Source organism: Ruminococcus sp. RTP21204st1_B2_RTP21204_210225 (genome assembly GCF_040914135.1).
Classification (GTDB): Bacteria; Bacillota; Clostridia; order Oscillospirales; family Ruminococcaceae; genus Hominimerdicola; species Hominimerdicola aceti.
Genome location: NZ_JBCPGA010000013.1, coordinates 1 through 57671 on the forward strand (window position 1 = coordinate 1; position 57671 = coordinate 57671).

Annotated in this window: 50 protein-coding genes (1 of these 50 running past the window's edge); 24 read left to right on the top strand and 26 right to left on the bottom strand. The window is 43.3% G+C overall.

Annotated elements, in window-relative coordinates:
• Positions 1-238 precede the first annotated feature (238 nt).
• The gene (locus AB5123_RS06590) at positions 239-2302 is read left to right on the top strand and encodes an LTA synthase family protein (RefSeq protein WP_368364626.1); all 2064 of its coding nucleotides are present in this window, start codon (positions 239-241) and stop codon (positions 2300-2302) included.
• Between the two features lie 163 nt (positions 2303-2465).
• Here AB5123_RS06590 and AB5123_RS06595 read toward each other — a convergent pair whose 3' ends face one another.
• The 3 genes from AB5123_RS06595 to murC form a co-directional block, all read right to left on the bottom strand.
• Positions 2466-3173: a zinc ribbon domain-containing protein gene (locus tag AB5123_RS06595; protein WP_278644315.1), complete on the bottom strand. Its 708-nt coding sequence runs from the start codon at positions 3171-3173 to the stop codon at positions 2466-2468.
• A 136-nt stretch (positions 3174-3309) separates the two neighbouring features.
• A complete protein-coding gene (gene lexA / locus AB5123_RS06600; protein WP_022287046.1) occupies positions 3310-3897 on the bottom strand; it encodes a transcriptional repressor LexA in 588 nt (195 codons plus the stop codon).
• A gap of 45 nt (positions 3898-3942) precedes the next feature.
• Positions 3943-5352, bottom strand: coding sequence for a UDP-N-acetylmuramate--L-alanine ligase (gene murC / locus AB5123_RS06605; protein ID WP_337811907.1), 1410 nt, complete (start codon positions 5350-5352; stop codon positions 3943-3945).
• 159 nt (positions 5353-5511) lie between these two features.
• Here murC and spoVG point away from each other — a divergent pair, with 159 nt between their 5' ends.
• Positions 5512-5799 (top strand): septation regulator SpoVG, encoded by a 288-nt coding sequence (gene spoVG / locus AB5123_RS06610; protein ID WP_117857066.1) that lies wholly within the window; start codon positions 5512-5514, stop codon positions 5797-5799.
• A gap of 147 nt (positions 5800-5946) precedes the next feature.
• Here the strand turns inward: spoVG and AB5123_RS06615 are convergent, their stop codons facing one another.
• Positions 5947-7017, bottom strand: coding sequence for an electron transporter RnfD (locus AB5123_RS06615; protein ID WP_337811906.1), 1071 nt, complete (start codon positions 7015-7017; stop codon positions 5947-5949).
• A gap of 151 nt (positions 7018-7168) precedes the next feature.
• On the opposite strand from AB5123_RS06615, the gene yabP reads away from it, so the two are divergent.
• The 6 genes from yabP (at position 7169) to AB5123_RS06645 (ending at position 10192) form a co-directional block, all read left to right on the top strand.
• Entirely contained in the window at positions 7169-7441 is a 273-nt protein-coding gene (yabP, locus tag AB5123_RS06620; RefSeq protein ID WP_022287142.1) for a sporulation protein YabP, read from the top strand.
• A 221-nt stretch (positions 7442-7662) separates the two neighbouring features.
• Positions 7663-8112: a spore cortex biosynthesis protein YabQ gene (yabQ, locus tag AB5123_RS06625; protein ID WP_278945957.1), complete on the top strand. Its 450-nt coding sequence runs from the start codon at positions 7663-7665 to the stop codon at positions 8110-8112.
• Positions 8113-8226: 114 nt separating this feature from the next.
• Positions 8227-8586 (top strand): septum formation initiator family protein, encoded by a 360-nt coding sequence (locus tag AB5123_RS06630; RefSeq protein ID WP_368364627.1) that lies wholly within the window; start codon positions 8227-8229, stop codon positions 8584-8586.
• Between the two features lie 66 nt (positions 8587-8652).
• On the top strand, positions 8653-9207 hold the full coding sequence (locus AB5123_RS06635) for a S1 RNA-binding domain-containing protein (protein ID WP_022287145.1): 555 nt from the start codon (positions 8653-8655) through the stop codon (positions 9205-9207).
• 32 nt (positions 9208-9239) lie between these two features.
• Complete coding sequence (locus AB5123_RS06640; protein ID WP_022287146.1) at positions 9240-9503, top strand: DUF4321 domain-containing protein; 264 nt, start codon at positions 9240-9242, stop codon at positions 9501-9503.
• 17 nt (positions 9504-9520) lie between these two features.
• Positions 9521-10192, top strand: coding sequence for a hypothetical protein (locus AB5123_RS06645; protein ID WP_022287147.1), 672 nt, complete (start codon positions 9521-9523; stop codon positions 10190-10192).
• 165 nt (positions 10193-10357) lie between these two features.
• On the opposite strand, the gene AB5123_RS06650 is transcribed toward AB5123_RS06645, so the two are convergent.
• The 6 genes from AB5123_RS06650 to AB5123_RS06675 all read right to left on the bottom strand — a co-directional run bounded on the left by AB5123_RS06650 (position 10358) and on the right by AB5123_RS06675 (position 19386).
• Positions 10358-12124: a dynamin family protein gene (locus AB5123_RS06650; protein ID WP_022287148.1), complete on the bottom strand. Its 1767-nt coding sequence runs from the start codon at positions 12122-12124 to the stop codon at positions 10358-10360.
• Entirely contained in the window at positions 12117-13106 is a 990-nt protein-coding gene (locus tag AB5123_RS06655) for a M48 family metalloprotease (RefSeq protein WP_022287149.1), read from the bottom strand. Before AB5123_RS06655 ends, AB5123_RS06650 begins: the two co-directional genes overlap by 8 nt.
• 44 nt (positions 13107-13150) lie before the next feature.
• Positions 13151-15202, bottom strand: coding sequence for a dynamin family protein (locus AB5123_RS06660; RefSeq protein WP_038673497.1), 2052 nt, complete (start codon positions 15200-15202; stop codon positions 13151-13153).
• Positions 15203-15479: 277 nt separating this feature from the next.
• Positions 15480-16169: an L-ribulose-5-phosphate 4-epimerase gene (gene araD, locus AB5123_RS06665; RefSeq protein ID WP_278642727.1), complete on the bottom strand. Its 690-nt coding sequence runs from the start codon at positions 16167-16169 to the stop codon at positions 15480-15482.
• Positions 16170-16320: 151 nt separating this feature from the next.
• Entirely contained in the window at positions 16321-17895 is a 1575-nt protein-coding gene (locus AB5123_RS06670) for a xylulokinase (RefSeq protein WP_368364628.1), read from the bottom strand.
• A gap of 21 nt (positions 17896-17916) precedes the next feature.
• The gene (locus tag AB5123_RS06675) at positions 17917-19386 is read right to left on the bottom strand and encodes an alpha-N-arabinofuranosidase (RefSeq protein ID WP_368364629.1); all 1470 of its coding nucleotides are present in this window, start codon (positions 19384-19386) and stop codon (positions 17917-17919) included.
• Positions 19387-19508: 122 nt separating this feature from the next.
• Between AB5123_RS06675 and AB5123_RS06680 the strand changes: the two genes are divergently transcribed.
• Positions 19509-20294: an AraC family transcriptional regulator gene (locus AB5123_RS06680; protein ID WP_038672744.1), complete on the top strand. Its 786-nt coding sequence runs from the start codon at positions 19509-19511 to the stop codon at positions 20292-20294.
• A gap of 96 nt (positions 20295-20390) precedes the next feature.
• On the opposite strand, the gene AB5123_RS06685 is transcribed toward AB5123_RS06680, so the two are convergent.
• The 9 genes from AB5123_RS06685 to dusB form a co-directional block, all read right to left on the bottom strand.
• Positions 20391-21386, bottom strand: coding sequence for a diacylglycerol kinase family protein (locus tag AB5123_RS06685; protein ID WP_278644327.1), 996 nt, complete (start codon positions 21384-21386; stop codon positions 20391-20393).
• A gap of 334 nt (positions 21387-21720) precedes the next feature.
• A complete protein-coding gene (gene polA / locus AB5123_RS06690) occupies positions 21721-24276 on the bottom strand; it encodes a DNA polymerase I (RefSeq protein WP_337812343.1) in 2556 nt (851 codons plus the stop codon).
• Positions 24273-24833, bottom strand: a complete 561-nt coding sequence (locus AB5123_RS06695; RefSeq protein ID WP_278642737.1) for a transposase — start codon at positions 24831-24833, stop codon at positions 24273-24275. The genes polA and AB5123_RS06695 overlap by 4 nt, the downstream gene beginning before the upstream one ends.
• A gap of 4 nt (positions 24834-24837) precedes the next feature.
• Positions 24838-25854, bottom strand: a complete 1017-nt coding sequence (tsaD, locus tag AB5123_RS06700) for a tRNA (adenosine(37)-N6)-threonylcarbamoyltransferase complex transferase subunit TsaD (RefSeq protein WP_117877446.1) — start codon at positions 25852-25854, stop codon at positions 24838-24840.
• 267 nt (positions 25855-26121) lie between these two features.
• Positions 26122-26835 carry a tRNA1(Val) (adenine(37)-N6)-methyltransferase gene (locus AB5123_RS06705; protein ID WP_117927319.1) on the bottom strand — a complete coding sequence of 238 codons (714 nt, stop codon included), beginning with the start codon at positions 26833-26835 and terminating at the stop codon, positions 26122-26124.
• Positions 26825-27277, bottom strand: coding sequence for a ribosomal protein S18-alanine N-acetyltransferase (rimI, locus tag AB5123_RS06710; protein WP_117927344.1), 453 nt, complete (start codon positions 27275-27277; stop codon positions 26825-26827). The genes AB5123_RS06705 and rimI overlap by 11 nt, the downstream gene beginning before the upstream one ends.
• A gap of 10 nt (positions 27278-27287) precedes the next feature.
• Positions 27288-27911 (bottom strand): class I SAM-dependent methyltransferase, encoded by a 624-nt coding sequence (locus tag AB5123_RS06715; RefSeq protein WP_117927320.1) that lies wholly within the window; start codon positions 27909-27911, stop codon positions 27288-27290.
• 158 nt (positions 27912-28069) lie between these two features.
• The gene (gene rsmI / locus AB5123_RS06720) at positions 28070-28894 is read right to left on the bottom strand and encodes a 16S rRNA (cytidine(1402)-2'-O)-methyltransferase (RefSeq protein WP_117905286.1); all 825 of its coding nucleotides are present in this window, start codon (positions 28892-28894) and stop codon (positions 28070-28072) included.
• Positions 28895-28897: 3 nt separating this feature from the next.
• A complete protein-coding gene (gene dusB / locus AB5123_RS06725) occupies positions 28898-29878 on the bottom strand; it encodes a tRNA dihydrouridine synthase DusB (protein WP_368364630.1) in 981 nt (326 codons plus the stop codon).
• A 202-nt stretch (positions 29879-30080) separates the two neighbouring features.
• Between dusB and AB5123_RS06730 the strand changes: the two genes are divergently transcribed.
• The 8 genes from AB5123_RS06730 (at position 30081) to AB5123_RS06765 (ending at position 39172) form a co-directional block, all read left to right on the top strand.
• The gene (locus AB5123_RS06730; RefSeq protein WP_046439559.1) at positions 30081-31466 is read left to right on the top strand and encodes a glycine--tRNA ligase; all 1386 of its coding nucleotides are present in this window, start codon (positions 30081-30083) and stop codon (positions 31464-31466) included.
• Positions 31467-31609: 143 nt separating this feature from the next.
• Entirely contained in the window at positions 31610-32398 is a 789-nt protein-coding gene (locus AB5123_RS06735) for a TatD family hydrolase (protein WP_317245356.1), read from the top strand.
• 9 nt (positions 32399-32407) lie between these two features.
• On the top strand, positions 32408-33367 hold the full coding sequence (locus AB5123_RS06740) for a glycosyltransferase family 2 protein (protein WP_337812341.1): 960 nt from the start codon (positions 32408-32410) through the stop codon (positions 33365-33367).
• 6 nt (positions 33368-33373) lie between these two features.
• Entirely contained in the window at positions 33374-33931 is a 558-nt protein-coding gene (locus AB5123_RS06745; protein WP_286961299.1) for an SseB family protein, read from the top strand.
• A 265-nt stretch (positions 33932-34196) separates the two neighbouring features.
• Complete coding sequence (locus AB5123_RS06750) at positions 34197-34919, top strand: hypothetical protein (RefSeq protein WP_046439567.1); 723 nt, start codon at positions 34197-34199, stop codon at positions 34917-34919.
• 77 nt (positions 34920-34996) lie between these two features.
• Positions 34997-35923, top strand: coding sequence for a DMT family transporter (locus tag AB5123_RS06755; RefSeq protein WP_347503438.1), 927 nt, complete (start codon positions 34997-34999; stop codon positions 35921-35923).
• 246 nt (positions 35924-36169) lie between these two features.
• Positions 36170-38611, top strand: a complete 2442-nt coding sequence (locus AB5123_RS06760; RefSeq protein ID WP_337643801.1) for a YfhO family protein — start codon at positions 36170-36172, stop codon at positions 38609-38611.
• A gap of 21 nt (positions 38612-38632) precedes the next feature.
• Positions 38633-39172 (top strand): NUDIX domain-containing protein, encoded by a 540-nt coding sequence (locus tag AB5123_RS06765; RefSeq protein WP_038672772.1) that lies wholly within the window; start codon positions 38633-38635, stop codon positions 39170-39172.
• Between the two features lie 160 nt (positions 39173-39332).
• Here the strand turns inward: AB5123_RS06765 and nifJ are convergent, their stop codons facing one another.
• The 3 genes from nifJ to AB5123_RS06780 form a co-directional block, all read right to left on the bottom strand.
• Complete coding sequence (nifJ, locus tag AB5123_RS06770) at positions 39333-42902, bottom strand: pyruvate:ferredoxin (flavodoxin) oxidoreductase (RefSeq protein ID WP_368364632.1); 3570 nt, start codon at positions 42900-42902, stop codon at positions 39333-39335.
• A gap of 340 nt (positions 42903-43242) precedes the next feature.
• Entirely contained in the window at positions 43243-44157 is a 915-nt protein-coding gene (locus tag AB5123_RS06775) for a ParB/RepB/Spo0J family partition protein (RefSeq protein ID WP_337812339.1), read from the bottom strand.
• A 58-nt stretch (positions 44158-44215) separates the two neighbouring features.
• Positions 44216-45007 carry a ParA family protein gene (locus AB5123_RS06780; protein ID WP_046439576.1) on the bottom strand — a complete coding sequence of 264 codons (792 nt, stop codon included), beginning with the start codon at positions 45005-45007 and terminating at the stop codon, positions 44216-44218.
• Between the two features lie 286 nt (positions 45008-45293).
• On the opposite strand from AB5123_RS06780, the gene AB5123_RS06785 reads away from it, so the two are divergent.
• Positions 45294-46160 carry a ParB/RepB/Spo0J family partition protein gene (locus AB5123_RS06785; protein ID WP_117857017.1) on the top strand — a complete coding sequence of 289 codons (867 nt, stop codon included), beginning with the start codon at positions 45294-45296 and terminating at the stop codon, positions 46158-46160.
• 57 nt (positions 46161-46217) lie between these two features.
• Here AB5123_RS06785 and AB5123_RS06790 read toward each other — a convergent pair whose 3' ends face one another.
• The gene (locus tag AB5123_RS06790; RefSeq protein ID WP_337812338.1) at positions 46218-47567 is read right to left on the bottom strand and encodes a CAP domain-containing protein; all 1350 of its coding nucleotides are present in this window, start codon (positions 47565-47567) and stop codon (positions 46218-46220) included.
• Between the two features lie 81 nt (positions 47568-47648).
• Positions 47649-48578 (bottom strand): NAD(P)-dependent oxidoreductase, encoded by a 930-nt coding sequence (locus AB5123_RS06795; RefSeq protein ID WP_038672779.1) that lies wholly within the window; start codon positions 48576-48578, stop codon positions 47649-47651.
• Between the two features lie 225 nt (positions 48579-48803).
• On the opposite strand from AB5123_RS06795, the gene AB5123_RS06800 reads away from it, so the two are divergent.
• Genes AB5123_RS06800 through rsmG form a run of 6 tightly spaced genes read left to right on the top strand, consistent with a single transcriptional unit; the run spans position 48804 to position 55940 of the window.
• A complete protein-coding gene (locus AB5123_RS06800) occupies positions 48804-50180 on the top strand; it encodes an acyltransferase (RefSeq protein ID WP_368364633.1) in 1377 nt (458 codons plus the stop codon).
• Positions 50181-50196: 16 nt separating this feature from the next.
• Positions 50197-50970 carry a hypothetical protein gene (locus AB5123_RS06805; protein WP_117892106.1) on the top strand — a complete coding sequence of 258 codons (774 nt, stop codon included), beginning with the start codon at positions 50197-50199 and terminating at the stop codon, positions 50968-50970.
• Positions 50963-51916 (top strand): TIGR01212 family radical SAM protein, encoded by a 954-nt coding sequence (locus AB5123_RS06810; protein ID WP_288162742.1) that lies wholly within the window; start codon positions 50963-50965, stop codon positions 51914-51916. The genes AB5123_RS06805 and AB5123_RS06810 overlap by 8 nt, the downstream gene beginning before the upstream one ends.
• A gap of 12 nt (positions 51917-51928) precedes the next feature.
• Entirely contained in the window at positions 51929-53299 is a 1371-nt protein-coding gene (gene mnmE / locus AB5123_RS06815) for a tRNA uridine-5-carboxymethylaminomethyl(34) synthesis GTPase MnmE (protein ID WP_368364634.1), read from the top strand.
• Between the two features lie 36 nt (positions 53300-53335).
• Entirely contained in the window at positions 53336-55219 is a 1884-nt protein-coding gene (gene mnmG / locus AB5123_RS06820; protein ID WP_337812364.1) for a tRNA uridine-5-carboxymethylaminomethyl(34) synthesis enzyme MnmG, read from the top strand.
• Position 55220: 1 nt separating this feature from the next.
• A complete protein-coding gene (gene rsmG / locus AB5123_RS06825) occupies positions 55221-55940 on the top strand; it encodes a 16S rRNA (guanine(527)-N(7))-methyltransferase RsmG (protein WP_337812365.1) in 720 nt (239 codons plus the stop codon).
• A gap of 68 nt (positions 55941-56008) precedes the next feature.
• Here rsmG and jag read toward each other — a convergent pair whose 3' ends face one another.
• Positions 56009-56905: an RNA-binding cell elongation regulator Jag/EloR gene (gene jag, locus AB5123_RS06830; RefSeq protein WP_022287183.1), complete on the bottom strand. Its 897-nt coding sequence runs from the start codon at positions 56903-56905 to the stop codon at positions 56009-56011.
• A gap of 42 nt (positions 56906-56947) precedes the next feature.
• Positions 56948-57671 carry the 3' portion of a YidC/Oxa1 family membrane protein insertase gene (locus AB5123_RS06835; protein ID WP_117957384.1) on the bottom strand. 614 nt of this gene lie beyond the right edge of the window, so 724 of the gene's 1338 nt are visible here — the last part of the coding sequence; its start codon lies off the right edge, out of view; it ends in the stop codon at positions 56948-56950.

The following is a 57671-nucleotide window of genomic DNA, read 5'->3' on the forward strand; positions in this document are numbered from 1 at the left end:
CCTATGCGTCCCCTCAAATGGTTTTCGCCTATCGAATTTCTTAATAATAGTGTCCAATATGATTGACAAACCTACAAATTTACACACTCTTTGAAGCATGGGGTAAATTAATTGTGAACACCTGACATCATGCAGGAAAATATTTGTTGATTATAGCTGTTGTAATTTGCTAATAGCTATGCTATAATGAATAGGTATTGTAAAATGCGTGTAAATCAACAGAAAAGAGTATATTGTAATGGAAAAACAACAAAACATTAAAACACAGCAGGCAAAGGAGAAAAAAGGCTTGCTGAAAAAAATAGGAGCATGGTTTGCGTCGCCTGACGGAATGCAAACATTACGATTTATAAGTGCCATAGCGGCAGTTATAGCGGTAGGAGTCATCTGTGCTTTGTTGGGCATATACATGGACAAAGACAACTTCCTGCCGAAAGAACGAAATTATGCGCTTATAGGGGCTTGCGCCGTTGAGCTGGCACTGATATTTATTATTGCGAAATTTTTCTCAATGCAAAAGAAGCTGAAAAAGAGCGAAACAAAAGGCTGCATCGACCCTTTCACTGCGGCTTTTATGCTTGGACTAAATTCTTATTTTCTTCCGGACTTTGTAATGGGGTCATATTTTCCAAAGAGCAATGTGCTTTACATTCTCCTTGGAATATTGCTCTGCTGGCTTTTATATCTTATAGGTGCGGTGATATTCCCGAAGCCACACGCCTGGTTTTGCGGAGTGAACGTAATATTTGCCATATATGCTTTGGCACAGTATTATGTCACCGAGTTCAGGGGGAATCCTGTTCAGTTTGCCGACCTTGCCAACATAAAGTCAGCCAGTGAGATAAACGGAATGTACTCACTGTTTTTAGACGGCAACGTGATGTTTGTGCTTTGTGATCTTATTCTTATTATCGCTGTAACGGTGACGACAAAAGTAAGGAAGATAAAAATACGCAGCAGGATAATATCGGGTGTGGCTGTTATTGCAGGGTGTTTCGTATTCGTATACGGCGGCAGGTTTGCCTATGACCTTGGTATAAAGAACAGATACATCAGGCTGAACTTTTCAGGTGCGGAAAATGCAGACACATACAGGTGCGTAGGCTATGACCTTATGTTCTGCTTTGACGGAATGTTTAACCGTGTGACGAAGCCTGATGGCTACTCCACTCAAAAGGCTGAGGATATCATAACTCAGTATGAGGTACAAAAGGCTGACAAAAAGCCTACTATCATTGCTATCATGAACGAATCCTTTGCAGACTTTGAGCATATCGCTCAGTTCAAGACTAACAAAGACTATCTGCCCAACTATCACAAATTGCAGGAGGAAAGCATAAGCGGATATGTTTCCGTTTCGGCATATGGCGGTTATTCCTGCAACTCTGAGTATGAATTTCTCACCGGCAACACTCTTGGCTTTTTGCCGTCGGGAAGTGCGGTATTCACCCAATATCTCAACGACAAACAAAACGGTCTTGTAAGCTGGCTAAACGAGCTTGGCTACACAACGCAGGCTATCTCGCCTTGCTCTGAGGGACTATGGGATATAGGCAACGCCTATGAACAGCTTCAATTCAAAGACAGGATATACAATTGTCAGGACAGAATGAGCGATATCCAATATTTCAACGGAAATATCACAGATGAAACCATTTTCAGATATATTGAAGAGCAATATGAAAGACACGCAGGCTCGCCTTATTTTGTATGGACAGCGACCATGCAGAACCATGCGCCGTATGATGACCTCAGTTCTGTTCCGTCTGAGATAACCTTTGAGGACTACAACAACCCTGCGGCACAGGAATATCTAAATCTTATCTATCAGTCTGACAAGGCGCTTGGAGAGCTTATAGATTACTTCAGGAACAAGGACGAAGAAGTCATAATCGTAATGTTCGGCGACCATTATCCGCATATCATAGACTTCACGGAATATCTCTATGGCAAGGACGTTGCTTTACTTTCAACGGAGGATTACTCAAGACTTCGACAGACTCCTTTCCTTATTTGGAGCAACAAGGGCGTTGAAGCGGAGAAGATAGACGATATAAGCCTTAACTATCTTTCAAACGAGGTCATGGAAGCGGCTGGACTCCCAAAGTCGAGATATCAGCAGGAGCTTGACAAGATACGCTGTGACATTCCGATAATAAGCTCTTACGGCTACAAGACGGCTGACGGAGAATGGTATTCTATAAATGATGTGGCTGACAAATACAAGGACACGCTGAACGAATATGAAACTGTGCAGTATTACAGAATGTTTGATGAAAAGCGTGACAATAGTGTAAATTAGGCTGTTAAAAAACACAAACAGCAAAAAAGTGGGACGATTCCCTACAAAACAATAAACGGACGAAGCTTTTTTACTTCGTCCGTTTCGTTTTATAATGCGTGTCAAAATGCGGGCGAACACTGTTCGCCACTACAAATAACTACATAATTATGCGCTTATTTTTTTATCCTGTGACCTTTTTCTCGAACATGAACATTCCCATGACATCGTTCATTATGCTGTCAGAAGCGACCTTCTTGCTGTTCTTTGTCATTTGCCTTACGACAGTCTGACCGTCATTCTTGCCGAATATCATAACATAATCGTCGCCACTTTCGGAAGTTCCCTCATAGGACACCTGATTTTTAAAGATGTTATATTTCCACTTGCCGTCTTTGAAATATGCGTCAACGGCTTCGCCGTAATTTTCGCTTGCCAATTTCATTTCGGTATCGAAATCGTAGGTGGAATGTCTTACGCTGAATATTCTCACAAAGGCGATCACAAAATATATCACCAGTATTACCACTGTGATCTTAAACAGAGTCTTTAGTATCTTTTTGCCCTTACCATAATTCTCTTTGCCGCTGCTTGAATGTTCAGTTGGGGTGCGCCTATAGTCTGCCGCACTCATTTCTCTGTTTCGGTCTGTCTCTCTTACACGCTCTACCCTGCGGGCTTCCTGCTCTCGGCGCATTCTTTCCTCTGCTTCGGCTCTTTTCGGGTGTTCGTAAACACGCTTCGGTATGCCCTGTATCCTTGAACGGTCTATAAACTCCTGCTCGCCACGTCTTTGGGTCGATGAGGCGATAGGTACCATTTTTCCGCAGTTGGTGCATATCTTAGCTCCGTCCTCCAGCTTAGAACCGCAGAATGTACAATGTCTGCTCATTATTACCAATCCTTTACACACTTAGAACTGTTTTGTTTGTCGAAGTTTTTTATATATCTATGTTGGACTATCCGCCCGTTTTGTTTAATGACACGGGCGAACGCTGTTCGCCCCTACAAATCTTCTTTATCTATATTTACAGATATCTTACAACGCCCACAACCTTGCCAAGTATGCTTACTTCGTCTACTATGATAGGATCCATGGTGTCATTTTCAGGCTGTAGTCTGTAATGGCCGTCCTCTTTATAGAAAGTCTTTATGGTAGCTGACTCGTTGTCAACAAGTGCGCAGACTATATCGCCGTTTTCTGCATATGGGGTCTGCTCTATAACTACCATATCTCCGTCAAGGATAGCGGCATTTATCATGGACTCTCCCCTTACCTTTAGGGCAAAAAGCGGATTGCTGTAATGCCTTGCAGGCTGGAAGCTTATATAGTCTGTTATCTCCTCAATGGCAGTGATAGGGATACCTGCGGTGACAGTTCCCACAAGGGGGATCTTCATGCCGTTGCCGCCTGTGAGCCTTATGGCTCTGTTCTGATTATTTCCCTTTTCAAGAAGACCTTTTGCGGTGAGATTATTTATATATCTATGGGCTGTTGAGGTAGACTTAAAGCCAAACTCTGCACAAATCTCCCTAACTGTGGGCGGATAGCCCTCTTCTATGCGATCCTTTATGAACTCGAATACCATTTTCTCGTTCTCGGTTACTTTTCTCATAGCTCCGTCCTTTCTGTTATATCAATAAATCTTTATCTTCTAAACCTAAAGCTCTTTTGCAAGCCTTTTTGCAAGCTTATAGACATCTCCGCAGCCAAGAGTTATAACAAGGTCGCCCTCCTTGCAGTTTTTCTTTATATAGTCGATACACTGTGAGAAGTTATATTCCTTCTGCTGTGCAGTCTGCTTGTCAACAAGCTCGTGGTCGGTCTTGAACCAAACTGCATTTGGTATCTTCTCTGCAAGCTGTTCAGCATAAACACCGTCGGTATTTTTCTCACGGCTTCCCATGATATCCGTTACAACGGCAATATCTGCAATAGAAAGTGCTTTCACAAAATCGTTCATGAGTATCTTTGTTCTTGAATAGGTGAAAGGCTGGAAAACTGCCCACACTCTGTTGAAATCAAGACCCTTTGCGGCTTTCAGTGTACACTCGATCTCCTTTGGGTGGTGAGCGTAATCGTCAACGATAGTAACGCCCTTGACCTCGGCTATCTTCTCGAAACGTCTTATTGCGCCAAAGAAAGTATCAAGTCCCTTTTCGATACCCTCCCATGAAACGCCTGAATATCTTGCGGCAGCGATAGCTGCAAGGGCGTTCATGACGTTATGGTCGCCAGGAACGTGGATAGTAAGCTCTCTGACAAACTCGCCCTTATGATAAAGCTCAAAGCGTGTCTGCAAGCCTTTTTTCGACTTTATAACGGCAGAATAATCGTTTTTCTTATCCCAGCCGAAAGATATCATTTCCTTGTCGACACCCTCAACGGCTTTCAGAGTATTTGCGTCATCGCCATTATAGATAACGGCTTTTGAAGCCATGGTTGCGAACTTATGGAAAGACTTTATGATATTTTCGATATTCTTGAAATACTCAAGGTGGTCTGCGTCAACGTTCAGGATAATTGAAACGTCAGGGAAAAGTCTGAGGAAATGATCCTCGAACTCACAGGATTCACAGACCATAGTTTGTGATGAGCCTGCCTTGCCTGAGCCGCCTATGCTTGGGAGCTTTCCGCCTATAACGCAGGAAAGGTCAGTACCCTCCTGAACGAATATCTGTGTGAGCATGGAAGAAGTTGTGGTCTTTCCGTGAGTGCCTGAAACGCAAAGAGCGTTTGTATACCAGCTTGTGACAAGTCCCAATATCTCGGCTCTTTCACAGCAGATCGCACCGCTTGCCTTTGCGGCGATAAGCTCAGGGTTATCTGCCATTATTGCGGCGGTATAGATTATAAGGTCTGCACCCTTGATATTCTCGGCTATCTGACCGAGAAAGACTTCGATGCCAAGCTTTCTTACGGCTTCAAGAGTTTCAGTTTCGTTATTGTCTGAGCCTGTGATGAAATATCCCTTTGAATGGAATATCTGCACCAGAGGGTACATACCAGAGCCGCCTATACCGATAAAATGAACGTGCTTTATATTTTTCAAGATCTCATTTGTTATCATCTTTGTAATACTCCTTAGAATAATAGATAATTCAGAATGTATGTTTATTTTATTATATAACATTTCTAAAAAAAAATAAACCCCTTTTTTGATTATTTTTCAAAAAAAGAGGCAAAAATATTACTACAGGCATTACATCACAAGAAAGGACGCATGAAAATGACTATAACAGAGGTAAAATTCAGAAGATTTATAAACGAGGGCAAGCTCAGAGCCGTTGTGAGCCTGACCTTTGACGGCAGTTTTGCGGTACATGATATCAAGATAGTGCAAGGGGAGGAGCGACTTTTTGTGGCTATGCCCAGCCGCCGTGATGACAACGGGGTTTTCCGTGATATCGTTCACCCCATCGACAGCGAGCTTCGCAATGAGATAGAGGGAGAGATACTTTCTGCTTACCGCATGGAGCTTGACAGGCAGGCGGCAGAACAGCAGGATTTAAGCTGACTATAGCAGGATAATAAGTGCAATAATGATGCATAGAAACGATAAGTTTGCGTAAAAAAACGGGCGAACAGTGTTCGCCCCTACAGATGCTTTTAAAGTCTGTGTAGGGGGAATGCTGTTCGCCCTATTATTTCTATCTTTTATCTTTTAGCTCCAAATTTTATCGCCCATGTTTGAGAGATAAGCTGTAAGCTCCTCCGCCATTTCATACTGCTCAGGAAGTCTTGGGTGACCTGGGGTCGCCTTGCCTGTTCTTGTGAACATGAAATGTGTTATCTTCTCGTCATTAAGCTCGTTTGCTATCTCGTCAACGGCTTTATCCCACTCCTCACCGTGGCAGAGAACTGTCAGCAGAAGCACAAATGTTGCGTTTGGATACTTGCTTCTAAGGTCAAGGATAATGCTCTTGTAGGCATTTTTCCACTTTGCTCTGTAGTCAGGGTCGGCGATATCGAAATCTTCATGGCCTTCGTTATGCGGGTCGTTCTGACCCACTGCAAAAAGCACAACGTCAGGGGTATAATTCTCAAAATCCCAAGGCGTTACGCCCTTTGCGCCCTCCGGGAAATAGCAAAGCTTATTGTATACAGACTCCATGCCGATATAATTCGGGGCATGATAATAGCCGGTGTTGTCGAAAATTGCGATACCGCCCTGTGCGATATTATGGATCTGTGCGCCAAGGTTTCTTGCTGTTATCATTGCATAGCTATGCCATGCGTTATCGTAAACTCCCTGATGATCCTCAGGGTCACAGCTTGCAACAAAGTCAACCGCCTCGCACACTGCGCCTGCAGAAACAGAGTCGCCATAGCACTCTATTTTTCTTGCAGGGAGAGGAGGATTTTCAAGAACTTCTCCGTCGCTGTCTATTTCAAAGCCCACGAACTCAAAGTAATGGGAAGCGTCCTGCCTTTTAAAAAGGGTGACGGTATGAGTGCCTTTTTCAAGGTCACAAGCGATATCAAGGGTGATATCCTCGTCATTTTTATCGAAAGTCACCTTGCCCTCTTTGCCGTCCATAACAAAGCCAAGCTCCTGAATGTTGAAATACTTATGGTTTTTTATCACGGCGGATACGCTTGTGCCTGTGAAAGTCATTTTTACATTTGAGCCTGCGTAATAAAACTCAGGGCGTGTTTTGTCGGAAAAGTCTATTCTGCCCATATAAGTAAGAAAGCTGTTGTCTGCTGTTATAAGCTTTTTATTCGCTGCCATTTTTTCATATCCTTTCGATACTATGTTTTTTTTGCATATGTTTATTTTAGCTTTTCAAGGCGTTTTTGTCAAGGATATAAAACGTTTTCACAGAAATATTTTTACACGAAGCGAATATACATAGATAAGAAAAATATCAGGGGGTGCTTTTATGAATGATACTCAGGGCAGGCACAATGCCATTCTTGAAAACAGACAGCGTTTACAGCTTTCGGGCGTGACGGACGTTGACAGCTTTGACGAGGATGAGATAAGGCTTTTCACACAGCTTGGAGAGCTGACGATAAAAGGCAAAGACCTGCACATAAACGAAATAAGCGTTGAGTCGGGAGATGTTTCCGTGGAGGGAGATATCTGGGCTTTGGTTTATGGAGAAAAGGACAGAAAGAAAAAGCTCTCGGCGATAGGGAAGATATTCAGATAACATATGTAAGGGCGACCTTAGGTCACCCGTTGGCTGACCGCTAATTGTGGTCGGTATATCCGCATTTTTGTTGGATAGCTATTAACCGAAAAAACTGCGAACAGGCGGGCGAACGCTGTTCGCCCCTACAAGTGGGGGGTGTATATTCGGGCGGTTTTTAAGCCAAAAGTATATGCAATGTCATTGCATGGTGCAAGAGGTTGGAGAAAGGGGAAAGATAAATGGAAAAGATGCAGTTAAGCATAGAGCTTGAAAGGGAGCTTTTTCTGCTGTCTGTGGTTCTGGGCTGCGGGCTGGGGCTTTTATATGATATTTTCAGGGTATTCAGGGCGGCTTTGCCACATGGGAAGATACTCACCTTTTTTGAGGATATCATTTACACATTTCTTTACGGCTTTGCACTTTTCACATTTTGCACCGGGCTGACGGGGGCTATAAGAGGGTTTGTTTTAGTCGGTATGCTCATAGGCTCTGTGATAGAACATCTTACTGTGGGAAACGCTGTTGTATCCGTGCTGAGAAGCCTTTTTTCGGTCATCAGAAAACTATTTGCTAAAACGTTTTCGCCTGTGGTTAAATTTATTACCAAAAGAGCAGGCGGTTTCAGGGAGCGTTTTGTGAAAAAGTGCAAAATTTCCTCTCTGCGAAAAAAAACTTCTAAAAGCACTTGAAAACTCTCTTTTGATTAGTGTATAATAGAAAAGAGTATAGGTAATGCCTCATGACAGTTATTGGGGTATTGCTTATGGAAAGGTCGGTTTTGTAATCAAAAAAAGGAGTACGCAATGCTAGGTTTTAAAAATAAAACGTCCAAAACGGCTGACGCTGAAAAGGACGCTGCTAAAAAAAATCCAAAGCCGAAAAGATCAAGATTTGTTAAGCTTCTGACTATTTTTGCTGTTGCCGCTCTTGTTGTTTATTCAGGGGTGACTATCATCTCACAGCAGGCGCAGATAGCACAGCTCAGAAAAGAGTCAGACGCTATAAATAAAAAGATAACCGCCGCCAAGCAGCTCAATGATGAATACACAAGGCTGCTCAGTTCTGACGATGAGGCGGAGTATATGGAGAAGATAGCTATTGAAAAGCTGGGCTATGCTTATCCTAATGAGCGCAGATTTTATATTGTAAACAACAGCGACTAAGGCAAACACGGTCTTTTGACCGTTCATATAGCAGAATTTTTATTGCAGAGAGGACACAAAAATCAAATGCAGCTTGAAGTAGGAAAAATTTATGAAGGAAAAGTAACAGGTATCACAAAATTCGGAGCATTTGTGGAGCTTGACAAGGATACGACAGGAATGGTCCACATCTCGGAGGTTGCGAACACATTCGTAAACGAGATAAAGGATCATCTTACCGAGGGTCAGACCGTCAAGGTAAAGGTGCTTAATTTAGGCGACGACGGAAAGATTTCGCTTTCCATCAAGAAGGCTCAGCCTGCGCCACAGAGAAAGCCAAGAGAGAACGGTCACCAAGGTGGCAGAGAGGGCAGACCTAACGGTGGTCAGAGAAATTTCAACCGTCAGGGAGGCAATTCTCAGGGCAGACCTAGAAACGACTATAACAGGGATCACAACAGAGACAGAGCGCCACAGGATTTTGCTAAAAATCCGCCTCCGGTATACAATGCTGACAGCAATTCAGGAAACGCTGATTTTGAGGATATGCTCAGCAAGTTCAAGGCGTCAAGCGAGGAGAGATTTTCTGATCTGAAAAAAGTCATTGACAACAAGAGAAAATCTCCGTCAAGAAGAAAATAGATACCGATACATAAAACAGAGGATATTCAGTCATGAAAAATTTCAAAAAGACTTTTGCGTTTATATTTTTCATGCTGGCAGGAATAATACTTGGTGCGTTCATAGCTTACGTCTGTGAGGGCAAGGATTATGTGGGCTGGCTTGCATGGGGAAAAAATGTAGGCATTGAAAGCTTTGCTATAGACCTGTATGTGATAAAATTCAATATAGGTCTTATGGTCCATGCAACTATCTCGCAGATATTCACTATTGCTGCGGCGCTTATAGTGTTCTCAAAGACCTGCAAGGGGCTTTAAGGAGAGTAAATTTTAAAATGAGATTTCTAAAAACAGCAGCAGTAGCTTTGACAGTGGCTGTCTGCCTTTTATGCACTTCCTGCGGTACGCCTGAGCTAAAGCATGACACATTGGTATATCAGGCAAGGGAGGACTATGCGGCGCTTGACTCCGCAAAAGTCGTTATAACCAACGAGGACACTGGTGATATCGAGCAGGAGTTCACTTTCAAGTATGACGAAAAGGATGTGCTGACCTATTCTTACTACGCCAAGAACGGTGGAAAGGAATACGCTCAGTATAACAACGGAATCGAGAGCTACACTTATGATAACGGAGAATACTCACATTTGGTAAAGGGCGACAAGGGCTTTTCAAAGTACACAAGAAAGGCAAAGCACCCACAAGCTGACGAGGGTATGCTGATGTTTGCACCGAAAGCTGTTGAGTCTGTTTCTGACATTATCGGTGATGACGGCTCTGTTACTGTGACGTATGTTTATGACGTTTCAAAGCTAGGAAAGGACGCTGAGGAGATAGGCACAAAGGGCTTTTCCACAACCTATTTTTTCGATAAAGACGGTGAACTTGAATACTTCACTGAAAACACTGTCACAAAGAACGCTCAGTACAACTATCGTGTTGACATAACAGAAAGAAACTCTGTTGACAAGATAGAAAACAATGTTGAGCAATACAAAGACAAATAATTTACCGCATACAAAATGTAGCGGCGACCTGAGGTCGCCCGTTGATTTAATACTTTTTTAGACATTCCAAACAGGCTGCAAAAACAGCCTGTTTTTTTGTCAAGAAGCATATTTACGCCATTATCAAAAAAACGCCCCAACTTAATGGGACGTTTTTATTTTTTGTTATAATTTGCTCTCTGCCAGTATCCTCTGTGGCTCGGCAAGCATTTGCTTTGCTTCCACAAGGGTCTGCCTTATCTCGTCATTATCATAAACCATCATGAGCTGCTGAGCCTGATTGAGGGCTTCTCTGCCCATTTCCACCTGATACTGATAAAGGCTGTCGAGCCTTGCGGCTGCCTTTGTTTCAAGGTCCTGATAAACTGTCTTTATATCCTTGACGATATTATTTCTTATATCATCATAGTTTTCAAGAGCGATATCAATTATATCGGTCTGCTTTTTCTTTTTAAGGATAAGGCTGAAAACTGACATTGTGGCAGGAGGAAAGGTTTCGCTGGTGCCAAAAAGCTGAACGCCCATAACAGAACGTGTTACGTTCTTGTTCAGGGAAGTCATTATCATTTCCACTGACGGAGCCTTTGCCGCCTTTGAAAGATCGTCTATGCCAAGAGCGGAGGCAAGTTCTCTGCCTGTGCCTTCCACTATCTCGGCTATCCTATCTCTATGGCTCTCGATACAATTTCGATATGCTTCGCCCACCTTTTCCATAAGGAACGAATAGAAATGCTTTTCTATATCCTCAGAGCTGTAAAGGTCGTTTCCGTCTGCGTCTTTTCCACGGCAATCCAAAATGCTTGCTCTCAACTTTGAGAAGAACTCATACATCCAAGCTTCGGCTTCCTGCTGCATTTCGATAATAGAAAGGTGCAAAGCAGGCTTTTTCTCCTCCAGAGCCTTTGAAAGCTTTTCACACTGCTCCTCAAACTCTTTTGCTCTGTCGGCAAGCTTCTGCTTGTCAAGCTCTGCCATATCGCTTATAAGTCTAAGCTTTGCGGCTGTTTCGTCGCACATCTGCGAGAGCATTGTAAGAACACGCTTTGAACGTATAACGTCCTTCTGCATGATTATATCACGCTGCAAAGACAGCTCGAACTGGAAAAACTGAGTTTCGTAAAACTCTCTTGTACCCTTGTCCAGCGGTCTTTCTCTGCCAAGCTTTCGGCTAAGCTCGTCTGCACCGCTTATGCCGTATACGATAGCGTTAGGCACTATCCTTTCGGATATGTTTCTCACACGCTTTAGTATTTTATCAGCGTCCTTCTGAGAGCTCATTGCGTCTATCATATTCACGAGGATATAGAGCATACCAAATCGCTGAGGCTGGACATGGCTTGCAAGGAACAACTGCTCGCTTTCAGAAAAAGGCAGCAGGCATGACGCTGCATACATGATAGCGTCGGCATTGACAATATAATCCATTACCTGCTTGTCAAGGCTCTCCAAGTCAGAAAGGCCTGGGGTATCCACTATCCTTATCTCTTTGAGTATAGGGGCGTTGTCCTTTATCTGAACATAGCTTATTTTTGCAGGGAAAAGCTTCATTCTCTGCTCAAGCTTTTCTCTTGTAATATCCTCCAGCGACAGCGGCACTCTCATGCCGTTTTCAAGGATAGCTTCCACATACTGCGTATGACCGAAAGATATCTCGTTTATAGTATAAGTTTCAGGTGTAACGTTTATAGGTGCAAGCTCCTTGCCCAGCAGGGCGTTTATAATGGTGCTTTTTCCCCTTTTGAACTCGCCAAGTATGACCAGCGTGAAAGGCTCTTCGCTTTTTTTCTCGATAAGAGCTTCCCAATCGTTCATTTCGCTGACAAAATCCTTGCCGAGCATTTTCGCTATCTTTTCATTTTCAACAAAGGCTTTAAGAGCGGTCTTTACCTGTGCAATATTCTGCTCCGCTGTATTGATATTAGCACTATCCACCTATCACGCCTCCGTTTCCGATTATAATACTGCTGCGCACATCACATATCTGACCTGAAACAAGGTGTCTGTCAGAATCCTCTGCATCGCCACGCCATTCATAAAGAACTGAGCAATACAGAAACTCAGTAGCTGCGACAACAAGCTTTTCAAGCTCGCTCATAGTATTATCTGTTTTCAGATTTCTTGAAGAAACTGCATGGACGCTCTCAGCCTTTTTGATAAGTCCGTCGGTATCCATATTCTTCTGCTGTCTGCCATAAAAGTCGATATAGCCCTTGTTATAAAGCCCTGTTATGACGCTTATGAACATTCCCGGCTTATCGAGGCAGATAATGCCTGCTCTGTTTGCAGTTATATCAGCATACTTCACCCACTGAACAAGCGCTGTATAAAGCTGATTGTTCACGGTCTGCTTATATGACCTTTCAACTGGTCTGTAAGTATACTTATTGTAATTGAGATATGTAAATGCCATATTATAGGCACAATGATTGTTCTGTATTCTTCCACACTCGCAGCCTATAAGGAACATAAGCTCCTCCTTGCTGCACATTTCCACTACCTGCTTTGAAAGCACGATACAAGGCTCGATGATATCACTTGCCACAGAGTAGACCTGTGCTTTATCCATATCCCCTCTGACAAAGACGATAGGCACAACAAGCTCTAGCCGCTCGGCACACTTCTTCACAATGTCATAGATATCAGGATATTTAAGCGGGCCAACCTGCTCGCACTTAAGAAACAGGTGCTTTGCTTCGGCAGAAACGTCCTGCGAGCCTGCCGCCTTGACGAGCTTTCCCCAGCCCCCAAGTCCCATTATCTTCTGCCTTACGGCAAAATCGGACTCAAAAGCATAGTCAAGCACGCCGTCAACTATATGGTTCTGATAGCTTCTTGTATAAGCGTTCAAATATGTGCGGAAGCTTGTGTCAATCTGTAGCAGCGGATTTTCCCTTTCCGTTGTATTTGTACTCATGACCTGTCCTCCCTTGATCCTAAAATAATATTTTTATATGACCGTCAGCTTTCCATAGCTTCGGTAAGCACACGTCTTACCTGATATGCTTCCTGAACTATAGCGCTTGCGCTCTCGGCAATATCATGGAGACGTTCCATTTCCTTCTGAGAAATGTTGCTCTTTTCTGTTTTAAGATCATTAAGATTATCAAGTGTTTCCTGAGTATCACGGAGGATTATCTCTGTTTCGCTCTCGATCTTGCCCTTCAGACCCTCAAATGCTGAGAATACCTGACGGCGGACAGTTTCAGTGAAGTCATTATTGAGCTTCATTTCGTGGAACTGCTTTCTCACCTGAGTTTTAAAGTTTGACTTATACTTATCTATTCTTTCTTTAACAAGTATCTTATCAACGGCAAAGTTTGAAGTAAAAGTACCTGCAATGCCTGCAAGAGCCATAAGGCAGAGGGTCACTGGCAGGGTAGCGGTGATGCCAAAGAAGCCTGCAAAGAATATAGCGGTATAATAAGTAGCATAAAATCCTGCAAAGCCTGTTGCTCCGCCTAAAAGTGCGCCCTTTACGCCAGACTCTCTGAAGCCCAGGAACAATCCTCCGACGCCGTAAGAGCCGATAGCAACGCCGATTATCTTATCCATTACGCCGCCGTTCTTTGAAACTCTGTCAGAGATAGTGAACATCTGCTGTATCTTTGTAACGGACTCGAAGAACTCGTCCTCAAATTCCTGAAGTCTTTCAGCCTCGCAGGAAACAGCGAAGTTTATGCTGTTCTGTATCTGCTCGCAGATTATCTGCGCTCTTGCCTCTATGCTCTCCTTTATTTTCTCGGTGAGCTTTGCGGTAACGAGCTTGAGCTGGTCTTTCTTGAAATCGTCAGAGGACATCTGGAAGTTGTCTATAACCTCCATAGCTGTCTGCTCGATGTTTGTCCAATAGCTGTCCAGAACTGGCTGCAGGTCATTGAACACCTGATTTGCGGCATCATTGATCTTGACAAATTCCTGTCTTTTCTTATTTCTTATCTCGCCTATCTCTTTGATAGCCTCGTCATACTTTTCCATGAACTCATCGTTAGCCATCATGAGTGCGTTTTCCTGCATAACAACGCTTCTGAGTATCTCAGTACCCGAATTTGTTATCTTATTTGCAAGTATCTGCAATGCGATAACGCCACGCTCTTTTGTGAGCATGGTTTCAAGAGCCTTTTCAAACTCAGGGAAGTTACTCTTTTCAAGGGCTTCCTTATCCCCTGTTTCCTTGGCATTAAGAGCCTGCTTTGCATAAACACCGATAACTCTCGGAGTTCCTATCTTTCTTTTATAGACCGCAAACTCACGGGAATCCTCGCCCATGACCTTTTTAGCCTTTTCCATAACGTATTTTCCGATACGTCCTCTTACAGTTTCGACTATCTTGTTCTCGTCTGCCTGTGAGAAAGTACCGAAGCAGTTTACAACGAAAATAATCCTTCCCACATCGGAAGTGAGCATTTTCTTTTCCAAAAACTCTTTCTCAAACTGTGAGAAAGGGGAGTTTGCACTGATAACGAAAACGGCTGCGTCTATTTTCGGCAGGATAGACAGAGTAACGTTGGTCATCTGATCATCATCGTTAAGACCTGGAGTGTCTATGATATCCACGTTGTTCTTACAGAACTCGGTATCATAATAAACAGTGGCTTCCTTGACAGTTTCGGCTCTTTCCTCCGACTCTGCTGTAAGCTTTGTTACATAGTCCTCCAGCTTGTTTATATCCACCCTTTCACTTTTGCCGTTTTTGTATTCCACCTGCACATACGGCTCTTCGCTATAAGTAACTCTGTTAAGGGTAGCCGTTGCAGGCAGCACGTCAGCAGGAAGTACCTCCTGACCCAGCATTGCGTTGATAAGGGTACTCTTTCCTCTCTTGAACTCGCCCACTATAGCGACCTCAAAATGCTCCTCGGCAGTTTTCTCCAATGTTTCCCGAATAGATTCCGCAGTATTGACAAGAGCGATCTCCTCGCTCAATCCAAGCAGCGATTTCAGGTTCTCTGTAAGACCCTTTACCGTTTCCTTATAGGACGCATAGCTGCCGTAATCAATTTGCTTTTTCATTACAAGCCTCCGTTCCTCGTTTCTAAGGCAAACCTTGCATGGCATTGCCTTGAGGTAATATCTATACTATATTCCATTCATTTCCGCTGTGACACAATAAATATTACCGTGACATTATTTTAATTATAACATATTATTAAAACATAAGTCAAGAATTTACTTATAACAAGTACAAAAAACTACCCTTTTGTACAAATCAGCGTACACATAATATACATTTTGCACAATATAGGGGCAAAGGCGCAAAAAAACGCCCCGAAAATCGGGGCGCTTGATATCAATTTTGTCCGTAATATGCGTTCTTTCCGTGCTTTCTAAGGAAGTGCTTGTCAAGAAGCTCCTGCTGCATATGACCTATCTCAGGGTTCAGCATCATTGCGTGGAAGTTCATAAATGCGGCTTCTTCGAGAACGACTGCATTATGAACGGCTTCTGCGGCGTCCTTTCCCCATGTAAAGGGGCCATGGCTTTTTACCAGAACGGCAGGTATCTGAGTTGCGTCAAGACCTTTGAAAGCCTCGATTATAACAGTGCCTGTTTCCTTTTCATACTCACCTGCAATCTCCTCAGGGGTCATTGCTCTTGTGCATGGTATCTCGCCGTAAAAATAATCTGCGTGAGTTGTGCCCATTGGTATTATGCCCTTTCCTGCCTGAGCAAAAGATGTTGCCCAGCGACTGTGGGTATGTACTATTCCGCCGATATCAAAGGCTTTGTAAAGCTCCAAATGTGTTGGAGTATCGCTGGAAGGCTTATATTTTCCCTCCACAACCTTGCCGCTTTCAAGATCAACTACCACCATATCATCGACTGTCATGCCATCATAAGGCACGCCTGAGGGCTTTATGACTACAAGGCCCTTTTCTCTGTCGATAGCAGAAACATTTCCCCATGTGAATGTGACAAGTCCATATTTCGGCAGAAGCAGATTTGCTTCGCACACCTGCTGTTTTAATTCTTCAAGCATAAAATTCTCCTTTCGCTGATTTGGTAAATGCACCTTTTGTCTGCCCATTTTCCGTACAAGCGAACAGCTCACCGACAATTTGAGAAGACTGTTGGTTGGCGGGCGATCTCAGGCTGCCACTACGATCTATCTATGAATTTCTATGATTTTCTCAGAACTGTGCGTTTTTTTCTGCCGCCAATCCCTTTTTATATCTTTCCAGGAATTTTTTATAGCCCTCTGAGCCTGTCTGCTCAGGCTGAGAAGTTGTCACTTCCATATCAGCGAACACCTTTTTGTCAAGGAAGTCTGCAAGCTTTTCGCCATTTGAAAGCTCCATATATGCCGCAAGGATAGCCATGCCCCATGCTCCGCCTTCGCCTGCTGTTTTCATTACTGAAACAGGGGTAGAAAGTGCGTCTGCCATAAGCTGTGAAGCCACTCCGCTGACCTTGAAAAGTCCTCCGTGACCTGTTATCTTTTCAGCTTTTACCTGCTCTTTGTCAAAGAGGATATCCATGCCTATTTTCAGTGCGGTGAAAGAAGAATAAAGCTGTGCTCTGAAAAAGCTGCCCAAGGTCAAAGTGCTGTCGGGAGTGCGGAAATACATTGGTCTGCCCTCGTCAAGCTTTATAACAGGTTCGCCCGAAAGACAGTTATAGGCTGTCACGCCACCGCATGAGCTGTCGGCTGTCATGGCGTTTTTATAGAGAGTTTCATAAAGCCTGCTCTTGTCTATCTCATTGCCTGTGAGCTTTGCGAACTCACCGAACATATTCACCCATGCGTCAAGCTCTGAACAGCAGTTATTGCAATGCACCATTGCCACAGGCGAGCCGTCAGGGGTGGTAACAACGTCTATCTCCTCGTAAACACCGTTAAGTGGCTTTTCGAGGACGAGCATTGCAAATATGGAAGTGCCTGCGGAGATGTTTCCGGTCTTTTTCAGAACGCTGTCCGTTGCCACCATGCCTGTGCCTGCGTCACCCTCAGGCGGGCAGACCGGCACGCCTGCTTTGAGGCGTCCCTCCGAGTCAAGGAATCTTGCGCCCTCTTCTGTAAGAATTGCGCCCTTTTCTCCTGCGTTTCTCACAGCAGGAAGGATATCTTTCAGCTTATGGTCAAAGCCTTTTTCTGCAAGGCTTTTTTCTGTAAGCTCCAAATACTCTTTTTGGTATCCTATGCTCTCCACAGGGAAGATACCTGAAGCTTCGCCAACGCCAACTTCAAAGCGGTCTGTAAGCCTTTTATGCACATAGCCTGCAAGGGTATTGATATAAGCGATATAAGGAACATGGGCTTCTTTGTTAAGCACCGCCTGATAAAGATGTGCGATGCTCCAACGCTGTGGGATATTGAAGCCCAGTAGTTTTGTAAGCTCTCCTGCCGCCTGAGCTGTCATGGTATTGCGCCATGTTCTGAAAGGCACAAGCAGTTTATCGTTTTTGTCAAAAGCCATATAGCCGTGCATCATAGCAGAAATACCCATTGCACCGTATGTTTCAGGATAAATGCCATACTGTGCCTTTACGTTCTCTGCAAGGTCTTTATAGCAGGCTTGTATGCCCCCGTGGATATCATCAAGAGAATATGTCCAACAGCCGTTCTCAAAGCGGTTTTCCCACTGCTTCGACCCTGATGCGATAACAGAAAAGCTATCGTCTATAAGAACAGCCTTTATTCTTGTTGAGCCAAGTTCTATGCCAAGATATGTTCTTCCCTGCAAAATTTTATCTTTTACTGTCATTTTTGACTCTCCTTATAGTCCTTATCTCATTGTCACAACTACAACGGAGCATTTTGGCAGGTCTATCTCAAATCCCTTTTCTGTCATTTTCGCACTGTACTCTTTTGGTGCGACCTTATCGCAGTTATCAAAATCATTATAGTCCCTTACTTCATTGTCAAGTATCCTGCACTCAATGTTCTGATAATTTTCTCCTGCTATATCACAGCAGATATGAGCGTCATCATCTATAGAGCAGTTCGCTATAGTGACAGTGAGGACGCCGTCCTTTACTGAGGCAGATTGTGATATCATCGGGATCTTTCCGCCTGCCTGACAATTGTCGGCATAGCTGTAGCAAAGCTCGCCTCCCTGATGAGTTTTGAAAAGATCAAAGACGTGATAGGTAGGCGTCTTCACCATTTTCTCGCCCTCTGTGAGGATAAGAGCCTGCAAAACGTTCACAGCCTGCGCAAGGTTTGCCATTACGACCTTGTCGCTGTGGTTATTGAAGATGTTCAAATTGCAAGCCGCCACGATAGCGTCACGCATTGTGTTCTGCTGATAGAGGAAACCTGGGTTTGTGCCCTCCTCAACGTCATACCAACAGCCCCACTCGTCAACTATAAGACCTATCTTACCCTCTGGATCACGGCGTGACATTATCTCGCTGTGACGTTTTATAAGCTCGTCCATATATAGAGTTTTTGATATAGTTTCGTAATACTCCTCGTCTGAAAACTCAGTTGCACTGCCCTTTTTGTTCCAATCTCCTGTAGGAACGGTGTAATAGTGCAAAGAGATAGCCTTTGTGTGCCACTCCCCAAGGTTTGACATTACAACGTCCGTCCAGTTATAATCATTGGAATTTGGTCCGCAGGCAATTTTGTAAAGCTCATTGCCGCTGAAATTCTTGCAAAAGCTCTGATATCTTCTGTATTCATCGCAGTAATACTCAGGGCGCATCGAGCCGCCGCAGCCCCAGTTTTCGTTGCCTATACCAAGATATTTCAGCTTCCAAGGCTTTTCTCTGCCGTTTTTTCTTCTCAGGTCAGCCATAGGCGAAACACCGTCAAAGGTGATATATTCTATCCACTCGGAAAGCTCCTGAACAGTGCCGCTTCCGAGATTTCCTGCAAGATACGGTTCACAGCCTATCTCTTCGCACAGGTCAAAGAACTCATTTGTGCCGAAAGAGTTATCCTCCGTCACGCCGCCCCAGTTTGTGTTTATCATTTTCTTTCTCTGGGATTTTTCGCCGATACCGTCTTTCCAATGATACTCGTCAGCAAAACAGCCTCCCGGCCAGCGGAGAACAGGCATTTTTATCTCCTTGAAAGCTTCGATAACGTCTTTTCTTACGCCTTTTATGTTCGGTATCTCAGAATTTTCGCCAACGTACATTCCGTTATAGATACATCTGCCAAGATGTTCGGAGAAGTGTCCGTATATCTCCGGGTTGATGTGGGAACGTTTGTCTGCGGTATTGATAAGCATTGAAATCTCTTTCATTGTGACCTCCTTGATGTATATGATTTTAGTTTCAATTATATTTTATCACTTGACAAAAAAACAACAATGATATATCCTATTATTATACTGATACATCATACGAAATTAGAAAGGAAAAACCTATGGAACTTCACGCTTTGGGACTAAACTACAGCCATGACGGGTCTTTTGATATACGCCGTCCAAACGGTTCGGGGGATAATCTTCTGCTTATATTCAAATCCTCTGCGGTGGTGCGTTTGCACGGCAGGGAATACTCCGTTTCCCCTGACAGCGCAATACTATACAAAAAAGGCACTGAGCAGATATACCGTGCCTGCAAGGGTTTTTATATAAACCACTGGCTTCATTTTGATTGCGACGATATGCTCACCCGTGACTATTCACTCCCATATGATACGATTTTTATGTTATCAGACGCAGAGAAAACTGAGGATATCTTGTCCACCATAAGCAGACTCAGCTTATCTGAAAGCGGCAGGCGTGAGGATTATATCGAGCTTATGCTCAGAATGCTGCTCATAAGACTTGGAGAGGAATATTCTCTTAGCAAGAGCGGTCAGCCGCCAAGAAAGCGCAGTCACTACGCTGACGCGCTTGAGCGGCTCAGGGCTGACATCTACAGCTCCCCCTCCGGGAGCAGGAACATTGCCGATATGGCGAAAACTCTCAGCGTAAGCCCCTCCCACTTTCAGTATCTTTACACCTCACGCTTCGGTGTGAGCTGTTATGAGGATATCCTCTGTGCAAGAATGAAAAACGCTGAGTACTATCTTCTCAGCACTGACATGACAGTGAAAAACATTGCCGCCGTATGCGGATACGAAAATGACGTGCATTTCATGCGGCAGTTCAAACGCAGATACAACATGACCCCCTCACAGTTTCGGCTAAAAAACAAGAAATAGGCATATGCAAAAAGCGGACGAAAAAACTCGTCCGCTTTTGTTCTGTCAAAATTCTGTTAAAAGGTATGCGACCAAAGGTCGCCCCTACAAAACAGCTTAATCTTCGATCTCCGACTGATCCTCAATGACAACAGGGTGACCGTCCTCGGTCATTATCATATCCCCTGCACTGCACTGAACAGCCGTTTGCTCTGCAGTTATGTCATTGGGTTTGAGTTTGAACCTTATCGCCTGCTTGCAGTTTTCTATCTCAACATATGTATGCTTTCCGCCCGACTCTCCGTCCAGCGTCCAAGGCACTTCGTTCACGCTTGTGAATGTGACCTTTGACGTCTTGAAAGTCACAAAATGCTTATCGTTGAGCTTGTTGAGCACCGCCTCGTTTATTGTGTTGCTCAGCTCGATAGCGTTCTTAGGGGTCTTTACCAAGACCACTTCAAACAGTCCGTCATCAAAACACACCCCGGAAGCGATAAGCTTTTTCATTCCGCCCACTGAGATAGTGTTTGAGATAAGACCGAGTATAAAGCTTCCTTCTATTACCTCGCCGTCATGCTCCACTCTCATTTGCTGACCTGTTATCTTTGAAAGCCTTTTTATCCCCTCTGCCACATATGCGGCATGACCAAACTTGTTTTTCATCGTTTGTGAGGTTTCATAAGAAACGTCAGTGAAAGCGCCAAAGCCTGCTACATACACAAAATACTGACCGTTGAACTTGCCAACGTCATAGTCAAAATACACGCCGTCAACTATCTCCCTTGCGGCGTCGAGCATTTTTTTCGGTATGCTCAAAGACTGAGCACAATCATTTGTTGAACCGGCAGGAATATATCCAAGCGGTATTTTCTTATCAAATGTCATCATTGCCTTGACAGCCTCAGACAATGTTCCGTCACCGCCTGATGTGACTATCATGTCATAATCCTGACCGCACTTGCAAAGCTTGTTATAGCCGTCAAGCTTAGCCTGTGTAGGGTATGTGACTACCTCATAGCCGCCCTTTGTAAAAATATCCACAATGTCGCAAAGGTTATCTTTTATCTGTCCCTTGCCAGCATGGGGGTTGAACACAAAAAGCAATTTTTTCATTTTCCCAGCCCCTTTTCGTTTTTCAAATTCCTATTATTCTACTTTTTATCTATCTTTCTTACACACATTTTACATAGAGAATTATACCACAAATTTCACAAAAGTCAAGTATTATTGTGACAGCCGTCAAAAAGTCGTCAACAATCACAAACAAATTGTCAGCCAAACCACGAAGGTGACAAAGATAATAAGAGCAAAACATATAAAATAAGCAATACGGATAAACGGGTGATCGCTGTTCGCCCCTACATATAGAAATCAAGATCATCGCCGCAGGCGATACCTTAATTCCTCATTCCTCACTCCTCATTCCTCATTTACAAGAGCGGAGCGCCTAGTCTTTCGCTTCGTACCAGCTTCTGCCGCTGTTTACGTCCACTGTCATTGGCACAGCAAGCTTTACAGCGTTCTCCATTTCATCTTTGAGTATCTTTTCGGCTCTATCCTTGTCTTTTTCAGCTGCTTCTATAATAAGCTCGTCATGCACCTGCAAAATAAGTCTTGCGTCAAGATCTTCTTCTCTGAGCTTTTTGTATACTCTTACCATTGCTATCTTTATGATATCAGCCGCCGCACCCTGGATAGGTGCGTTCATTGCCGCCCTCTTTCCAAAAGCCTGCAAGACCTTGTTTGACGCAGAAAGCTCAGGGATATATCTTCTTCTGCCGAAAAGGGTGGTGACATAGCCGTTTTTTATGCCGTCATCAACTGTCTTGTCCATAAATTCAGATACTTTCGGGAAGTTGTCAAGATAATTCTTGATGTATCTTTTTGCCTCTGCTACCGTTACTCCGATATCTTTCGACAAAGAAAATGCTCCTATGCCATAGATTATACCAAAGTTTACAGCCTTTGCCGCACTTCTCATTTCAGGTGTGACAAAATCCTCTGGGATATCAAAGACCTGTGCCGCCGTTGAGGTATGGATATCTCTGCCCTCTGAGAAAGCTTCCTGCATATTTTTGTCACCGCACACGGAAGCAAGCACTCTAAGCTCGATCTGACTGTAGTCAGCGTCAAGAAGAGTGTATCCCTCCTCGGCAACAAAGAATTTACGCATATTCCTGCCTATCTCTTTTCTCACGGGGATATTTTGCATATTAGGCTCGGTGGAAGATATCCTTCCTGTTCTTGTTTCGGTCTGCTTGAAAACAGAATGGACTCTGCCGTCAGGGTGGATAAGCTTCAAAAGTCCGTCAACATAGGTGGAATTGAGCTTTGTGAGGGTGCGGTACTCAACGATAAGAGGCACGATAGGGTGCTTGTCCATAAGGCTTTCAAGAACGTCCGCATTAGTGGAATAGCCCGACTTTGTTTTCTTCTTTGCAGGCAGACCTAAGTCCTCGAAAAGCACCTCCCCAAGCTGTTTTGTGGAGGCTATATTGAACTCCTTGCCTGCATACATATATATCTGCGAGGTAAGCTCGTCTATCTTTATTTTCAAGTCCTCACCGAAAGCCTTTATGCCCTCTGCGTCAGCCTTTACACCGTAAAACTCCATTGAAGCAAGCACTTCGCAAAGTGGCATTTCGATATCGTCGAATAGCTTTGTCATTTCTGTCATTTCAAGCTGTTTTTTCAGATTTTCACTAAGAGCAGGCAGGCTTGAAAGGTCTGCATATTCCCCCATATCAGAGCGGTAAAGGCACTTATATGAAAGACAAAGATTTTCCGCTGTATACTCGCTTGACTGTGAATTGAGAAGATATCCTGCAAGGTCGCAGCAGAAAGTGAGGTTTTCAAGGTGAGTGCCATTTGAGAACGCAAACTTATGGGCAGTTTTGCCCTCAAAGGTTATTTTTTTGCAGGCTGTTCCCATGAAAGCTGTGATAATTGCATTGTCCTCGGTGGTGTAGATAACATCGTTACAGAGGATAGAAAGCTTATTGTCGGCAAAGATAAAATACACTGTTTTGTCCTTGCCGAGAACAGATATAACGCTCTCATCAAGTGGCTTGACCTCAAACTTAGGCAGGTCGGAAAGCTTTAGCTTGCTTTCCTGCACTGCGCTGTCAGCGCTTTCCACAGCTTTTCCGCTAAGACCCAATCTGTCTATAAGGCGCATCATTTCAAGGTCGGCAAGGAGAGCCTTTGTTTTCTCGGTATCAACCTCGCCCAGCTTATAAAACTCTGTAGCTTTATCAACAGGGGCTTCAAGACATATTTCGGCAAGGAAACGGCTGTCTATAGCGTCCTGATGACCATTTTCAAGCTTTGTGCGCACAGACGGGGTAAGCTTGATATCTGCGAGGTGTTCATAAAGGGTCTTGACATCGCCCTCCTGCTTGATAAGGGAAAGTGCGGTCTTTTCGCCTATACCCTTTACGCCTGAGATATTGTCTGAGGTATCTCCCATAAGAGCCTTTACCTCGATCATCTGGCGAGGGGTAACGCCGTATTCTTCCATTATCCTGTCAGGGGTATATATCTTTGTTTCCTTTGTGGTGGCAAGACGTACTGTAACATGGTCGGAAACGAGCTGAAAGCTGTCCCTGTCACCAGTGAGGATATAGCACTCGTTGCCTGAATCTGCGGCGGCTTTTGAGAGCGTACCGAGAATATCGTCTGCTTCATAGCCCTCGCACTGTACTATCTTTATACCAAGGTCGCCCAAAAGCTCTTTTATCACAGGCATTTGCTGAGCAAGCTCCTCAGGCATACCCTTTCGGTTGGCTTTGTAGGCGGCATTCGCCTTATGTCTGAAAGTAGGGGCTTTAAGGTCGAAAGCCACTGCCACGCAGTCAGGCTTTACCTCGCCTATCTCCTTGAGGTAAATATTCATAAACCCCGTAAGGGCATTCGTGAACTGTCCCTTTGAATTTGACAGCAGCTTTATTCCGTAAAAAGCCCTGTTCATTATGCTGTTTCCGTCTATGGCTAGTAGTTTCATTCTAGTCCAAGCACCTCCGCTTTATTGTTCTCTTTTCTTGGATTATACTCGTCAACGTCCCACTTGATAGGGTTATTATGTATGTATTTTGAAATTGCTATATATTCTTTTTGGTTTCTGATGATATGGTCATAATATGAACGCTGAAAAATATTAAAACCAATATCCTTATTTATAAATCTTTTCAACATTGACACATACTGTGGAACTATCTCGTTTGTAGGGGACGGCGCCCTCGACGTCCCGCTGACTCCCGCACCGATTTTCAGTATAAAATGGATATGATTTGGCATTATGACATATTGCAATATCTTTTTGTCATCATAGACACTGTTTGCTCTGTGGATATTATCTCTGATAATTTTACCAAAGCTTGAAAGATAGACCTTTCCGACAGCGTGTGCGCAACATAACGGGACGTCGGGGGCGCCGTCCCCTACATCTGTTGCCCACAACAACTCGTTTTTGTGGACAGTACATATGGTAATAAAATAAAGTCCCTTTTTTGAATAATCATAATTGTCAAGTCTTATGATTTTCCTTACAGGCTTATCCATAAGATTATTCCGAAATCTTATCCAGCGACAGCGTTGCAATGCCGTTAAGGCTTTCGTCTGCTCGTCTGCCTGCAAGATAGTCAAAATATCCCTGACAGGCTATCATTGCACCGTTGTCGCCGCAGTATTTGAACTCAGGCATATAAAGCTTATAGCCACGCTTGTCACAGGCTTTCTGCAATTTTTCTCTTACCCCTGAGTTCGCCGAAACGCCGCCTGCAAGCCCTATGGTAGTATACCCGAGATCTTTTGCGGCAAGCATCGCTTTGTCTACAAGAATGTCGGATATGGTGTTCTGAAACGAAGCCGCCATATCGTTCACATTGACAGTTTCGCCCTTTTGTGCGGCATTATGCACAAGGTTTATAACGGCAGTTTTTAGTCCGCTGAAAGAGAAGTCATATTCACTGCCCTGCACCTTTGGGTGAGGGAGCTTATAGGCATTAGGATCACCTGACTTTGCGGCATTGTCGATAAACTTTCCACCCGGGTATTCAAAGCCCAATGTTCTTGCTACCTTGTCAAAACACTCGCCTGCGGCATCATCTCTTGTTCTGCCTATAACATGATATCTTGAATAATCAAGCACCTCTACAATATGTGAATGTCCTCCCGACACGACCAAGCAAAGATAAGGCGGTTTAAGCTCAGGGTGGGAGATATAATTTGCGGCAATGTGACCTGCAATATGGTGAACAGGCACAAGAGGCTTATTTGCACTCATTGCAAGTCCCTTTGCAAAGCTCACTCCCACGAGAAGTGCTCCGATAAGTCCCGGAGCGTAGGTCACTGCAACAGCGTCGATATCCTCCATTGTGCAGTTTGCTTCTTCAAGAGCGGCTTTTGTCACCCATGTTATGTTCTCCGCATGGCGGCGTGAGGCTATCTCAGGCACAACTCCACCATAAAGCCTGTGTTCGTCTATCTGACTTGCAACTATATTTGAAAGCACCGTTTTTCCGTCTTCAACAACAGAGCAGGCTGTTTCATCGCAGGAGCTTTCTATTCCTAAAATCTTCATTTTATTACCCTCTTTTTATTTCGTAAATATACGCATATCATGTCCTTAGATTTACCCACAGAAAATTGGTCACTTCATTTCAACTCACACGCTTATGTGGAACGTGACTCAATAATCCGTCATAACACCATAATCCATAATTTGATTTCAACTCACACGCAGACGAATCGGAGCAAGCAGGCGACCAAAGGTCGCCCCTACGAAAGAATAATCATCGCCGCAGGCGATACCTTAATTCCTCATTCCTCACTCCTCATTCCTCACTTTTCAAGGAAGTCCGTATATCCTCTTCATTTCAGCCGAATTTCCACCGTCTGCGGAACGCACATACAAAGGCTTTTCTATCTGTACAAAAGGCTTTCCGCCCTTTTTGCCCTCAACGAGAATAAGCCATGGGGGACACTCTGGGTTTTTGTGAACTGTCCGCAAACGCTTCGGCTCGATGCCACTGGCTCTCATTGCCGTCATTATATCGCATAGGCGCTCGGGGCGGTTGCATATGCAAAGCCTGCCACCGAATTTCAGATTTTTCTTTGCACATCTGCACACGTCATCAATAGTGCAGAGCATTTCATGCCGTGCGATAGAAACCGCTTCGCTGTCATTCTTCGCACCTGTGTTGTTTATCTTGTAGGGCGGATTGCAGGTGATAAGATCAAGCTCTTTTTCGCTTCGCCAATCATTCAAGTCGCCCAAAACAGGCTGGATAGTATCTATTTTCGACCTCTCAAGAGATACTTTAAGCTGTTCGTGAGCCTTTTCCTGTATCTCAACAGCATATATCTTCTGTGGCTTGTAAAATTTGTGCAGTAGAAGCGCTATTATGCCGCTTCCTGTGCAAAGGTCTGCGCAGATATCCTTGTGCCGTCCTGCTGAAAAATCCGCAAGCAGAAAGGCGTCAGTACCAAAGCGGTGTTCGTCAGATATACATATCTCAATGCCCTCGCCCAAGGACTCAAATGTAAAATCGTTATATGTCATTTATTTCTCCATTTTCAGTGGGTTGAAGTGCCATTAAAACAGCATTTTCCGTGGGGGCGGTGTAGAAATTTTTTCTCATGCCTACCCTCTCAAAGCCCAATTTTTCATAAAAGCTTATAGCCACAAGGTTTGACTCTCTCACTTCAAGATACCATTTTTCAGCCTTTGCGGCATTGTATGTGCTGTCAAAAAGGGCTTTTGCAATGCCCATTCTGCGGAACTTCTCCAAAACGCCTATATTGTTTATCTCAGCTTCTCCGCATACGCACCACACACTTATAAAGCCTGCGGCTTCGCCATTACAAAGGGCAAGAAACGATATATCGTCAGGGTTTGAAAGCTGTTTTTTGTAGGTTTCAAAACTCCAAGCTTCGGGCAGAATTTTCGCCGCAGTTTGTGAAAAAAGCTGTACATTTTCCTCTGAAAGAGGCACAATGGTCACATCTACCACCTTATTCGCCCTCTATTTTCGTGCCAACAAGGCAATACGCTTTGCAGTCGCTCAGAATTTTGACTTTTACATCATGGAAGCCACGCTCTCTAGCCATTGAACGCACCTGCTGAGGAGTGAACTTGTCAAAACCTGAATCGCAGTACGGGAGCTTATCAAGGTAGCCCTTTGTATAGAATGTGCAGATAAAATTGCCGCCGTCCTTGAGAACTCTCCTTACCTCGTCAAGAACTTTTGCGGTGTCCTCCCAGAAATAAATGGTGTTCACAGTGTAAACAGTGTCAAAAAAGTCATCGTTATAAGGAAGCTCCTCAGCTTTTCCCTGCTGTAAGATCACCTTGTTGGTATTCACTCCGTCACGGTTTTTTCGCTTGGCTTTTTCCACCATATCCGCAGAAATGTCAACGCCATAGAATTTAGCGTTTATATTCTTGCTAAGCTTTTTGATAGTCACGCCGTTTCCAAAGCCTATATCCAATATCCTTGCACCGTCAAGCTTGCAGACAAATTTTTTCACCGCTCTGTAGTGCTCTGCATTGAAAAAATTCATGAATTTTGCACAGGCTATACCGCCCAATCCCTCTGGGTCAGCACACTGTCCGCCTATGTATTCTTTTATGCTCATAAAATCACCTCAAAAAATCTAAATTGATATATAATATACAAATTGCGAAAGCCAACGGGCGAACAATGTTCGCCCCTACGAGAAATGATAATCGCCGCAGGCGATACCTTAATTCCTCATTCCTCACTCCTCATTCCTCATTCCTCACTCCTCATTCCTCATTTAAACAAGAGTCCGTAAAGCTCCCCCTTAGAAAAACCCGTCGCCTTTGCTATCTCACGGCAGGCGTCAGCTCCACGCATACCCTTTTCCACAAGGGCTTTTACTTGTTCCAAAGCTTCCTCTATATTCTCCGCAGGGCAAAGCTCGTCCTCTTTTGCACCCTCGATAACAAGCACAAATTCGCCCTTTGGCTTGTTGGCTTCATAATACTCCACAGCCTGCGCAAGAGTGGTGCGGAAAACTTCTTCGTGTATCTTTGTAAGCTCCCTGCAAAGAGATATTCTTCTGTCACCGAAATATTCCAGCATATCCTTCAAAGTGTAGATGAGTTTGTGGGGCGCTTCATAGAAAATAAGAGTGTTCGTGCAGTTTTTCACCGATGCAAGATGATTTAATCTTTGCTTCTTGGTGGTTGACAAAAAGCCCTCGAACTGAAATCTTGCAGTGTCAAGTCCGCTTATGGCAAGTGCTGATACCACCGCTGACGGACCTGGTACTACCTCCACTTTAACACCATTTTCAGCGCACAGCTTCACAAGAAGCTCCCCAGGGTCTGAAATGCAGGGCATACCAGCGTCTGTTACGATAGCGGCGTTCTCGCCTGCCATTATCCTGTTCAAAATGCTCTCGCCCACCTGTTTTGCATTGTGTTCATGATAGCTCACAAGTGGCGTTTTTATGTCAAAATAATTGAGAAGCTTTGCGGTAACTCTTGTGTCCTCTGCACAGATAAAATCAGCCTTTTCCAGGGTCTCAACTGCACGGTATGTCATATCTCCAAGGTTGCCTATAGGCGTTCCTACTACGGATAAAATTCCCATTGTTTATTCTCCTAACTCGTTTGCAAGTATGTGGTCTATCATCTCATAAAGGTCAGAAATGGTATTAAGCCCACCGCACTGCGCTCTTAGCCTTGCAGAGCCTTTCAGCCCTTTAACATACCATGCGCAGTTTTTTCTGGCTTCTTTCATGCCCTGACGTTCGCCCTTGTATTTGCATATAAGCTCGCAGTGCTTTTTCATCACTGCCATTTTTTCTTCTATGCTCACCTCAGGAAGCTTTTCCCCTGTTTCAAGATAATGCTTCACGTCACGGAAAACCCATGGTCTGCCGTAGCTTCCTCTGCCTATCATCGCAAGGTCACAGCCAGTCTGCTCATACATTGCCTTTGCGCTTTCTCCGTCAACAACGTCGCCGTTGCCTATAACGGGTATCTTAACGTTGGCTTTTACCTGCTTTATTATATCCCAATCGGCTTTGCCTGAATAAAACTGCGTTCTCGTCCTGCCGTGACAGGTGACGGCGCTTGCCCCTGCCTGCTCCATGAGCTTTGCAAACTTCACTGCATTTATGCTGTTTTCGTCCCAGCCTGCACGAAATTTCACTGTAACGGGGCAGTTTGCGTTTTTTACCACCTCTCTGCATATCTCTGCCGCAGTGTCTGGCAGCCTCATAAGTGCAGAGCCGCTGCCGTTGCCGACTATCTTAGGCACAGGACAGCCCATGTTTATATCAATGATATCAGGGGAATAATCGTTGAGCTTATAAGCCGCTTTTCCCATATAATAAGGGTCTTCCCCGAAAAGCTGCAAAGCATAGGGGCGTTCCTCTTTCTCAATCTCGCAAAGACGTGCAGTCTTTTTGTCACCAAAGCACAGACCCTTCGATGATATCATTTCGCTCACAAGATATGACGCACCATACTCTTTGCACATAAGGCGATATGATTTATCTGCCACCGACGCCATTGGTGCTAAAGCGGCGGTCTTTTCTATTTCAACGTTTCCGATAAAAAAACTGTTCATCAAGTCAAATTCTCCTAATATGTTCCAACGCATGAATAGTCATAGCGATACTATTTTATTATAGCACAATGCGTGATTTTTTGCAACGATAAAAAGCCATATAACTACACAAAGTAATAAATCGCTGAAACGCCTTGACATTTGCGGAATTTTGCTATAAAATATAATGGTAGTATTATATTTTGTATAAGGAGAATGTTTCATGAATAATTCTGAAAAAACCATGGATAAGATCGTGGCTCTCTGTAAAAACAGAGGCTTTGTATACCCCGGAAGCGAGATCTACGGCGGTCTTGCAAACACTTGGGACTACGGTCCGCTTGGCGTTGAGCTGAAAACTAACATCAAGAACGCTTGGAGAAAGAAGTTCATTCAGGAGAACAAGTACAACGTTGGTCTTGACTCCGCTATCCTTATGAATCCGCAGACTTGGGTGGCTTCAGGTCACATCGGCGGATTCTCTGACCCTCTTATGGACTGCAAGGACTGTAAGACACGTCACAGAGCGGACAACCTTATCGAAGATTTCGACGGCACTAACGTTGCAGGCTGGACAAACGAGCAGATGATGGACTACATCAAGGAAAAGCAGATCCCATGCCCAGATTGCGGCAGCCACAACTTCACTGATATCCGTCAGTTCAACCTTATGTTCAAGACATTTCAGGGTGTAACTGAGGACTCAAAGTCTGAGCTTTATCTGCGTCCTGAAACTGCACAGGGTATCTTTGTAAACTTTGCAAATATCCAGAGAACAACAAGAAAGAAAGTACCTTTCGGTGTTGCACAGGTAGGTAAGTCATTCAGAAACGAGATCACTCCGGGTAACTTTATTTTCCGTGTTCGTGAGTTTGAGCAGATGGAGCTTGAGTTCTTCTGCAAGCCTGGCACAGACCTTGAGTGGTTCAACTACTGGAGAGGCTTCTGCAAGGATTGGCTGCTTAGCCTTAACATCAAGGAAGAAAACCTTCGTCTGAGAGATCATTCACCTGAGGAGCTTTGCTTCTATTCAAAGGCTACAACTGACTTTGAGTATCTCTTCCCATTTGGCTGGGGCGAGCTTTGGGGCGTTGCCGACAGAACTGATTATGACCTTAATCAACACATCAAGACAAGCGGCAAGAGCCTTGATTACTTTGACCCTGAAACAAACGAGAGATATGTTCCATACGTTATCGAGCCTTCCCTTGGCGTTGAGAGATTGTTCCTGACAGTTGTTTGCGAAGCATACGACGAAGAGAACATCGGCACAGAGGAGAAGCCTGACGTTAGAACTGTTATGCGTTTCCACCCTGCACTTGCTCCTTTCAAGGCTTGCGTTCTTCCGCTTTCCAAGAAGCTCAGCGAGCAGGCAGGCGAGCTTTATGCAGAGCTTTCAAAGCACTTCCTTGTTGACTATGACGAGGCAGGTTCTATCGGTAAGAGATATCGCCGTCAGGACGAGATCGGTACACCATTCTGCATCACATATGACTTTGATTCTGTTGAGGACGGCTGTGTAACAGTAAGAGACAGAGATACAATGGAGCAGGAGCGTATCAAGATCGACGAGCTGGTAGCTTATATCGAAAAGAAGATAGCTTTCTAGTAAAATAAAGATCTTTGCGGGCGAACGGTTTGTTCGCCCGTTTTTTATGCCCGTTTTTACAATAAAAAGCTTTACAAAATTGGCGAGTTGTGATATAATATGTTTGTATATTTTTACGAAAGGACGTCCTTGCCATAAAAAATATATTTGACTCACATTGTCACTATGACGATCACGCTTTCGATGAGGACAGATACGAAGTCCTTGACAGGCTTCTTTGCGACCCTGACTCTCCTGTAGACAAGGTCTGCCATGCCGCAACGGACGAAAGATCGTCTTTGTTCGGAATCGAAACTGCGAAAAAATATGAGAATTTCTATACCTCTGTTGGCTTTCACCCTGAGTGTATGGATACTCTTCCTGAAAATTATATGCAGGTGCTTGACGAGCTTTATTTGAAAGCCTGCTCTACTCACAAGCTTGTTGCGGTTGGTGAGATAGGGCTTGACTATCATTATGAGGGATATGACAAAGAAAGACAGATAAAGCTTTTTGACAAGCAGGTGGAATATGCTGTGAAGAAAAGTCTGCCTGTTATAGTTCACTGCCGTGAAGCCACTCAGGACTGCCTTGACGTGCTGAACAAATATGCGCCGTCAGGTGTAGTTCACTGCTTTTCAGGCTCGGCGGAGACCGCAGAGATAGTGCTTGGGCTTGGTATGTACATCGGGTTTACAGGTGCGCTTGCTTTTAAAAATGCTAAAAAAGCCAGACGTGCTCTTGAAGTTGTCCCAATGGACAGGCTTCTTCTTGAAACGGACTGCCCTTACATGGCGCCCCCTCCTTACAGAGGACAGAGGTGCGAAAGCCCTATGATAGAAGAAGTGGCAAAGGTCGTGGCTGAGATAAAAAAACTCGATCCGCAGGAAGTGCTTGACATTACAAATAGAAACGCTTGCCGCCTGTTCGGGATCGAATATGAGAAAGGATAAGAGAACAAAATGAAAGAAACTATGTATGTAGTGATACCATGCTACAATGAGGAACAAATGTTGCCTATCACAGCGGAAGCGCTTATAAAAAAGTTCGATGAGCTGAAGGCAGAAGGTCGTATCGCACAGAACAGCAAGGTCATGTTCGTTGACGACGGCTCAAAGGACAAAACGTGGGAGATAATACAGAAGCTCCACGAAGCAAGCCCTGTTTTCACAGGTCTTAAGCTCTCAAGAAACAAAGGTCATCAGAACGCACTGCTGGCTGGTCTTATGACGGCGAGAAACTATGCTGATATCGTTGTTTCCATGGACGCTGACTTGCAGGACGATATAAACGCTATTGACGGCTTCCTTGATAAGAGGGCAGAGGGCTGTGATATTGTTTACGGCGTTCGTTCATCGAGAGAAAAGGATACCGCTTTCAAGCGTGGAACTGCTCAGGCATATTACAAGCTTTTGGAGCATATGGGCGTTGAGATAACATATAATCACGCTGATTACAGACTTATGAGCAAAAGGGCTATAGACGCTCTGGCAGAGTTTAAGGAAGTAAATCTGTTTCTGAGAGGTCTTGTGCCTATGGTTGGCTTCAAGAGCGACATCGTTAAGTATGTAAGAAACGAGCGTGTGGCGGGCGAATCTAAATATCCGCTGAAAAAAATGCTTTCCTTTGCAGTTGAGGGAATAACCTCACTTTCTGTAAAGCCTATAAGATTTATCACCACTATCGGTATAATAGTATTTTTAGTATCACTTATAATGCTTATATATTTCCTTATAACATGGGCAGTGGGACACACTGTTCAGGGCTGGGCTTCAACTATCACATCTATATGGGCGATAGGCGGACTTCAGCTTTTGGCTATCGGCATTATCGGAGAATATATAGGCAAGATCTATTTGGAAACAAAGGCTAGACCTAAATTTATAATCGAAACAAATCTTGAAGAAACAGACAAGGAGTAATTAAAAATGGCAGAACTCAAGGCTAACAATCAGAAACCAAATTTCGACAACAACCCTAAGCTTATAGAAGCTATCGCAGAAATGAGAAAGAATTTCTGTGCCGAAACTCAAAACAAGGTAATAAACACAGCACTTGCCTGCACATTTCTCGTGCCTGCAATGGTAGAAAAGACAACAGAGCTTGTTGCCGACGCTGAAAATCATGTTAATTTTGAGGACAAGAGCAAGGCTAAGTTCATTCTTCTCAACAACAACAAAACAAACGGCACATTTTTCCCTGTTTTCACTTCCCCTGAGGAGGCTAAAAAACTTCAGTATGACAAGCCATTCCAGAGTTTTGCAATGAGATTTCAGGATATAGCTGCTCTCACTGAGCAGACGCCAAAGGTACAGGGCTTTGTTGTAAACCCATTTGGCGAGAACCTTCCTTTCACACAGGAAATGCTGGAGTCTATCAAGCAGACCCTTATAAAGGTAGCAAAGGAGCGCAAGGCGGCTAAAGAAGCTGCTGAAAAGGGCGAAGCTCCTGACATTGCTGTTACAAACAACGAAACAGCAGAGTAAAATACTTAAGCATATCGGAGGACGGACGGACTGTGTTCGTCCTCTTTTTTACCTGTCTATAAAAATCTAATTACAGAAGTCCGTGTCTTATTTTTACGAAAACTATGCTTAATATAGTTGACAAAGATCATGCCGTGTGTTATAATTGTAGTAATATGGTGGGAAATAAAGCGTGTTATTTGTGCAGTGTTCACTATCACGCACCACGCAAAAGACTAAAAGATTCTGCTTTTAGAAATTTTTTTCGTGATCTGAGGGAGTATATATGGCTAACGAAACTGAGCTTGAAAAAATTGACCGTGCTGCCGAATACTTTGAAAGATATTTTGAGTTTGAGGACGCTGTAACGGTCAGCAAGGAAAACAAGGAATACCTCAAAACTTATATCCATGACAACGATTATGTTGTTAAAAACTTCAATATAAAAAATAAGATCGTTAAGGCTGTGGGCATAAGTGCGGCTATCGGCGTGGCGGCTTTCCTGCTGCTGTGGCTGCTCCTTGGCACAAAGCTTATTATAGTGGGCATTATTGCAGGTGCACTTATTTTTATCGGTGTAGGCGTTTTCGGTATCGCACTGAACAAATACAGACTTACTGCTGCTGAACAGAAGCAGGTTGAAGTGAACGAGGGCATAAACGAACAGATAATAATGCTTGATGACAGAATAAAGCAAGTAGAACGTCAGAGAGATGATTACTACAAGGCTCTTGAAAAGAGAGTGCCTTTCATGTCACTTGACTATATGAAGAACGTTCAGCAGATAAAACAGTTTCTTGTGGACGGCAAGGCTGACACCTGCGAGGAAGCTGTGGATATGTTCGAGGAGTCGATGCTTTTACAGCAGATGACGGATATCATGACAAAGAGCGAAACTATCGAGCCTGTCAAGGACGATAAGGAACGTTTCGGCGACCCTTTGAAGATAATAAAGGAAAACAAGAAGAAACGCAAAAAGGAAAAGAAAGCAAAAAAAGACAAAAAGTAACTTTCGACCGCAGCAGCATTTTACGCCGCTGCGGTCTTTCTGTGAAGATCCACAATTTGCTATAGATAGGATAATGTATGAACGAGAAAAAAGATATTCTGACAAAAACATGGGTAGTGGCTGTCCTTGCGTCCATATGCTGTATGCTGTGGGGAAGTGCATTTTCCTGCGTGAAAATAGGCTACAGCCTTATGAACATAACCACCAATGACAGCGGCTCTCAGCTTGTGTTTGGGGGCATAAGATTTTTTGTGGCAGGGCTAATGGCTCTTGCCATGGGAAGCACAGCGGAGAGAAAAATTCTCCTGCCAACAAAAACTTCCATACCAAAGATCATGATAATAAGCCTTTTTCAGACAATTTTGCAGTATTTTTTCTACTACATAGGTCTTGCCCACACAACGGGGGTAAAGGCAGCGATAATAGTTGGGGCGAACGTTTTTATTGCGATACTTGTGTCATCGCTTTTATACAAGCTTGAAAAGCTCACCGCTGTGAAAATAGCAGGCTGTATACTTGGATTTTCGGGTATCATTGTTATAAATCTCGGGGGACTTTCGGGGGTAAGCTTTAACTTTCTCGGGGACGGATTTATTTTTCTTTGCACCTGTGCATACGCTTTTTCATCGGTGTATATGAGGCGCTATTCCGAAACAGAAGACCCTGTTATGCTTAGCGGCTGGCAGTTCGTTTTCGGTGGAGCAGTTCTCACTGTCATAGGCTTTTTAATGGGCGGCAGGCTTGGTCACATGAGCGCAAAGGCTTTTTTGATGCTTTTGTATCTTGCCTTTGTATCAGCGGCGGCATATTCGCTGTGGGCAGTGCTTTTGAAGCACAACCCTGTTTCAAAGGTGGCGATTTTCGGCTTTATGAACCCTGTGTGCGGAGTGCTGCTTTCAACTATCCTGCTTGATGAAAAAGGCATTTTTGGCGTTCAGGGGATAGCCGCACTTATCCTTGTATGCTCGGGTATCTTCATTGTTCAGAGAAAAGGGAATAAATAATATTGTAACTATGCTCATATGCTTTTGCATATTCACGTTGTTTGTATGTAGGGGCGAACAGTGTTCGCCCGTTGATTTGACATTTTTGCAACAGACTGGCTCATATGCTTTTGCGTATGAGCTTTTTTATTCAAAATCGTCCTAAAGACTGTTTAAAATGTTGATTTTTATATGCAGCTGTGTTATAATGAATTGTGTATGGTTTTTTACCAATATATTATCAGTAAAGAAAAAGAGGACAAGACAATGTTTAAGAAAAACGGACTTTTAAAAAGCCCTGACAGCAAGCCAAAAGAAAAGTATCTGCTGCTGTTTGCGGTGGCTTTTATCGGCATGATGATCTCGTTCATACCGTCAATGATAGTGAACAAGGGCATCTTTCTCTACTATGGCGACTTCAACTCACAGCAGATGATGTTCTATCAGCACTGTCATGACGCTGTTCGCAGCGGAAACATGGGCTGGGATTGGGGAACGGACTTAGGCTCGAGCTTTGTTGGCTCATATGCTTTCTATCTCCTTGGCTCGCCATTTTTCTGGCTCACTACACTTTTCCCGTCAGGTGCAGTGCCTTATCTGATACCATGGCTCCTTGCGCTGAAAACGGCTATCGCCGCAATAACAGCCTACGCTTATATCAGATTTTTTGTTGACAACACAAGCGCCTGCTTTATAGGCGGTCTGCTTTACGCTTTCTCAGGCTTCCAGACCTACAACGTTTTCTTCAACCACTTCCACGACGCAACTGCGTTCTTCCCTCTCATGCTTTTAGGATTTGAACTGTTGGTTCAAAAGAACAAGAAGGGTCCGTTTGCGGTAGCAGTTGCAATATGCGCCACAATAAGCTATTTCTTCTTTGCCTGCGAGGTCGTATTCGTTGTTATCTACTTCTTCCTGAGATGCCTTGACAAGGACTTTGAAATTGACATGAAGAAGTTCGGTCTGCTTATCCTTGAGGCTGTTATCGGTGTGATGATATCCGCTGTTATATTCCTGCCGTCAGCGCTGAGCGTAATGGGCAACTACCGTGTGAACGAAAGACTTTATGGACTTGACCTTGTTATATACGGTGAAAATGTAAGAATACCAAGAATTATCCAATCGTTCTTTATGCTTTCCGATATGCCTGCAAGAATAAATATTCTTAACTCAGACAAGGCAAGATGGGCTTCAATGGCAGGCTATCTGCCTATGTTCTCAATGGCAGGCGTTATAGCGTTTATGAGAACGAGAAAGAAAGGCAAAGACAGTTGGCTTACAAAGGCTATTATCGTGTTCGGTATAATGGCTTGCGTGCCTATATTGAACTCCTCTTTCGTCCTTTTCAATGCGTCATATTATGCAAGATGGTATTATATGCCTATACTGCTTATGTGCCTTATGACAGCAAAGGTCATCGCAGAAAACAAGGACGATCTGAAAAAGGGATTTGTGCCTGTTTGTGTAGTATGTGCGATATTTATTGGCATCGGTCTGCTTCCGACAAACGAAAACGGCGTTGTATCCTATGGCAAAGTCCCTGAATATATTGAACTTTACTACATTCAGGCTATCGTTACTATAGTAATGATAATAATGCTTGGCACGCTTATATATGTGGTCGCAGAGAAGAAGCTCGACTACATGAAGATCGCTTCTGCAATGACGGCGGTTGCGGTGGTCATCTGCATGACTTCTTCTATCGTATACGGCGTAAGCCAGGGTACTGACAACACCGACTACATCAACAGAGCAATAAACGGTGGCGACAACATCAACATGGATAAGCTGGAGTCTGGATCAGAGAACTACAATGCTGACAATAATTTCTACAGAATAGATACCTCAGAAAATGTTGACAACTGGTGTATGTTCTGGAAGCTTTCATCAATGAGATGCTTCCACAGCGTTGTTTCAACATCTATCATGGATTTCTACAGCTCTATCGGACAAACGAGAGATGTTGCATCAAGAATGGAAACTAAGGTCTATCCGCTAAGAAGCCTGTTTTCCGTAAAATACTATTTCAATGAACTTACTGAAAGTGAGAGAAAAGGTATCACAGAGGTATCGAAGCCTGAAACTCTTGCAAATCTCTACGGCTTTGAATATGTTGATACTCAGAACGGTTTCAACATTTACGAAAACAAATATTATGTACCAATGGGCTTCACTTATGATTACTACTGCCTTGACAGCGACATTCAGAAGGCTTCAGAGGTAGACAAGACCTCAATGCTCATGAAAGCCATTGTGCTTACCCCTGAACAAGCTGCAAAATACAATAATATTCTCAGCTACTACAGCTTTAAGGGTACTGACTACTCAACAGATCAGTATTATCAGAACTGCCTTGACAGACGTGCAAACAGTTGTTCATCATTCAGTTATGACTCTTACGGTTTCAACGCCAAGATCGACCTTGACAAGGATAACCTTGTGTTCTTCTCAGTTCCATATGATGACGGCTGGAGCGCAAAGGTGAATGGTCAGGACGTGGAAATAGAAAAGGTGGATTACGGCTTTATGGCTGTGCTTTGTCCTGCCGGGTCAAACGACATCCAGTTTACCTACGAAACAAAGGGACTTTTCTGGGGCAAGGTAATAACAGCCGTTGGCTTCGGCTCGCTTATCGTTTACCTTGGCGCAGTGAGATTTACAGGCAGAAAGAAAAAAGAAGAAGCTCAGCCTGTTGAAAAGAACGCATAAACCTGAAAGGGAGGATATAAAATGTATCAGAACGAAAAAACTATCAGTGAAAAAGAGATATACAAGGGCAGGGTCGTTCACCTGACTTGTGATGAAGTGGAGCTTGAAAACGGCTACAAGACGCTTAGAGAGGTCATTCATCACCCTGGCGGAGTTTGCATCGTTGCTCTTGACGAGGACGAGAATGTTTATTTTGTAAAGCAGTTCCGCTATCCTTTCAAGACCGCACTTATGGAGATACCTGCTGGAAAGCTTGAATACGGTGAAGATCATTTGGAGTGCGGAAAGCGTGAGCTTAAAGAGGAGATAGGTGCAACGGCAGAAAAAATGACTTATCTTGGCTGTATTTATCCTACAGTGGCTTATGATACCGAGATAATCCATATGTATATGGCAGAGGGACTTGATTTCGGTGAGCAGCACCTTGATGAGGGCGAGTTCCTTGACGTAACAAAAATGCCTCTTGAAGAAGCTTACAAAATGGTCATGGAAAACAAGCTCCCTGACGCAAAAACAACTGCGGCTATACTGAAAACTTATCTCATCAAAAAGGATATGTAGTCCATAATATTTTATCCATGCGATAAAAGAAACGGTCGAACGCTGTTCGCCACTGCATATATAAAGGGTACTGTCAACGTGGCAGTACCCTTTTTTTGTGGTAAAAAAAAGAGCGCCCACGCACCGAAGTGCATGAGCGTCTTTTTTATAGTAACTTAGATTACTTTTCCTCAGTATTGTAAAGCTTAGCGTATCTGAGCAGATAATCATATCTGTCCTTTGCGTTCTGAACAGCCTTACCAAAGAGCTTCTCAGCTCTCTCAGGATTCTGTCTAGCAAGTGCGTTGTAACGTACCTCGCCCATGATGAAGTCCTTATAGTCAGCTGTTGGAGCCTTAGAATCAAGGATAAATGGATTCTTGCCCTCTGCCTTAAGACGTGGGTCGAATCTGTACAGATGCCAGTAACCAGCCTGAACAGCCTTCTTCTCCTCTGTCTGAGCAATTGACATACCACCCTTGATACCATGGTTGATACATGGAGCATAACCGATGATGATTGAAGGGCCGTGATAAGACTCTGCCTCGTGGATAGCCTTGATGCACTGATTGTAATCAGCACCCATTGCAACGTGAGCTACATATACATAGCCGTAAGACATTGCGATACCTGCGAGATCCTTCTTCTTAACTTCCTTACCAGCTGCTGCGAACTGAGCGATAGCACCTGTTGGAGTTGACTTAGATGACTGTCCGCCTGTATTTGAGTAAACCTCAGTATCGAATACGAAGATGTTTACGTCCTGACCCTGAGCGATAACGTGGTCAACGCCTGAGAATCCGATATCGTAAGCCCAACCGTCGCCGCCGAAGATCCACATTGACTTCTTTCTCAGATAGTCAGCGTCCTTAAGGATCTCCTCAGTAGCCTTGTTCTTTGTCTTCTTGAGAGCTGCGATAAGATTATCTGTAGCTGGTGAGTTCTTCTCGCCGTCGTCTACTGTTTCAAGATACTCTTCGCAAGCCTTCTTGAGAGCTGCTGCCTTAGTTGTCTTAGACAGTTCAAGAACCTTAGCGATAGTTCTGTTTCTGATAGTGGACTGTGCAAGGTACATACCGTAACCATACTCAGCGTTATCCTCGAACAGTGAGTTAGCCCAAGCTGGACCCTTGCCGTCCTTGTTTACTGTGTATGGAGTTGAAGGAGCAGAACCACCCCAGATTGATGAACAGCCTGTTGCGTTAGCAATGTACATTCTGTCACCAAAGAGCTGTGTGATGAGCTTAGCATAAGGTGTTTCACCGCAGCCTGCGCAAGCGCCTGAGAATTCAAGCAGTGGCTGCTTGAACTGTGAGCCCTTAACTGTTGTTGCCTTGAACTTATCGAATACTTCTGGCTTTTCAGCAAGTGTAAGACCATAGTTGAATACTTCCTGCTCAGCGAGCTGAGTTTCAAGTGGCATCATGCTGAGAGCCTTGTTGCCCTTCTTACCAGGACAAACATTTACGCAAGAACCGCAGCCTGTGCAGTCCAGAGCAGACATTGTCATTACGAAGTTGTAACCAGGCATACCTGTCATAGCTACTGCCTTCTCCTGAGCAAGCTTAGGAGCCTTCTTCAGCTCAGCGTCTGTCATTACAACAGGTCTGATAACTGCGTGTGGACATACATATGAACAGAAGTTACACTGGATACAGTTGTCACCATTCCATGCAGGAACGTCAACAGCGATACCTCTCTTCTCAAATGCAGCAGAACCCTGTGGGAATGTACCGTCTGCCATACCTGTGAATGTTGAAACAGGGAGCTTGTCGCCCTCCTGAGCGTTGCAAGGGATCTGGATGTTGTTTACGAAGTCCTGAAGTGTCTTATCTGCGCACTTAGCGGCAGGCATACCCATTGGAGTATCCTTGCACTTCTTCCAAGATGCAGGAACCTTAACTTCGTGAACCTGCTGACATCCAGCGTCGATAGCGTCATGGTTCATCTTAACGATAGCGTCGCCCTTCTTAGAATAAGAAGCTGTAGCAGCGTCCTTCATGTACTTGATAGCGTCGTCGATAGGAATGATGTTAGCAAGCTTGAAGAATGCAGACTGAAGAACAGTGTTTATTCTGTTGCCCAGACCGATCTCCTTACCGATCTTAACGCCGTTGATAGTATAGAACTTGATGTTGTTCTCAGCGATATATCTCTTTACCTGACCTGGGAGGTGCTTATCCAGCTCTTCATGCTCCCACTGGCAGTTCAGAAGGAATGTTCCGCCTGGCTTGATATCCTGTACCATGTTGTACTTAGTGATATAAGACTCGTTATGACAAGCAACAAAGTCAGCCTGATTGATAAGGTATGTTGACTTGATAGGTGTCTTACCGAATCTCAGGTGAGAAACTGTTACACCGCCTGACTTCTTAGAGTCATATGCAAAGTATGCCTGAGCATACAGATCTGTATGGTCACCAATGATCTTGATAGAGTTCTTGTTTGCACCAACAGTACCGTCAGCACCAAGACCCCAGAACTTACAAGCTGTTGTGCCTGCTGGAGCAGAGTCAAGCTTGCCCTCAGTTTCGAGAGAGAGGTTTGTAACATCGTCTTCGATACCGATAGTAAATCTTGGCTTGTATGTATCCTTCCAGCTTGCATTCCAGTAAACAGCCTTGATCTGTGCAGGAGTTGTATCCTTAGAACCAAGACCATATCTGCCTGAAGCGATAGCTACATCATGGAACTGTGTACCCTTAAGAGCAGCAACAACGTCAAGATAAAGAGGCTCGCCCTCAGAACCTGGCTCCTTAGTTCTGTCAAGAACTGAGATCTGCTCACAAGTTGAAGGGATAGCTTCAACGAGCTTGTCAGCACGGAAAGGTCTGTAAAGTCTAACCTTAACAAGACCGAGCTTTGTGCCTTCCTTCTCGTTGAGGTAATCAATTGTTTCTTCGATAGTGTCACAAACAGAACCCATAGCTACGATAACGTGTGTAGCGTCTGGTGCGCCGTAGTAGTTGAACAGCTTGTAGTTTGTGCCGATCTTTTCGTTTACCTTGTTCATGTAATCCTCTACGATGCCAGGGATAGCGTCATAGTATGGGTTACAAGCTTCTCTTGCCTGGAAGAAGATATCAGGGTTCTGAGCTGTACCTCTAAGTACAGGATGCTCAGGGTTAAGAGCTCTCTTTCTGAACTCCTCTACCTTCTCGAAGTCAACCATATCTCTTACGTCTTCCATATCCCATGTCTCGATCTTCTGGATCTCGTGAGATGTTCTGAATCCGTCAAAGAAGTGGATGAATGGTACTCTGCCCTCGATAGTTGAGAGGTGAGCAACTGTACCCAGGTCCATTACCTCCTGTACATTTGAAGAACAAAGCATAGCAAAACCTGTCTGACGGCAAGCATAGATGTCAGAATGGTCGCCGAAAATATTAAGTGCGTGTGAAGCTACACATCTTGCAGATACATGGATAACGCAAGGGAAAAGCTCACCTGCGATCTTATACAGGTTAGGGATCATAAGAAGAAGTCCCTGTGATGCTGTATATGTTGTTGTGAGCGCACCGGCTGCAAGTGAGCCGTGTACTGTACCTGAAGCACCTGCCTCAGACTGCATTTCTGCAAGCTTTACAGGAGTGCCAAACAGGTTTTCCTTACCCTTGGCAGCCCACTGGTCTGTTACTTCTGCCATAACAGATGATGGTGTGATTGGATAGATAGCAGCAACTTCTGTAAATGGGTATGACGCCCAAGCAGCAGCGTTGTTTCCGTCCATGGTTTTCATTTTTCTTGCCATTTTAGAATCATTCCTTTCTCGATATTTCAAGCAAAAGCTCAAAACTCAAATTTCCTTTTTGACGTACTTTTTCAAGCACGTCTTTTTAAGGACAGCAGATATCTTCTTCAAAAGTAAGCTGTAACAAACTTTCTCAGGATACATCTGTTTTAACTCTTATAGTATACCACTTATTTTTCAATTTGTAAAGACCTTTTACCACATTTTTTCTTGATTTATACGCTGTAAACCCCCTATTTTCGGTTAGTTATGACTTCCTCATATTTCAGACGTGCTGTATTACATAGATAAAAAAAATGCCTGCCGAAACAGACATTTTTCATATATTTAAATTATAAAACTAGCAGTTCATAAGAAGTTCGGCGAGGGCATTGAGTATCTTATCCACATCAACATCAGAGCTGAATTTTACATCAAGCTTTGAGCCGCCTTTTTTATCCTCGCTTAAACTTACACGAAGCTTATCAGTGGCCTGATTTACTCTTATCTCAAACTCAGTATACATAGGATTTGTGATAGTACGCTTTATTTTCTTTTCAGCTTTTTTATTTGTTTCCAAAGCGGCGATAGCTTTTTCAAGCTCTCTTACCGTCCAGCCCTTTTCTATACACTCTGTGGCAAGCTTCTCCTGAGTATCCTTATCCGCAACGCCTGCAAGCACCTTTGCGTGACCCTCGGTGAGCTTTTTGTCACGGAGCATTTCCTGCACATTTTCGCTAAGGGAAAGAAGTCTGATAGAGTTTGCCACAGCGGAACGTGAACGTCCAACAGCTTCTGCTACCTGCTGCTGAGTAAGACCATAGGTTTCCATAAGAGTCTGATAAGCTGCAGCCTCCTCAAGAGGTGTAAGGTCTTTACGCTGGATATTTTCAATAATGGATATCTCAGCGGCCTCAAGATCTGTAAGCTCCTTTATATAAACAGGTATCTCATCAAGTCCAGCCAGACGTGCCGCACGCCACCTGCGCTCGCCTGCAACTATCTTATATCCTCCATTGTCAAGAGGTCTTACAAGTATGGGCTGCAAAACACCATGCTGTCTGATATTTTCCGCAAGCTCATTAAGAGCGTCCTCTTCAAACTCAGAACGTGGCTGATTTTTGTCAGGCTCAATAAGAGATATCCTTACTGTTGAAATGCCATTTTCGCCATCATCATTTTTTCCCGATTCACTATCAGATCGTGCGATCTCATCTATAGAATTATCAAAGAACAGGCTATCCAAGCCTCTGTCCATTTTGCTTTTTTTAGCCATTGTATTTTCCTTTCACATTATAAGATACAATGTTCCATGTGGAACATTATTTTTTTCTTTATTTTTCTTTATTCTTTGCCGCTTTTTTCTTTTCTCTTTTAGCTATTTCTTTTGCAAGATTTTCATATGCCTTTGAGCCTTTTGCCTTCTTATCATAATAAATAGCCGGCTCACCAAAGCTTGGTGCTTCCGACAAGGCAACGTTTCTCGGTATGGTAGTTTCAAAGACTTCCTTTGCAAAATGCTTTTTGACCTCGCTTATTATCTGGCCTGTTATCTTGTATCTTTCAACGCACATTGTAAACAAAATGCCCTCAATATCAAGGTCAGGATTGAAAGAAACTTTTACTCTGTTGATAGTATTGTGAAGCTCAACAAGACCCTCCAAAGAAAGAAACTCGCATTGGAGAGGGATAAGTACAGAATCAGCCGCCGCAAGTGCATTTATTGTGAGCATATCGAGAGTTGGGGGACAATCTATAAATATGTAGTCATAAAATTCTTTTGCAGGCATAAGAGCGTTGCGAAGCTTCATTGCTCTGTCCTTTTCATTCACAAGTGACACAGATGCACCTGAAAGATCCTGAGTTGTCGGCACAACTGAAACTCCACGGCAGGAAGTTGGCACGACAGCTTCAAATATCGAACATTCTTCAAATATTACATCAAACACTGTATTTCTGATACTTTTTTTCTTTATACCAAAGCTTGTAGTAGTATTGCCCTGTGGGTCAAAGTCAACGATCAGGACTTTTTTGCCCTTTAGTCCAAAAACCGCTGCAAGATTTACAACAGTAGTAGATTTTCCAACGCCGCCTTTCTGATTTGAAACGGCAATTATTTTCCCCATATTCTTGACCTCTTTTCTTAGTAGAATTATATCATATTTATTATACTACAATTTTTCACTTTTGAAAAGACCCTTTTACAAATTTTCTTGAAAATGTTCCACATGGAACAAATCAGATTTTTACTTTATTCGACAAAGCCCATGACAATTTAGAAAATAATACAAAGAATAAAGTATCAATATCAAAATCAAGGTCATAAAGAGCAGAAAAGTTTTCTGAATAAAATATAGAATTGAGTATCGTGAAGTGTTATGATTATTTTAAAACGAAACGGAGGTATAAAATATGAGTATTTTCCCAAAAACATTAGCAAAAGCTTTCACCGAAGAAACTGACGAATCACAAAGGGCTTCACCCTATCAGACGTTAGGCAAAATAATCGACATTTCCATAGGAGAGATAAGGCCGAACCCTGTCCAGCCAAGGCGATATTTCTCACCTGCCGAACTAACAAGCCTTGCAAAAAGCATTTCTCAGGACGGGATCATACAACCTCTCACAGTGCGGCGTGTAAAAGGCACTTTTGAGCTTGTGTCAGGTGAGCGACGTTTGCGTGCGGCAAAGCTTGCAGGATTAAGGTCAGTGCCGTGTATACTTATCAACGCCACAGAGGAACGTTCGCAGGTCATTGCACTTATAGAGAATATCCAACGTTGTGACCTGAACTTTTTTGAAGAAGCCGAAGCGATCTCTCAGCTCATCACAAAATATGGCATGACTCAGGAATCTGCGGCTATTCGTCTGGGACTTGCTCAATCCACAGTTGCAAACAAACTTCGTATTCTGAAACTTAACGCTGAGGAACGCAAAATAATTCTCGATAACAATATGTCAGAACGTCACGCAAGGGCTTTGCTAAAGATCACAGATAATGACCGCAGGCTTGCTGTGTTGAACAAAGCGGCTGAAAGTGGTTGGACAGTTGACACATTGGAAAAATATATTGCCAAGCTTCTGAAAGATGATGAAAAGCGTGCAAGCTATCACAAAAGAGCGGCTATGTTAAAAGATGTTAGATTGTTTTTCAACAGTGTCAATAAGGCGATATATGTTATGAGACTGGCGGGAGTGAACGCTGACGCAAAACGTATCGACCATGAGGATTATATCGAATATATTATAAAGATACCATCGGAGAAGCAGACAGAATAAAATGTTCCACATGGAACAAAAAAAATTGGACAGGCTCAAAAGTCTGTCCAAATTTTTTTATATATCGCTGTAAAAAAGCTGTTCCCAATAGGTGTATTTCCCGTTGTCTGACTTTGTAGCTTTTGCACACGCCATGTATCGCACATCAGGGTTGAGGATATTTTCTCTATGAGGCGGTGAATCCATCCATGCGTCAAAGGCTTCTTTTACTGTGGTCATGCTGTTCATACCATATGCGATATTTTCAGCCGCCGCACGCCATTCAGGAAGGTCAGTTTCTTCTATAGCTGTGATGTATGAATTGCCGTCAGGTCTGTCATGAGAATAATTATCTAAAAGTTCTTTCGCTCGCACATCTGCCGCAGAGTCGAGAAACTCAAGTCCCTCAAGCTCTCTTAAACCATACTGTTTTCTAACCTCATTTACATAGCCAAGCATTTCAGATGTTTCAGCAGAAAGATTTCTGTTTGACATATTCGTGCTTGAATCAGGTTCAGTAGGCTCGGCAGGCTGAGGAGCAGAGGGCTGTTCTTCCTGCATAGGCTCGGTAACAGTTTCAGTTTGCGTTTCTGTTTTCTTTTCAGTTTTCTTTGAAGTCGTTGTGGTAGTAGTAGCCGTTGTCGTTGTTGTAGTAACAGTTGTAGTCACAGCTTTTATATCTGCACTGTGAGGTGGCCGCATGGTCTTTCCGTTTATGACCACCTTATCCCCTGACACGCTTATGTAGTTATTGCCTACCACTATGGATTCCATAAGCTCATTATCAGTGTTTGTTATCTCCATGCCCTTATCCATGGCTTCAAGCACATACTTCGAGCCGTTCACATCTTTTACAGTAGCTTTCTTTACTGTCTTGCCGTCTTTTACAATTTCAAACTTGTTCTCTGCGATACACCTTATAGTCACCTTGTCAGTTACGTTAAAGCTGCTGAAGCTTTCATCAACATATGTCACCTTTGTGTTTGCATAGTAGACCTCGTTGGCTGATATTATTATCCTTGTGCCTTTATAACTGAACGAGTTGACCTTTTTTCCGTTCTTAGTGACAGTGACAATATTTCCGTCACAAGTCAGTATAAGCTTATCACCGTTATCATCAGTTATCTCAAAAGAGTTCACTATCTCATTTGAACTGTTTATAAGAGTATATCCCCCCTGCACATTTGCAAAAAGGGTATAGCCGCCATCAAAAACTATCTTTGTACAAGTCGCTGCTGTTTGTATAGTAGTCACTGAACCTGTGATAGTTTCGGCAGACTTTTTATTTGTGGTCACTGTTGTGGTGACTCCTGTGCTGACGCTTGAAAGCTTTTTGGGCTTTTCTTCCCCTGTGCTTCCGCAAGAGGAAAGACAACAGCCTGCCGCACAGACAACACATAATATTTTAACTAACCTATTGCTTTCCATGATATCTTAGCTCTCCTGTTTTATCAAATGTTCCACATGGAACAATACAAAAAAGGCAGCCCTGGGACTGCCTTTGTGAGTTTATTTTGTGTTTGAAAGTGTCCATCTGAAAGGTGCTATTCTCTTTGCCCTTGTGTTGTCTATGTTCCAGTTGTTGAATGTGATAGATGGGTCAAAATAGCGATAATCAGTTTTCATCTTACCTTTGTTGATGCTTAGTCCCATTCCAGGTGATTTCTGGATAACTGCACCTATGCGGTGATGTTCCTTTTCATAATCAATTATCTCTTTTGCCGTTATCAGCCTTGAATCAGCAAGATTGTAGATTCCCTCATATCTTCCTGACGGTACATTGATAATACCATTTATAAAGTCGATAAGATTGAATACACAGCAGAATGAAAAACCGTATTCTCCATCATTGAATATGTATGCTACATTTTCCTTTGCGTCAAATACTCTGTCTCTCAGATTTTGTGTATACTCAGCGTCATAAATAGGAGCTACTCTGGCAATAACAGGTATAGTTTCAGACTTTTTAAATTCCTTCTGCATTATCTTCTCAGATGTCATCTTAAGATCTGCATAGTTTGAATTTCCCTTTTCAGGAGCAGTTTCCCTTATTGGTTCTCTGCCTTTCTGTACACCATATATTGCTGTTGTGCTGAGCAGGATAAAGCTCCTTACCTCAGCCTTGTTTGCAGCCGCATATATGAACTTATCACATATCTTGCTCTTTTTCATCTCAGCGTCTGTTACATATGGATCTATATCGTTATCTACAGAATTTGCCAGATGCACGACAACGTCGATCTTGTTACTATCGATTACATTTGTAATAGCGTCCTTATCTGTAATATCACACTGGATAAAAGTATAGTTTGGATCAGTTCCAATAAACTCATTTTTGCGTGTATCTATACCGAATACACGATGCTTTTTGTGCAGTAAGCTGGATGTAAGGTACAAGCCTATCATTCCGCTTGCTCCTGTAACTAAAATTGAAGCCAACTCTGCCACTCCTTCCCCAAGTAGAATTGCACATTTATTTACTATAATTATACCACAGTTTTTATTAATTGCAAATACTTTTTGAAGAAAACTGAAAAATTTAGATTTTCTTTATAATTTTGCTTGCTATATTTAGTGAATTGTGATAAAATTATAGGTATAAATCATAAGCAAAAGAAATATAAAAATATCTTAACATATAGAAATATTAAGGAGCAATTTATTTTGGTTTATTCCGATCTTATATTTATACTGGGAATGTTCCCGATAATGACCATTATTTCGCTTTTCGACAGAAGTGCAGAATATAAAAACCTCATTCTGATAGTTTGTTCCCTGCTGTTTTTCAGTTGGGGCAGACCTTTTGCGTTCTGTCTTATTTTCCTGTCAGTTATCCTCGATTGGATATTTGGTCTTATTATTTCAAAAAACCGTGAGAACAAAGCCCTTTGCAGGATATTTTTAGTGCTGGATATTATAATGAACGTATCTCTTATGCTAATATTCGGTCAGAATATCCTTTATAATAAGGTAAAAAAGCTCAGTTTTGACGCCGCCATACTTCCACTTGGTATGGGTTATTATATGCTCAGAGGAATTTCTTATGTCTATGACGTTTTCAAGGGCAACTGCAAAGCAGAAAAAAACATTTTCTGCCTTTTGACTTATATGGTGTCACTGCATTTCATGCTTGTGGGACCTCTTGTGAGATACGGTGATATTGAGCCACAGATAAGGCATCGTGAGATCACAGGAGCAAAGCTCAATCAGGGACTTAATAAGATAGTTTTTGGTTTTGGCAAGGTGGTGCTTCTTGCAGGCGTTTTTGAACAGATAAAGCTTGCAGGACTTAACGGCAACGAGATAACTACCCTTGGCTGTTGGCTTGGTATGCTGTCATTTTTGGCACAGTATTATTTTCTTTTCACAGGACTTTCGGATATGGCAAAGGGTCTTGGTCTTACAAACGGCTTTGTTTATCCTGACAACTACACAAACATTGAAGCTGACGGACTTTTCACTGGTATGATAAAAAGCTTCAATACAACTGTTGTTGATTTTTTCAGCGAGGTTTTCTGCTGCAAAAAAAACATGAACAAGGTCTTTACTTTTGTGTGCTATATACTTTGCGGTCTGGCTCTTTCTATATGGTATCAGGCAAAGGTGAATTTCATTATCGTCGGACTTTGTACGGCAGTGCTTTGTATCCTTGAAAAGCTGTTTCTTGAAAGACCGCTTTCAAAGCTGCCTGACCTTGTGAAGTATATTTATCTTTTGCTGACAGCTCTCGTTATTTTTGGCGGACTTTATTTTGACAGCTTCTATGGCTACAAAAAATGGCTCTTTGCACTTGCAGGAGTAAATGTGAAATACACCTTGAGCGTGTCTGTAAAAAGTGCAGTGCTGAAAAATATCACCCTTATAGTAATATCGTTCTTTATTGTCTGCCCACCTGCAAAAAGGGCTTTCTGCAAGATTTTTAAAAAGCTTTCACAGAAGTCTCAGGCGGCTTATGGCAGAGTTATGATAACAAAGACCATTATGACAGTGCTTGTTTTTGCAGTGAGCGTTATAACACTTGCGGCGGAATATGCGGCATAAAAAGAGGAAAATACTAATGGATAAGAAAACTACACGATTCAATATCGTTCACGGTGACAATGAATATGAGATACCGGAGGAATGCGAGGCTGCGGAGGAAGCGGCTGAAGAGCTTGCCAAAACGAATTTGGAGGAGCATTACAGCTTTATAAATCTTCTTTCCATAGCGGTCATAATGCTATTTGCCTGCATATTCTTTATTTCAGTTTCAGGAAGCGACATTGTGGAGGACAACAATCTGTCTTTAACATTCAAGACTTTCTTTTCAGGGGATTACACTCAGGCATTGGAGGACTCTTATAATAATAGTATACCTTTTCCTGACGCCATGAAAGCTGTTGAGGAGCGTATCTCTCTTATTTATGGTATCGGCAATAAGGTCACTGACCCTATAAAGGAAACTCCTGACAATACTGATTCTAACCACAACAGCTTCGATCATCCGACTAATAATGACAGTGATGATCCTGACGAAAATGTTATCACCACCACTGCAAAACCGCAGGACGGTGAAGTAACTACCACAAAGAAAAAAGAGAACAAGAAAAAAACAACAACTACCACTGCTATTGACAGACCAGAGGAAACTGAAAGCACCACAACGACTTCAACGGCTTCCACTACCACAAATAATGACAAGCCTTACTATACTGTCACCGAAACTGAGCCTATAGTACAGCCTGGTCCTACTACTACCACGACCACAACAAAGGCAACTGAGACCACAACTCGGCCGACTGAAACTACAGAACCTACCACCGAGCAAACTGAGGGACCGTCAGATGAATAGCAGATTTGATAACCCTTTTCCCTATTCTGATGACAATAAAAGATATCATACCTACAATTATTATCTAAGGCACAAGTTCGGCACTAAGGTTTTCAAGATACCGCTTAATATTGACCTTGGCTGTCCGAACAGAGACGGCACAAAAGGTGTGGGAGGCTGTGTGTTCTGCTCGGCAAAAATGAGCGGAGATTTTGCAGGCGACCCTCATGAGGATATCCTTACTCAGTACAGAGAGATAAGGGAGAAAATGAGCAAAAAGTGGAGCAATGGTCTGTGCATACCGTATTTTCAGGCAGGCTCAAACACCTATGCTGACGTTGAAACGCTGAGAAAAATGTTTTATACAGCCCTGTCATTTGAAAATACGGCAGGGCTTTCTATCGCAACAAGGGCAGATTGCATCAACGAAGAAAAAGCCGACCTCCTCGGTGAGCTTGCGGAAAAGACTTTTCTTACTGTAGAGCTTGGCTTGCAGACTATCCATGATGAAACGGCTTTGAAAATGAACCGCTGTCATACTTTTGCGGATTTTCTCAAAGGCTATGAAATGCTGAGAAAACGCAATGTGAATGTGTGCGTGCATATCATCGACGGGCTTCCCGGTGAGGATAGGGATATGATGCTTGAAACGGCTAAAACTCTCGGTCAGCTCGATATACAAAGCATTAAGATACATCTTCTGCACGTTTTAAAAGGCACTGTGCTTGCACAGATGTATGAGCGTGGAGAATTTCGGGCTTTGGATATGGACGAGTATGTTAATATCGTCTGTGACCAGTTGGAGCTTCTGCCTGCGGAGATAGTAATACAGCGTGTGACAGGCGACGGTGCAAAGGACGACCTTGTTGCACCTTTGTGGAGTTTGAAAAAATTCTGCGTTATGAACGAGATAGACAAGGAAATGGGAAGAAGAAATTCATGGCAGGGAAAGGCTCTGTCGGAGTAAAAAGAGGTAAAAATGAAAGATATATGTGCTGTTTCAACACCCCTTGCTGAGGGGGGAATATCTGTAATAAGAATAAGCGGAGAAAACGCCATAAGCATAGGTTCAAAGGTTTTTAAACCTTTGTCATGCAAAAGTGTTGAAAACATGGCAGGCTATACCTGTGCATACGGAAAAATAGTTGACAAAAACGGCAGAGAAGTTGATGACGGTGTCCTGACGGTTTTCCGTGCGCCTAAGTCATACACCGGTGAAAACGTCTGCGAGATATCATGCCATGGCGGAATATATGTTACAAAAAAAGTTCTCAGACTTTGCATTGAACAGGGTGCAGAGCTTGCTCAGAGGGGTGAGTTCACAAAGAGGGCTTTTCTCAACGGAAAGCTTTCACTTACTCAGGCTGAGGGCGTAATGGAAACTATCTCCGCTCAGGGAGAATATGCACTTAATTCTGCAAATCTCACAAAAGAGGGCAGGCTTTTCAGACTGATTTCTGATATGTCAAGAAAGTTTGTCACAATACTAGGTGAACTTGCGGCATGGGTGGATTATCCAGAGGAGGACTTGCCTGAGATATCTGAGGATAATCTCAGAGAGAGCCTTAAAAACGCTTTGGCAGGGCTTGATAAAATAATAGCAGATCATGACAGCGGTATGATACTGAAAAACGGTGTTGACACTGTTATCGCAGGCAAGCCGAACGTTGGAAAATCGACCCTCATGAATATGCTGTTGAGATATGACCGCTCCATAGTCACAAATGTGGCAGGCACTACACGAGATGTTATCGAAGAAAGTGCAAAGCTTGGCGAGCTTATTTTGAAGCTTTCCGACACTGCAGGTATACATGAAACTGATGATGAAGTTGAAAAAATAGGCGTTGATATTGCAAAGAAAAAGCTTAAAAACGCTATGCTTGTGATAGAAGTTTTCGACATTTCAAGAGAGCTTGACGAAGAAGACAAAGAACTGCTTGAATATGTGAAAAAGCTTGGAAAGAAAGTTATCATAGTTCTCAACAAGTCTGACCTTGAAAATGTTGTTGAAAGGTCTCAGCTTGAAAAATATTCAGACTATGTGATAGAGATTTCTGCGAAGCTTGACGAGGGCAGAGAAGAGCTGCAAAAGGCCACAGAGAAGCTTTTGGGCATTGGCGGATATGACGCTGACAGCACGATTTTTGCAAACGAGCGTCAAATAGCCTGTGCAGAACGTGCAAGAAAATATCTTGCCATGGCTCTTGAAAGCCTTGATATGGGAGAGACTTTGGACGCTGTTACTGTGATGATAGACAATGGCGCAAATGCACTTTTGGAGCTGACAGGAGAAAAAGCTACAGAAGCGGTGGTAGACGAGGTATTTTCAAAATTCTGCGTAGGAAAGTAATTTATATGGTCTTATTTTCAGACAGGTGGTTTTATTATGCAAAAGGAATATTTTGATATTATTGTGGTAGGTGCAGGTCACGCAGGCTGTGAAGCGGCTTTGGCGGCGGCACGCCTTGGACTAAAGACGGCACTTTTTACCATAACACTTGACGGTGTTGCCAATATGCCATGCAACCCCTCTATAGGCGGAACTGCAAAGGGACATCTTGTTCGTGAGATAGACGCTTTGGGCGGCGAAATGGGCAAGGCGGCGGATAAAACTTTTCTGCAAAGCAGGATACTCAACCGTGGAAAAGGTCCTGCCGTTCATAGTCTGAGGGCGCAGATAGACCGTGTTGAATATCATAAGCTTATGAAAAAGACTATCGAAGATACTGACGGGCTTTATCTGAAGCAGGCTGAGATAACTGATATTTTATTTGAGGAGGACGGCAAGACTGTCCGTGGTGTGCGTACAAAGCTTGGCACTGAGTATGACTGCAAGGCTGTTGTTATCTCAACGGGAACTTACCTTGGCGGCACTGTCCATGTGGGTGCAGTATCATATTCAAGCGGTCCTGACGCAACTTTGCCTGCACTTAGTCTGACAGAATGTCTTAAAAAGGCAGGAATGACAATAAGACGTTTCAAAACAGGCACTCCTGCCCGTGTACACAAGCGTTCCATAGATTTTGACAAGCTTGAAGTTCAGTGCGGTGACGATGAGATAACGCCATTTTCTTTTGATAATCATGAAAAGCTTGAAAATAAAGTAAAATGTTATGTTGCCTATACAAATGAAGAAACACACAAGGTAATAAGAGATAACATACATCTTTCACCTATATATTCGGGTAGGATACACGCTATTGGTCCAAGATACTGTCCGTCTATCGAGGACAAAATAATGAGATTTTCTGACAAGCCAAGGCATCAGCTTTTTATTGAGCCAATGGGTCTTGACACTGACGAATATTATCTGCAAGGTATGTCGTCATCACTGCCTGAGTTCGTTCAACTTCAATTTTTGCACACTATAAAAGGACTTGAACACGTTGAGATAATGCGAAACGCCTATGCCATAGAATATGACTGCTGCGACCCTACAGAGCTTTCTGCTACGCTGGAGTTCAAGGCTTTTGACGGTCTTTACGGTGCAGGTCAGTTCAACGGCACTTCGGGATATGAAGAAGCCGCCGCACAAGGTCTTATCGCAGGCATAAATGCCGCACTGAAAATTCTCGGCAGAAAACAGCTTATTCTTGACAGAGCGTCCTCATACATAGGCACTCTTATTGATGACCTTGTTACAAAGGGTTGTTCAGACCCTTACAGAATGCTCACATCAAGAAGCGAATACAGACTTTTGCTAAGACAAGATAACGCTGATATAAGGCTTACGCCTATAGGTCATGAGATAGGGCTTATCTCAGACGAAAGATATCAGCATTTGCTTGACAAAAATGAACAGATAGCCGCTGAGATAAAGCGTGTTTCAAAAATAAATATTGCGCCAGATCCTGAGATAAATGCCTATCTTGAATCTGTAGGCACTGACCCTCTCAACAACGGCATAAAGCTTGCTCAGCTTATCCGCAGACCACAGGTGTCATATGACGGTCTTGCTCCTTTCGATAAGGAAAGACCTGAGCTTTCAGCAGAAGTAAAAGAGCAGGTAGAGTTGCAGATAAAATATGACGGCTACATAAAGATACAGCTTGAACAGGTGGAGGCCATGCGAAAGCTGGAGAAAAAGGCTTTGCCTGCGGATATTGACTATAATGATATAAAAAGTCTTAGACTTGAAGCAGTTGAAAAGCTCAATAAGATAAAGCCTGTATCAGTTGGTCAGGCAAGCCGAATCAGCGGAGTAAACCCTGCGGACGTGGGTGTGCTTTTGGTATGGCTCTCATCAAAGAATGACCATAGGGAGGAATAGTATGTCAAAGCTTATTTCTAAGGACGATTTTATAAAGCTTTTTGATAATTATGATATAACAATATCTGACAGTGATTATTCACGCTTTGAAGCTTATGCAGATCTGCTTTGTGAATGGAACGAGAAAATAAATCTTACTGCTATCACTGACCCTGAGGGCATTGCAATAAAACATTTTTTTGACAGCGTTTATCCTTTCACACTTTTCGAGGTAAAAGAAAATGCAACGGTAATAGATGTCGGCACAGGGGCAGGATTTCCGTCCTGTCCGCTGAAAATCGTCCGTGACGATATAAAGCTTACACTTCTTGACAGCCTTAATAAGAGGATAAATTTTCTTGCACAGCTTTCAGACAGTCTTGACCTTGGTGCGACTTGTATACATGGCAGAGCAGAGGAGCTTGGCAGAAGCATGGAGTGCCGTGAACAATTTGACATTGCCACAGCAAGAGCGGTGGCAAACCTCAGCGACCTATGCGAGTATTGCCTGCCTTTTGTAAAAGTCGGAGGATATTTCGTTGCATTGAAAGGCTCAGGAGGAAATGATGAGCTGAAAGAGGCTAAAAATGCTATTAAGATACTGGGAGGAAAGGTCGAAGAGGTCTTTGATTATGAACTTCCAACAGGCGACGGCAGAATGCTTATCCTCATAAGAAAAGTATCTGAAACGCCTGAGAAATATCCACGCAACAAGGGTCAAATGAAAAAGAAAAAATTATAATACGAATATATGCACAAAAAAACACGCTGAACCAAAATTCAGCGTGTTTTCTTATTGTCATTTTTAATTTAGAACTCTATCTTTGAGTAAAGACCTGAATCCTTCATTGTGTCCTCTGGCTTTGGCTTCTTGTAGTCCTTTTCAAAGCTTGTTGTGATGTCAAAACCCTTTGAGCGGCGATTATTGTTGTTTCTTCTTCTGCCGCCGTTCTTCTTGTAGCCGCCTCTGTTGTCATACTTTCTAGGTGTTGTAGAGCTGATTATTACCTTTCTCCATGGCTCTTCACCCTTTGACTGAGATGTTACACCCTCGATCTCTGATACAGCAGCGTGAATGATTCTTCTCTCATATGGATTCATTGGCTCAAGAGCTGATGAATGACCGCTTCTCTTTACGTTGTTTGCTATCTTTTTTGCAAGCTCTTCGAGCTGGGTCTTTCTTCTTGCCCTGAAACCATTGCAATCTGTGGATATTCTGAAATATTCTCTGTCTATCCTGTTGCATACAAGTGATGCAAGATACTGAAGTGAATCGAGGATATCGCCCTTCTTGCCGATAAGCTTCTCGAACTCTTCGCTCTTTATCTCAAAAAGTGCGCCGTTTTCAAGCTTTGTTACCTCGATCTCTGTGTCTTCTATACCCATTGCCTTTATAACATTGAGTATATATTCCTTTGCACAGTCAGCCTTTTTCTGCAAAGTGTCGCTCCACTCTGCCTCTGCCTTGACTTCTTCTTGAACTTCTGCCTTTTCTTCAACAGCCTCTGTTTTTTCAGTTACAGTTTCTACCTTTGTTTCAGGCTCATATTCAGCTTCTACCTTTGCCTCACCCTTGATCTTTCCGAAAAAGCCCTTTTTAGGCTCTTCAAGAACTGTGAAAGTGATCTTTTCTACTTCTGTTCCAAATTCAACTGCCGCCTTGTTCTTTGCTTCGTCTACAGTTGCGGCTGTAAAGATCTGTTTCATTTTTTCTGCTCCTCTCGCTAAAAAAGTTTAGTCAACAACAGGTCAATCCTGTGAATCGTCATATTCGTCGCCATATTTCTCAGCCATTCTCTTTCTGGCTTCGTTAAGACGTCTTCTCTGCTCGTCTTTAAGCTCCGTCTTTGTTTTCTTCTTAGGCTCATCGTAATCCTCATCGTCAGAAAGTGACTTTCTGATCTCAGCAGGATCCTTACCAGCCTGTATCATCTGAGCCTCAGCCATTTTCTCCATAAGAGTAGGCTTGCCCTTCTTTTTCTGCTTTGCTATATCCTTCTGAACAAGCTCTGCAACGTGTTCAGGTGTGTAGATCTTATTGAGTACGATAGTCTGTCCAAGTGCAAACAGTGAAGAATAGCACCAGTAAAGACCAAGACCTGCCGGATAGCTGAAACCGATCCACAGTGAGAAGATAGGCATACCATAAAGCATTATCTTCATTCCCATTCCGCCCATATTAGCAGCGTCAGGATTGTTTTTCTTTGCAAAATGCTGTGAAACGAATGTCACTATAAGCTGCAAAAGTGCTGATACAATAGGGATAATGCAGGAAAGATCCTTCATTGTTGGTATCTTTCCAAGGAAAAGTCCGAAAATGCTGTAGTTGAAATCTTCAGCCGCAGCCTTTACGCTTGTTGGAAGCACATCTGCATACTGTCCGCCCTCTTTTTCAGTGAAAACGAAAGTCATAAGCTCAGGTCTTGACTGAATGAGGTTTGTGGAGAAGTAATTCTCGTTAAGAATAAAAGTA

Bases quoted from the DNA above. Each gene is read 5' to 3' on its own strand.
- AB5123_RS06590 (WP_368364626.1), top strand. From the start codon at position 239: ATGGAAAAACAACAAAACATTAAAACACAGCAGGCAAAGGAGAAAAAA.
- AB5123_RS06595 (WP_278644315.1), bottom strand. From the start codon at position 3,173: ATGAGCAGACATTGTACATTCTGCGGTTCTAAGCTGGAGGACGGAGCT.
- lexA (WP_022287046.1), bottom strand. From the start codon at position 3,897: ATGAGAAAAGTAACCGAGAACGAGAAAATGGTATTCGAGTTCATAAAG.
- murC (WP_337811907.1), bottom strand. From the start codon at position 5,352: ATGATAACAAATGAGATCTTGAAAAATATAAAGCACGTTCATTTTATC.
- spoVG (WP_117857066.1), top strand. From the start codon at position 5,512: ATGACTATAACAGAGGTAAAATTCAGAAGATTTATAAACGAGGGCAAG.
- AB5123_RS06615 (WP_337811906.1), bottom strand. From the start codon at position 7,017: ATGGCAGCGAATAAAAAGCTTATAACAGCAGACAACAGCTTTCTTACT.
- yabP (WP_022287142.1), top strand. From the start codon at position 7,169: ATGAATGATACTCAGGGCAGGCACAATGCCATTCTTGAAAACAGACAG.
- yabQ (WP_278945957.1), top strand. From the start codon at position 7,663: ATGGAAAAGATGCAGTTAAGCATAGAGCTTGAAAGGGAGCTTTTTCTG.
- AB5123_RS06630 (WP_368364627.1), top strand. From the start codon at position 8,227: ATGCTAGGTTTTAAAAATAAAACGTCCAAAACGGCTGACGCTGAAAAG.
- AB5123_RS06635 (WP_022287145.1), top strand. From the start codon at position 8,653: ATGCAGCTTGAAGTAGGAAAAATTTATGAAGGAAAAGTAACAGGTATC.
- AB5123_RS06640 (WP_022287146.1), top strand. From the start codon at position 9,240: ATGAAAAATTTCAAAAAGACTTTTGCGTTTATATTTTTCATGCTGGCA.
- AB5123_RS06645 (WP_022287147.1), top strand. From the start codon at position 9,521: ATGAGATTTCTAAAAACAGCAGCAGTAGCTTTGACAGTGGCTGTCTGC.
- AB5123_RS06655 (WP_022287149.1), bottom strand. From the start codon at position 13,106: ATGAGTACAAATACAACGGAAAGGGAAAATCCGCTGCTACAGATTGAC.
- AB5123_RS06660 (WP_038673497.1), bottom strand. From the start codon at position 15,202: ATGAAAAAGCAAATTGATTACGGCAGCTATGCGTCCTATAAGGAAACG.
- araD (WP_278642727.1), bottom strand. From the start codon at position 16,169: ATGCTTGAAGAATTAAAACAGCAGGTGTGCGAAGCAAATCTGCTTCTG.
- AB5123_RS06670 (WP_368364628.1), bottom strand. From the start codon at position 17,895: ATGACAGTAAAAGATAAAATTTTGCAGGGAAGAACATATCTTGGCATA.
- AB5123_RS06675 (WP_368364629.1), bottom strand. From the start codon at position 19,386: ATGAAAGAGATTTCAATGCTTATCAATACCGCAGACAAACGTTCCCAC.
- AB5123_RS06680 (WP_038672744.1), top strand. From the start codon at position 19,509: ATGGAACTTCACGCTTTGGGACTAAACTACAGCCATGACGGGTCTTTT.
- AB5123_RS06685 (WP_278644327.1), bottom strand. From the start codon at position 21,386: ATGAAAAAATTGCTTTTTGTGTTCAACCCCCATGCTGGCAAGGGACAG.
- polA (WP_337812343.1), bottom strand. From the start codon at position 24,276: ATGAAACTACTAGCCATAGACGGAAACAGCATAATGAACAGGGCTTTT.
- AB5123_RS06695 (WP_278642737.1), bottom strand. From the start codon at position 24,833: ATGGATAAGCCTGTAAGGAAAATCATAAGACTTGACAATTATGATTAT.
- tsaD (WP_117877446.1), bottom strand. From the start codon at position 25,854: ATGAAGATTTTAGGAATAGAAAGCTCCTGCGATGAAACAGCCTGCTCT.
- AB5123_RS06705 (WP_117927319.1), bottom strand. From the start codon at position 26,835: ATGACATATAACGATTTTACATTTGAGTCCTTGGGCGAGGGCATTGAG.
- AB5123_RS06715 (WP_117927320.1), bottom strand. From the start codon at position 27,911: ATGAGCATAAAAGAATACATAGGCGGACAGTGTGCTGACCCAGAGGGA.
- rsmI (WP_117905286.1), bottom strand. From the start codon at position 28,894: ATGGGAATTTTATCCGTAGTAGGAACGCCTATAGGCAACCTTGGAGAT.
- dusB (WP_368364630.1), bottom strand. From the start codon at position 29,878: ATGAACAGTTTTTTTATCGGAAACGTTGAAATAGAAAAGACCGCCGCT.
- AB5123_RS06730 (WP_046439559.1), top strand. From the start codon at position 30,081: ATGAATAATTCTGAAAAAACCATGGATAAGATCGTGGCTCTCTGTAAA.
- AB5123_RS06740 (WP_337812341.1), top strand. From the start codon at position 32,408: ATGAAAGAAACTATGTATGTAGTGATACCATGCTACAATGAGGAACAA.
- AB5123_RS06745 (WP_286961299.1), top strand. From the start codon at position 33,374: ATGGCAGAACTCAAGGCTAACAATCAGAAACCAAATTTCGACAACAAC.
- AB5123_RS06750 (WP_046439567.1), top strand. From the start codon at position 34,197: ATGGCTAACGAAACTGAGCTTGAAAAAATTGACCGTGCTGCCGAATAC.
- AB5123_RS06755 (WP_347503438.1), top strand. From the start codon at position 34,997: ATGAACGAGAAAAAAGATATTCTGACAAAAACATGGGTAGTGGCTGTC.
- AB5123_RS06760 (WP_337643801.1), top strand. From the start codon at position 36,170: ATGTTTAAGAAAAACGGACTTTTAAAAAGCCCTGACAGCAAGCCAAAA.
- AB5123_RS06765 (WP_038672772.1), top strand. From the start codon at position 38,633: ATGTATCAGAACGAAAAAACTATCAGTGAAAAAGAGATATACAAGGGC.
- nifJ (WP_368364632.1), bottom strand. From the start codon at position 42,902: ATGGCAAGAAAAATGAAAACCATGGACGGAAACAACGCTGCTGCTTGG.
- AB5123_RS06775 (WP_337812339.1), bottom strand. From the start codon at position 44,157: ATGGCTAAAAAAAGCAAAATGGACAGAGGCTTGGATAGCCTGTTCTTT.
- AB5123_RS06780 (WP_046439576.1), bottom strand. From the start codon at position 45,007: ATGGGGAAAATAATTGCCGTTTCAAATCAGAAAGGCGGCGTTGGAAAA.
- AB5123_RS06785 (WP_117857017.1), top strand. From the start codon at position 45,294: ATGAGTATTTTCCCAAAAACATTAGCAAAAGCTTTCACCGAAGAAACT.
- AB5123_RS06790 (WP_337812338.1), bottom strand. From the start codon at position 47,567: ATGGAAAGCAATAGGTTAGTTAAAATATTATGTGTTGTCTGTGCGGCA.
- AB5123_RS06805 (WP_117892106.1), top strand. From the start codon at position 50,197: ATGGATAAGAAAACTACACGATTCAATATCGTTCACGGTGACAATGAA.
- AB5123_RS06810 (WP_288162742.1), top strand. From the start codon at position 50,963: ATGAATAGCAGATTTGATAACCCTTTTCCCTATTCTGATGACAATAAA.
- mnmE (WP_368364634.1), top strand. From the start codon at position 51,929: ATGAAAGATATATGTGCTGTTTCAACACCCCTTGCTGAGGGGGGAATA.
- mnmG (WP_337812364.1), top strand. From the start codon at position 53,336: ATGCAAAAGGAATATTTTGATATTATTGTGGTAGGTGCAGGTCACGCA.
- rsmG (WP_337812365.1), top strand. From the start codon at position 55,221: ATGTCAAAGCTTATTTCTAAGGACGATTTTATAAAGCTTTTTGATAAT.
- jag (WP_022287183.1), bottom strand. From the start codon at position 56,905: ATGAAACAGATCTTTACAGCCGCAACTGTAGACGAAGCAAAGAACAAG.